This window comes from Microbaculum marinum, from assembly GCF_037855135.1.
Lineage (GTDB): Bacteria > Pseudomonadota > Alphaproteobacteria > Rhizobiales > Tepidamorphaceae > Microbaculum > Microbaculum marinum.
Window position 1 is genome coordinate 55,512 of record NZ_JAZHOF010000014.1, and the last position, 57,148, is coordinate 112,659.

Here is a 57,148-nt window from a genome sequence, read left to right on the forward strand (position 1 = left end):
GCCAGGCGGACCATGTCGTCGGCAGCGATCTGCGCGGCGGTGAGACAGTTGGTGAGTTCTCCGAGCAGGTAGGGGATGGAGGGATCGTCCGGCCGCTTCCTCGCCTGATGGCGGGCGATCGTGGCGGCTGCCTCCGCCGCGCCGGCATAGGCTGACATGATCAGCGGCAGCGCCACGGTCAGGATGACGTTCCATGCGGGGTGATAGGCTCCCCGGGCCCGGCGCAGCGCGACGGCGGCATCCGGCACGAAGACACCCTCGAGCACGATGGTGTGCGAGCCGGTCGCTCTCATGCCGAGGCTGCGCCAGTCGTCGGCGAGCGACACGCCCGGCGCCGACATCGGCACGGCGAAGTGCAGGACCTGCCAGCCCGCGTCGGGATCCTCGTAGGGAGCGGACGTGACCAGCATCTCGCCCACCGGCGATCCGCTTGCGAACGGCTTGCTCGCGCTCACCTTGAAACCGCCCTCCACCCGTTCGACCGTGCCGTTCGATTCGAGCCAGTCGTTGGCGCCGGTGGAAACCAGGACGGCCTCGTTTGCGGCGACCCTGTCGAGCAACTTGCGGCCGGGCCGGCCGTTCGCATCGTTGTAGACCGCGGCGGCGACGAGATGCTGGTGCATCGACACGGCGAGCGCGGTCGAGGGGCAGTAGTGCGCGAGCTGGCGGATGAAGGTGCAGACGGCACTGTAGGAGAGGCCGCCGCCGCCATACTCGACGGGAACGAGCGCGGACAGGACCCTGTGCTCCTTGAGCACGTCGTAGTGAGACGCGACAAACGTATCGGCCGCGTCGCGGTCGTCGGCGCCTTCGGCGAACCGGGGCCCTATGATCTGCACAAGCGCCTGAAGATCGAGATACTCGGTCATGGTCATACCTTTCGTTTCGGGCAGTGGCGCGATCCTCCGCCGGGCGGGGCGATGCCTCAACTTCAACATGTGAAGTTCACGCGCGGACGGGCGATGCTAGGATGCGGGTCATGAGCGAACGAAAGGGCTACGCCCAGTTCTGTCCGGTCGCGCTTGCCACCGAAATCCTGGCGGAGCGATGGACGCCGCTGGTTATTCGGGAACTGCTGTCCGGCAGTGTCCGGTTCAACGATCTTCAGCGCGGCCTGCCGCGCATGTCCTCGGCGCTGCTGGCGCGGCGGCTGAAGGAACTGGAGTTCGCCGGCATCGTCATGCGACGGCCCGGCGCGAGCGGCAGGGGCGAGTACCATCTGACGCCGGCCGGACGGGAGTTGCTTCCGATCGTCGAGAGCATGGGCGCATGGGCGCAGCGCTGGCTTCGCCACAAGATGGTGGAACCGAGAAATCTCGATCCCGATCTGCTGATGTGGGACATCCGCCGGTCCGTCGTGAACGAGCTCAGGCCCGGCGCCCGGCGGTTCGTCGCGGAGTTCCGGCTTTCCGGCGTCCCTGCCAGCCGTCGGCGCTACTGGCTGGTCTTCGAGCCCGACCTCGTCGACCTCTGTTACAAGGATCCGGGTTTCGACCCCGATCTCCTCATCGAGACCAGCCTTGAGGTCCTGACCACGATCTGGCTGGGCCACCTGACGATCGGCACGGCCCTGGACGACGGCCGCCTGGTCATCGAGGGCTCGCGCCGGGACGTGGCAGCGTTCCGGTCCTGGTTCGGGCTCAGCCTCTTTGCGCCGGCGGGACGCCGCCCCGCAGGACAGATCGAGCTGGAGGCGGAGTAGCTGTCCGGCAAGTGCCGGTGCCGGATCGGCCTATTCGGCGGCTTCCGCCTTGCGCCGGGGATCGGCGGCGATCCACAGATCGAGGAAGTTCTCGAGCCAGCGACGGATCTCCGGGTCGTAGACGGAACGCCCCTCGAAATGATCGCGCCGGCCCTGGGCGCCGGGCATAGTCATGCGATGGGCGCCGCGTACGGTCCAGCGGTGCATCATCGCGAGCGTCAGTTCGGCATGGAACTGGATGCCGAAGGCGCACGGGCCGACGGCGAACGCCTGGTTCGGGAACAGGTCCCCGCCGGCAAGCTTGCGGGCACCGTCGGGCAGGTCGAAGCCCTCGCGATGCCACTGGTAGACCATTTCCGGCCAATCCATCAGCGATCGGCCGTCGCTGGTCGGGTGAAGCGGGTAGTAACCCACTTCCGCGTAACCTTCCGGATGGGGCTCGACGCGGCCCCCGAGCGTCTTCACGAGCTGCTGTGCGCCAAGGCACACGCCGAGAAAGGGGGCCCTTTCCTTCAGCGGGACGTTGATCCAGTCGATCTCGCGGCGGATGAAGTCGTCGGGGTCGTTGGCGCTCATGGGACCGCCGAAGATCACGGCGCCGCAATGTGCGTCCATGGTTTCGGGCAGCGGATCCCCGAGAACGGGACGGCGTATGTCGAGATGAAATCCACGACGCTGCAGCGCCTGGCCGATGCGGCCGGGCGTCGAGTTCTCCTGGTGCAGGACGATCAGAATCTGTTCCGGCATGATTTCCGCGCCATCATCACATGGCGCTGAGACCTCCGTCGAGCTTGATTTCGGCCCCGGTCATATACCGGGATTCGTCGGACGCAAGATAGATGGCGGCGAATGCCACGTCTTCAACGGTGCAGAGCCGGCCAAGCGGAATCTGGCGGGTGAGCTTGCCGCGCTGGTCGTCATCGAGCGCCTTCGGCTCGCCGCCGCGGGCGAACATCTCGCGCAGCATGCCGGTCTCGATGAAGGTGGGATGGATCGAATTCGCGCGGATGTCCCAGCCCTTGCGGGCGCAGGACAGGGCGGTCGACTTGGTCAGCATCCAGGCGCCCGCCTTCGAGGTGTTGTAGGCGGCGATGTTGTGGCCGGCGACGAGGCCGGCGACGGAGGACAGGTTGATGATCGAGGCCGGCTGGGCCTCGCGCAGGTAGGGAAGCGCCAGCCGGGTGCCGGTGAAGATCGAATCGAGATTGATGTCGAGGCAGCGCCGCCACTCCCGGTAGTCGGTCTCGTCGATGGATCCGACCGACCACACGCCGGCATTGTTGACCAGCACGCTGATGCCGCCAAACGCCTCGTCGGCTGCCGCCAGTGCTGCGGTCCAGTCCTGCTCGGACGTGACGTCGTGGCTGCAGGCGATGGCGCGCCCGGATTCATCCCCATTCAGGGATTGGGCCAGCGCCGCGGCCGCCGACCCGTCCATGTCGGTGACGGCAACGCGGGCTCCCTCCTCGACGAAGGCGCGCGCGATGGCGCTGCCGATACCGCCAGCGGCGCCTGTGATCAGCGCACTCTTGCCGTTCAGTCGTCCGCGATCGGACATGGGGCCTGCTCCGTCTCGGGATCGCTCGGCGGAGGCGGCGCGTCAGCGTCCGCCTGGGCGATGCATCGGGTATGGAACGTCTCCGGTAGGCGATACGAAGACGCGGCTCGGGCCGGGCGCCGGACGATCGGATACCAGTAGGCGCAAAGGGTCAGCCATCGGACCCGCCGTTGTCCGATCCCCGAGGTGATTCGCGCTCCGCGCGCAGCTTTAGGGCGATGCGCTCGCGCGAGGAGACGCCGAGAAGCTCGGCGACGCGCCAGATGAAATTGTCCTCGAACTCGTGTACCTCGCCATCGGCATAGACGAGTTCCCACAGCATCTCGACGACGCCCTGTCGGCCCTCCTCGTCGAGCGTCCGCTTGATGACGCTGGTGAACGCGTAGAGGTCGATGGCCTCCAGGTCACGGCGGCGCGCCTCGGCGATCAGCTCGGCGGTTTCCTCCTCGTTGAGGTCGAAATGCTCCTGGAGGACGGCGCGAAGCTTGTTCTTTTCCGGCTCTTCGACGATGCCGTCGACGGCGATCGCGTGAACGGCGAGGGCGGCCGTGGCGACCTTCGGGTCGCCAGCGTCATAGACCGGCTCCGACTCCGCCGTGAGATTGCGCAATACTTTCTGGATAGCCCCGAACATCTGGCCCCTGCCCTTGTCCGCAGGTTGCGGACCTCTGGATAACACGATCATTTAGTACAGAAATCGCCGGTGCCACCAACACCCGCGGCACTAGAAATCGCGGGCGTGTCCTGATGGCCACATGGCCACCCGCAAGCCGCCTACATCGTCGCGCCGATCACCCAGGGCGTGAACTCGTTGTCGCCGAATCCGAGTTCCTCGCTCTTCGACTTCCGCCCCGACGCGACGTCGAGCAGCAGATCGAAGATCCGCCGGCCCATTTCGTCGACGCCGACGCCGTGGGTGAGGATCTCGCCGCAATTGACGTCCATGTCGTCCGCCATGCGCTCGTACATCGGCGTGTTGGTGGCGAGCTTTACGCTGGGCGCCGGCTTGAAGCCGAACACCGAGCCGCGGCCGGTGGTGAAGCAGACGATGTTGGCGCCGGAGGCCACCTCGCCGGTGATCGAGGCGGGGTCGTAGCCCGGCGAATCCATGAACACGAAGCCCTTTGCCGTCACCGGCTCGGCATACTTGTAGACGCCGGTCAGGTTGGTGGTACCGCCCTTGGCTGCGGCGCCCAGCGACTTTTCGAGGATGGTCGTGAGGCCGCCCGCCTTGTTTCCCGGCGAGGGGTTGTTGTTCATGTCGCCGCCGTTCCGCGCCGTGTAGTCCTCCCACCACCTGATCCGCTCGATCAGCTTCTCCCCGACCCGCCGGTCGGGGGCGCGGCGGGTGAGCAGGTGCTCCGCGCCATAGATCTCGGGCGTCTCCGCGAGGATCGCGGTGCCGCCGTGGCGTACGAGCAGGTCGGCCGCCGCCCCGAGCGCCGGGTTGGCGGTGATGCCGGAGTAGGCGTCGGAGCCGCCGCACTGCAGCGCCAGCGACAGGTGCTCGGCCGACACCGGCTCGCGCCGCGCCGCGTTGGCCGCCGGCAGCATCGCCTCGACGCGGCGGATGCCTTCCTCCACCGCATTGCGGGTGCCGCCCCAGTCCTGGATGGTCATGTGCTGGAAGCGGCTTTCGTCGTCGAGCTGGTAGGCCTCCATCAGGAAGCGGATCTGGTTGACCTCGCAGCCGAGCCCGACCAGCAGCACGCCGGCGCAGTTCGCGTGGCGGACATAGCCCCACATGGTGCGCTGAAGCGTCTCGAGGCCGTCTCCGGCGTCGGCCATGCCGCAGCCGGTGCCGTGCACGAAGGCGGTGACGCCGTCGACGTTCGGGTAGGCGGCCAGTCGCTCGGGCGTGAAGTGGGCGGCGACCATGCGCGCGACCGTCGCCGAGCAGTTCACCGTCGAGACGATGCCGATGTAGTTGCGGGTTGCGACGCGGCCGTCGTGGCGGACGATGCCCTGGAACGTCGCCCGCTCTGTTTCCGGCACGAACTCGGTCGGTCTGGCTTCGGCGCCGAAGGCATAGTCGCGGGCGAAGTCGCCCATGGCGCAATTGTGGGTATGGACGTGGTCGCCCGCCGCGATCGGCTGCGAAGCAAAGCCGATGATCTGCCCGTACTTGCGGATCTCATCGCCCTGTCCGATCGCCCTGGTCGCGATCTTGTGTCCGGACGGGATCTCGGCAGTGGTGGCGACACCCTCGCCCGGAATCGGCGCGCCGACTGTAATGCGCCCCGTGGCAACGACGACGTTGTCGGACGGATTGAGGCGGACGACCCGCGGTATCTCGTTACGAATGGGGGATTGTTTGTTCACGATCGTTGTCCTGGCCAGATGTAGCGGGCGCGCACCTACGCCCCGGCGAACCGTGCAGTTAATTCATTTCGGATCCGAAACAGGCTCATGCAGAGCTGCTACTTCCACGTTGCTGCCAATGCCGACCATCTCCTCCAGGTCGACCAGCGCCTCGCCGAGCAGATAGGCCATCGCGGACCGGGCGTCATCGGGTCTGCCGTCGTCGATGGCGACATAGACGGCGCGATGCAAGGGGACGGAGGCCTGGCGCCGGGCCGCGTCGACATTGGCGATGGCGAAGCTTTCGGTCAGCGCCGGCTCGAGCAGGTGACCGAGCGAGATCAGCAACTCGTTGCCGGTCGCCGCCAGGATGGCGCGATGGAAGGACAGATCGGGTCCGATCCATTCGTCGCGCGAGCCGGCCGCCGCCATGCCGGCAAGTCCGCGCCGCATCCGGCCGAGATCGGCCTCGCCGCGCCGCTCGGCGGCGAGCGCGGCCGCGGCCGGCTCGATGATGCCGCGGAACTCGAAGAAGGCGCGGGCGTAGTGCCGATCGGGGCCGGCCTCGAAGGCCCAGGTCGTGACGTCGGGATCGAGCATGTGCCACTGCGAGCGCTGTCGCACGCGCGTGCCGGTCTTGGGACGCGATTCGACCAGGCCCTTCCCCGCCAGCATCTTGATGGCTTCGCGGAACGAGGTGCGGCTGACCGCGAGTTTGGCGCTGTAGTCGCCTTCGCTGGGCAGGATCGATCCCGGTTCGAATTCCCCGGTGACGATTTGGCGGCCGAGTTCGTCGACGATCTGGCCGTAGACGCTGCGTCGGGCGGAGGGCGCGGACCTGACCGGCTTCTCCAAGCGCTTTCTCCCGGTTAAGAGTGGGCCCGCTGCCGGATCCTCTATTCATACTACAATAGCACCCATAGCTTTCCAGATCGCAAGGGTTGAGCGCTCAGATGCCGCAGAAGCCGATCGAATTCATCGCCGTCGACTGGGGTACGACGAACGCGCGGGCCTATGCGCTCGACGGCGGCGGAACCGTCCTCGACCGGCGCGAAACCTCCCTCGGCATCCGCAACGTCGCCGACGGGCGGTTTGCCGAGGCGTTCGAAACGCTCGTCGGCTGCTGGCGGACGCCTGGTCCCGTCCCCGTCCTGATGAGCGGCATGATCGGCAGCCGGCAGGGATGGGTCGAGACCGCCTATCTCGACTGTCCCGCCGATCCGGTGGCGGTGGCGCAGGGCCTCGGCGCGGTGCCCGGGCAGCAGAACGTTGCGATCGTTCCCGGCGTCTGTCTGCCGGCGGGTTCGGCGCACCGCGACGTCATGCGCGGCGAAGAGGTGCAGTGCTTCGGCGCGCTGGAGATGTCGGGCGCGGGCGACGCAGTGATCTGCCTGCCCGGAACCCATTCGAAATGGGTCGACATGTCCGGCGGCGCGCTCGTCCGCTTCGCCACCTCGATGACCGGCGAGGCGTTCTCGGCAATGCGGGATCACTCGATCCTGGGGGCGCTGATGCCGGCGACGACGAGCCCCTCCTGGGAGGCGGGCTCCTCCTTCGCAACAGGCGTCGAGCGGTCCGGCGATACCGGCGGGCTCCTGCACCACCTGTTCTCGGTGCGCGCCGACGGCCTGTTTGACGTGGTGCCGGCAGACGGGCTTGCCGACTATCTGTCGGGCATCCTGATCGGCCACGAGGTGCGCGAGATGGCGCGGATGTTCGAACCGGACGGTGCGGTGCTGGTCGTCGGCGGCGGGTCGCTCACCGCGCGCTACGCAAGCGCCTTCGAGATGCTGGGCCTGTCGATGCAGGCGGTCGATGCGGAGCGTGCCACGATCGCCGGACTGACGGCGATACGGCGGCTGGCGGCCGATCCGGCCTGAAACCGTTGAAAGCACTTGGCCCGGCGCCCAGATTCCCGGGTGTACGGATTGATCTTAATCAATGCGGGCAGGGCGGCTTGCGCTGAAATTATTTTAAGCTTAAAGTTATTTTGTCGAACCGGCGAATCGCAACCCTGCGGGGCGCCGGCCGGCCGAACCGGGAGAGACGCGTCATGAAGGTATCGATCGTCGGGGGCGGACCTGCGGGGCTGTATTTCGCAATCCTTCTGAAGAAGGCCCGGCCGGACAGCGTCATCACGGCCTTCGAGCGCAACCGGCCGGACGACACGTTCGGCTTCGGCGTGGTGTTCTCCGACGAGACGCTCGACACCTTCGAGGGCTGGGATCCGGAGAGCTACAAGCGGATCACCGACGAGTTCGCCTACTGGGACGACATCGAGATCCATTTCAAGGACACGGCGCACCGGGTCGGCGGCAACGGCTTCTGCGGCTGCTCGCGCACGACGCTGCTGAGGATCCTGCAGGACCGGGCGATCGAGCTCGGCGTCGAGATTTGCTACCAGACGGAGGTCGATCCGGACACCGACTTCTCCGACTCTGACCTTGTGGTGCTCTCCGACGGCGTCAACAGCCGGTTCCGCGAGCATTTCGCCGAGCACTTCAGGCCGAATGTCGACCTGCGCCCCAACAAGTTCGCCTGGATGGGTTCCACCAAGCCGCTCGACGCCTTCACCTTCTGCTTCGAGGAGACAGAGTGGGGCATCTTCATCGCCCATGCCTACCAGTACGAGGAAGGCCGCTCGACCTGGATCTTCGAGACCGATGACGAGACCTTCGAACGGGCCGGCCTCGGCGCGCTGAACGAGGAGGAATCCGCCGAGTTCTGCCGGAAGATCTTCGGCAAGTATCTCGACGGCCATCCGCTGCTGATCAACCGGTCGATGTGGCGCAACTTCCCGATGATCCGCAACGAGCGCTGGGTGAAGGACAACATGGTCCTGCTCGGCGACGCCAAGGCGACCGCGCACTACTCCATCGGCTCCGGCACCAAGCTGGCCATGGAGGACGCGATCGCGCTGTTCGAGGCGATCGAGGCGAAGCCGGACGTGCCTTCGGCGCTGAAGCTGTTCGAGTCCGGCCGTCGCGAGGGTGTCGAGATCATCCAGCACGCCGCCGACGTGTCGCTGGTCTGGTTCGAGCATCTCGACCGGTTCTGGGACTACGATCCGATCCAGTTCGCCTTCGGCCTGATGACCCGCTCCAAGGCGATCACCTACGACAACCTGCGTCTGAGGGCGCCGGAATTCGTCGACAGGGCCGACCGGATGTTCGCCGAAAAGGTCCGGCTGAAGGGCTTCGACGTCGACGTCGACAACCCGGCGACGCCGGCGTTCCAGCCGTTCAGGCTGCGCGACATGGAGCTGCAGAACCGCATCGTCATGTCGCCGATGTGCATGTACTCCGCGAAGGACGGGGTGCCGGGTGACTTCCACCTGGTCCACTACGGCGCCCGGGCGATGGGCGGCGCCGGCCTGATCTTCACCGAGATGACCTGCGTGGCGCCGGATGCGCGGATCACCCACGGCTGCACCGGCCTGTGGAACGACGAGCAGGAGGCCGCCTGGAAGCGGATCGTCGACTTCGTGCAGGCGAATTCCAACTCCAAGCTGTGCATGCAGCTCGGCCATGCCGGTCGCAAGGGCGCCTCCAAGCTGATGTGGGAGGGCATGGACCGGCCGCTCGACAATGCCGAGGATGGCTGGCCGGTGCTGTCGGCCTCGCCGATCCCGTACTATCCGGAAAGCCAGGTGCCGCGCGAGGTGACCCGCGAGGACATGGACCGCATCGTCGAGGCGTTCGTCGCCGCGGTCGAGCGGACCGAGAGGCTCGGCTTCGACATGCTTGAGCTGCACTGCGCCCACGGCTACCTGCTGGCGAGCTTCCTGTCGCCGCTGACTAACCAGCGCACCGACGAGTACGGCGGCCCGATCGAGAACCGGCTGAAGTTCCCGCTCGAGGTCTTCCGGCGGATGCGCGAGGCCTGGCCGAAGCACAAGCCGATGTCGGTCAGGATCTCCGCCACGGATTGGGCCGAGGGCGGCCTGCCGGGCGAGGACGCGGTGGCCGTTGCGCAGGCCTTCGCCGCCGAGGGCGTCGACCTCGTCGATGTCTCGACCGGCCAGACCGTGAACTGGTCCGCGCCGGTCTACGGGCGCATGTTCCAGACGCCGTTCTCCGACCAGATCCGCAACGAGGCGGACGTCGCCACCATGTGCGTGGGCAACATCACCACCGCCGACCAGGCCAACACCATACTGGTCGCCGGACGCGCGGATCTGGTGGCGATCGGCCGTCCGCATCTCGTCGACCCGTTCTTCACCGCCCGGGCTGCTGCCTGGTACGGCGAGCCCTATCTGACGGTCCAGCCGCAGTACGAGCCGGGCTACGACCAGCTCGCCCGCAACAGCGTTCGCGACCGGCAGAACCTCGAGGAGCTGCGGATCAAGGCGCGTCCCAAGTCGCGGCAATCGTCCCGCGAGGCGCCGCGGCCGAAGACCTCGTTCATCGCGGCGGCGGAGTAGTCGGCAGGTGGCTGCAACCGGCGTATCGGCGATCGAAGGCCGCCACGCGGTGGTGACCGGCGGCGGCCGCGGCATCGGCGCGGCGATTGCCCGCACCCTGACGGCTGCCGGCGCGCTCGTCACGGTGACCGGCCGCGGCGAACAGCCGCTCGCCGAACTGGTCGGGTCCGGCGGCGCGGACGGATACGTGCTGGCCGACGTGACGGACGAAGCGGCGATCCAGGCGGCGATCGAAGCCGCTGCCGCCGACCGCGGACCCGTCGACATCCTCGTCGCCAATGCGGGGGCCGCCGAATCCGCCCCGTTTGCCCGCACCGATGCCGCCCTGTTCCGGCGCATGTTCGACGTCAACCTGATGGGCGTCGTGCATTCCGTCCATGCCGTGCTCGGCCCGATGGTCGAGGCGGGCGGCGGACGGATCGTCGTTATCGCCTCGACCGCGGGCCTCACCGGCTATCGCTACACCTCGGCCTACTGCGCCGCCAAGCATGCCGCGATCGGCCTCGTCCGGTCGCTGGCGCTGGAGACGGCCCGAAAGGGCGTCACCGTGAACGCGGTTTGCCCGGGTTTCACCGACACCGACCTGGTCGCCGATTCGATCGCCCGGATCGTCGAGAAGACCGGCATGACGGCGGCGCAGGCCGAGGCGGAGCTCGTCAAGGACAACCCGCAGGGCCGCCTGGTCGCCCCGGACGAGGTCGCCGACGCAGTGCTGTGGCTGTGCGGTCCCGGCGCGGCTGCCGTCACCGGCCAGGCGATCGCCGTGGCCGGCGGCGAGGTGATGTGATGGGCGTGGCGGGTTCGGGGGCCTCGATGGTTCGAGACGCGGCTGCGGCGCTCCTCACCATGAGGGGAGAGTTTGTTCGCGCAGCTGACTCTCGCCTCGCTACAACCGGTCTCCTCATGGTGAGGAGCGGGCCGTCGGCCCGCGTCTCGAACCACGAGGAGACCGATTTGCACGACGAGCCGGCACCTTGCTCCCACCTCTCCCCGGCGGGGAGAGGTGGCGGCCGGGGTAGCGGATATCCGATGATCCGGTTGGCGCGGATCGCACACGCAAGACACTGCCAGACAATCCAACCCAAGGAGCCTTGCCCGTGACCTGGACGCCCGCTTCCGTCGCCCCGCCGCTGAAGGACTACGAGGCGAAGCACTTCCTGCTCGAGGTCGAGGGCAAGGTCGCGACCGTCACGCTGAACCGGCCCGAACGCAAGAATCCGCTGACCTTCGACTCCTATTCGGAACTCGGCGCGATGTTCCGCGCCGCCGCCAACGACGAGGACATCAAGGCCTTCGTCGTCACCGGCGCCGGCGGCAACTTCTCCTCCGGCGGCGACGTATTCGAGATCATCGGGCCGCTGGTCGAGATGGATACCGCCGGCCTGATGCGCTTCACCAAGCTGACCGGGGAACTGGTGAAGGCGATGCGCGCCTGCCCGCAGCCGATCATCGCGGCGATCGACGGCGTCTGCGCCGGGGCGGGCGCGATCGTCGCGATGGCCTCAGACATCCGCTACGGCACGCCGGACTCGAAGGTGCTGTTCCTGTTCAACAAGGTCGGCCTCGCCGGCTGCGACATGGGGGCCTGCGCGATCCTGCCGCGGATCATCGGCCAGGGCCGCGCTTCCGAACTGCTCTACACGGGCCGCGCGCTGCGCGGCGAGGAGGCCGAGCGCTGGGGCTTCTACAACCGCCTGATATCCGGCGAGGAGGTGCTCGCCGAGGCGCGGTCCTTCGCGAAGGACCTCGCGTCGGGACCGACCTTCGGCAACGCCATGACCAAGCGGATGCTGCAGATGGAGTGGGCGATGTCGGTCGACGAGGCCGTCGAGGCAGAAGCCGTCGCCCAGGCGCTGTGCATGACCACGGAAGACTTCGCCCGCGCCTACCGCGCCTTCGCGGCGAAGAAGACTCCGGTGTTCGAGGGCAACTGATGGCCGACAGAACCTTCCTCGACTGGCCCTTCTTCGAAGACCGGCACCGGGTCTTCGCCGAGAAGATCGCGGCCTGGGCGGATGCGACGCTCGAGCCGCTGGTCGATCACCACGACGTCGACAAGTCGTGCCGGGCTATCGTCACCGCGCTCGGCGAGGGCGGCTTTCTGACGGCCGCGGCGCCGGCGGACGAAGGCCGGCGTCACGACGTGCGGACGCTGTGCATCGCCCGCGAGACGCTCGGCTACCGGACGGGACTTGCCGATTTCGCTTTCGCGATGCAGGGGCTTGGCTCCGGACCGGTCGTGCTCGCCGGAACTGTCGAGCAGAAGGCGAAGTACCTGCCCGGCGTCGCCGCAGGTGCCGCGATCCCGGCCTTCGCGCTGTCGGAGGAGGACGCCGGCTCGGACGTCGCGGCGATGGCGACGACGGCGACGGCCGATGGCAACGACCACGTTCGCCTCGACGGCTCCAAGACCTGGATCTCCAACGGCGGCATTGCCGACTGGTACGTCGTCTTCGCGCGCACCGGCGAGGCGCCGGGCGCACGGGGGCTCTCTGCCTTCATCGTCGAGGCCGGCACGCCGGGCTTCGAGATCGCCGAGCGCATCGACGTGATCGCCCCGCACCCGCTGGCGACGCTGACCTTCGACGGCTGCCGGGTGCCCGTCGCCAACCGCGTCGGCGCCGGTGGCGATGGCTTCAAGGTGGCGATGTCGACGCTCGACATCTTCCGCTCGACGGTGGGGGCCGCCGCGCTCGGCTTCGCCCGCCGGGCGCTCGACGAGGGAGTGGAGCGGGCCCGCACGCGGCAGATGTTTGGCGCGCCCCTGGCCGACCTGCAGCTTACCCAGGCGGGGCTCGCCGACATGGCCACCGGTGTCGATGCCTCCGCCCTGCTGATCTACCGCTCGGCCTGGACCAAGGACATGGGCGCGGCACGGGTCACCCGCGAGGCGTCGATGGCGAAGATGTTCGCCACGGAGACCGCGCAGCAGGTGATCGACCGCGCCGTGCAGATGTTCGGCGGGCTCGGGGTGAAGAGCGGCGTCAAGGTCGAGGAGCTCTACCGCGAGATCAGGGCGCTGAGGATCTACGAGGGAGCGACCGAGGTCCAGAAGGTGGTGATCGCCCGCGAGCTGCTGAAGGCGGCGGACAGCGCAGCGGCGGCGAAGGCATGAGGGGATTGCCGGCGGCGGACGCGCCGCGACGGCACGTGTGGAGGTAAGAGGATGTTTCGAAGCGGACACGTGGACAGCTTTGCGCGGGACAATCTCCCGCCGCAGGCGCAATGGCCGGAGTTCCGGTTCACGCTGCCGGAGCTCAACTATCCGGAACGGCTGAATTGTGCGGTCGAGCTCCTCGACAGGCGGATCGAAGCAGGCGACGGCGACCGGCGCTGCATCATCACGCCCGGCGAGACGCTGACCTACCGCGACCTGCAGGAACGGGTGAACCGGATCGCCAACGTCCTGACCAGGCGCCTTGGCCTGGTGCCGGGAGGTCGCGTCATGCTGCGCTCGGCCAACAACGCGATGATGGTGGCGACCTATTTCGCGGTGCTGAAGGCCGGTGGCGTCGTGGTTGCGACGATGCCGCTGCTGCGCGCCAAGGAACTCGCCTACACGATCCAGAAGGCCGAGATTCCGCTGGCGCTGTGCGACGTGCGCCTCGCCGAGGAGATGGAGAAGGCCAGGACCCAGGCGTCGCGGCTGGAGCGCATCGTCTACTGGGGCGGCGGCCCCGACACGCTCGAGGCGATGATGGCCGAGGAGCCGGCAGAGTTCGAGGCCTGCGACACCGCGAGCGACGACGTCTGCCTGCTGGGCTTCACCTCCGGCACGACCGGCGTTCCCAAGGGGACGATGCATTTCCATCGCGACATGATGGCGATCTGCGACGCCTATTCGACACAGGTGCTGCGGCCGGAGCGCGACGACGTCTTCATCGGCTCGCCGCCGCTCGCCTTCACCTTCGGTCTCGGCGGGCTGGTGCTGTTTCCGATGCGGGTCGGGGCGGCGACGGTGCTGCTCGAGGCCGCGCCGCCGGACAAGCTCCTGGAGGCCATCCGCGAATACAAGGCGACGGTCTCGTTCACCGCGCCGACCGCCTACCGGGCGATGATCGACATGCTGCAGCCCGGCGACCTCGCGTCGCTGCGCAAGTGCGTCTCCGCCGGCGAGACGCTGCCGAAGGCCACCTGGGACGCCTGGTACGAGGCCACCGGGCTGAAGCTGCTCGACGGCATCGGCGCGACCGAGCTGCTGCACATCTTCATCGGCTCGCCGGAGGAGGAGGTGCGGCCCGGCGCGACCGGCCGGCCGGTGCCGGGCTACGAAGCCAGGATCATCGACGAGGAGGGTAACGAGCTGCCTCCGAACACCATCGGTCGGCTGGCGGTGCGCGGCCCGACGGGCTGCCGCTACCTCGCCGACGACCGCCAGGCCGACTATGTTCAGAACGGCTGGAACGTCACCGGCGACACCTACATGATGGATGACGACGGCTACTTCTGGTACCAGGCGCGCTCCGACGACATGATCATCTCCTCGGGCTACAACATCGCCGGCCCGGAAGTCGAAGGGGCGCTGCTGACCCATCCGGCCGTCGCCTTCTGCGGCGTCGTCGGCGCGCCCGACAGGGAGCGCGGCCAGGTTGTGAAGGCCTATGTCCAGCTTCGCGAGGGTCATGCGCCCTCGCCGGACCTCGTCAAGGAACTTCAGGACCACGTGAAAAGCGAGATCGCGCCCTACAAGTATCCGCGCCAGATCGCCTTCGTCGACAGCCTGCCGCGTACCGAGTCGGGCAAGCTGAGGCGGGTGGACCTGCGTGAGATGGCCAGGCAGGAAGCGGCCTGACCGGGCCGGCAAGGGTTTGCGAACGCCGGGCCGTTACCGCCGGGCAACAACCACATTGGAGGATGATCAGGTGTCCCTGACCAGCGTTTCAGTTGACAGTCGCGAAGCCGGTGGTTCGGATGCGCCCGGCAACGGGCCCTCCGTCCTGTTGCCGGAAGGCTGGCAGCGGCCGAAGGGCTACTCGAACGGCATGAAGGCGCGCGGCGAGATCGTCGTTACCGGCGGCGTCGTCGGCTGGGATCAGCAGGAGCGTTTCGCCGACGGCTTCGTCGCGCAGGTCCGTCAGACCCTGACCAACATCCGCGAGATCCTGACCGCCGGCGGCGCGCATCCGCGCCACCTGATCCGGCTGACCTGGTATGTCACCGATCTCGATGCCTATCGCAACAACCTGCGCGATATCGGCCGGGTCTACCGCGATGCCATCGGCCCGTACTACCCGGCGATGGCGGTGGTGCAGGTTGTCGGTCTGGTCGAGCCCAAGGCGATGGTGGAGATCGAGGCGACCGCCGTGGTGCCGACGGCGTGAGCCGGGCGGTCGGCGATGGACCCGCCCCCGTCCGTCTGACGGCGCAGCCGGTCACATTCCGGATGCGGGACGGGACGTCCACGGCCGTCAGCCGGGAAACATCGCCTGTCCCAGCGTCAGGGCGAGAGCGGCGACGGCGATGATTGCGACCACGTCGAGTATCGCACCGGCGCGCAGCATTTGCGGCATTCCCACCGAGCCGCTGCCGAACACGATAGCGTTCGGCGGTGTCGCCACCGGCAGCATGAACCCGAGCGACGCCGCCAGCGCCACCGGCAAGGCGAGCATCAGCGGGCTGTCGCCCATGGCGACGGCGGCGGCGCCTGCGACCGGCAGGAACACCGCCGCCATCGCCGTGTTGCTGGCGAGTTCCCCCAGATAGACGACGATCGCCATCACCAGCAGGATCATCAGCCAGGTCGGCAGGGCCTCGAGGTCGACGACCAGTGCGCCGATCCAGGTCGAGAGCCCGGTGCCGGAGATCGCCGCGGCGAGCGCCAGGCCGCCGCCGAACAGGATCAGCACGTCCCAGCGCAACTCCTTCATGTCCGACCAGTCGAGCAGGAAGCCCGGCCGCGCCAAGCGTACCGGCAGCGCGAACATCAGGATGGCCCCGGCGATCGCGATGCCGGCGTCCGAGACCGGCAGCCCTGGCACCACCGCTTCGATGACCGGCCGCAGCAGCCAGCACGCCGCGACCAGGACCATGATCGCGGCGACCATCCTCTCCTCGCGCGACATCGGGCCCGGCGGATCCGCAGGGCCGGCAAGGCTCTCTTGCGAATGCCCGGCGAGGCGCGGCACCTGGAAGGCGATCCGCGTCAGGATCATCCAGGCCAGCGGCAGCAGGACGGCGACGATCGGGATGCCGATCAGCATCCAGTCGGCAAAGCCGATCTCGATGCCGTAGGACTCGTGGAGGAATCCGGCGAAAAGTGCATTGGGCGGCGTGCCGATCAGCGTCCCCATTCCGCCGATGGTTGCCGCGTAGGCGATCCCGAGCAGCAGCGCGCTCGAGAAGGCGGTGTCCTGCGCGCGCGAAACGTCGGGACGTTCGGCAAACGAGGCCGCGAGCGACTGGCCGATCGGCAGCATGACCATCGCCGTCGCGGTATTGCTGACCCACATGCTGAGGAACGCGGTGACCGCCATGACGCCGGCGACCACGGCAGTCGGCCCGGATCCGCCGACGCGCAGGACTTGCCAGGCGAGCCGGCGATGCAACTGCCAGCGCGCCATCGCCCGGGCGATGATGAAGCCGCCGAGAAACAGGAAGATGAGCGGATTGGCGTAGGATGCCGCAGTCTCCTCGATGCTCGTTACGCCGAGAAGCGGAAAGAGCACGAGCGGCAGAAGTGCGGTGACCGGCAGCGGCACCGCCTCGGTCATCCACCACACCGCCATCAGGATTGCCACCGCCGCGGCATTCCAGGCGGCCGGATCGAGGTCCGGCGGCGACCCCGCCGCACCCATCGCCACGGCAAGTGCCGGCCCGGCCAGGAGGCCGACGCGGCGCGCGGCCTGCGTGGCGGAGGAGCGGCTGTCGGCGTGTGGTTCGTCGGTCAAGGGACCCGGCCTTTCCTGCTCCGAGGCGATTCGTCCTCGTCGGGCAGCATCCCGATTCGAGACAATTCCGCCGGCCCCACTTCGGCGGATCGGCGCCTCGTCCTCACGCCGCAAGGGGGCTTGCGGCCTGCTGCGATCGGACGTATCGCGGTGCGATGCGGTTCTCCATGATGCAGATCACGGTCGAAAAAGCGCGCAAGAATTCGGGATCGCCTGCATGGTGACATTGCCCGACACGATCATGATCGTCGCGGGACTGCTGGTGCTGATCAGCATTCTGCAGCCGATCGCGCGGCGGTTCAGCCTGCCGAACGCGGTGCTTCTCGCCATTGTCGGCGTCATGATCGGACTGGCTGCGACCTACCTCGTCAGGTCCGGCTGGGCCTCCGGCCTCGACGCGATGGCGGAACTGCTGCTCGGGGTGCCGATCACATCCGAAGGGTTCATCTACATCTTCCTTCCGGTGCTGCTGTTTCACTCGGCGCTGGAAATCGACATGCGCCGGATGATCGAGGATGCCGCGCCGATCTTCATCCTGGCGGTCATCGCCGTGGTGGTCTCCACCGGTGTGATCGGCCTCTCCCTGTGGTGGGCCTCGGGGGTGTCGCTGGTCGCCTGCCTTCTCGTCGGTGCGGTGGTGGCGACCACCGATCCGGCCGCGGTTGTGGCGATATTCCGAGACCTCGGCGCGCCGACGCGGCTGACCCGGCTCGTCGAAGGCGAGAGCCTTCTCAACGACGCGACTGCCATCGTGCTGTTCACCGTCCTGCTCGGCATCCTGACGACCGGCATCGAGCCGGGGCTTGTCGATGCCACCGCAACGTTCCTGACCTCGCTTTTCGGCGGGGCGGCGGTCGGCTTCGCCGCTGCGCGCGTCGCCATGTCCGCGCTGCCGCTGATGCGCGGCTCGCAAGCGGCGGAGCTGACCCTGACGATCGCCCTCCCGTATCTGATATTCGTCATCGGCGAGCGGTACCTGGGCGTCTCCGGCGTCGTCGCGGTCGTCGTCGGCGGCATCGTTGTGGGAACCGTCGGCCGCAACCGGTTGTCGCCGAATTCCTGGCATCTCCTGTCGGTGATCTGGGGACAGCTCGCATTCCTTGCCGGGTCGCTGGTCTTCGTGCTGGCGGCGATCGTGGTTCCGCATCTCCTGATCGGCATCACCGGAATGGACGTCCTGCTGATCGCGATCGTCGTCGTTGCGGCGCTGGTGGCGCGGGCGATCGTTCTGTTCGGCCTGATGCCGCTGCTGTCGCCGCTCAATCTCGGAGAGCGGATCAGCGATCCCTACAAGTTCGTCATCCTGTGGGGCGGCCTGCGCGGCGCGATCACGCTCGCCCTCGCCCTTGCGGTGACGGAGAACGGGCTGATCACGCCGGAGATCCAGCGCTTTGTCGCGATTCTCGCGACCGGCTTCGTGCTGTTCAGCCTGCTGGTCGGGGGCACCACGCTGAGGCCGCTGATCCGCCTCATGCAGATCGACCGGCTGTCGCCGCTCGACCAGGCGCTGCGCCGCCAGATCCTGACGCTGTCGCTCGATTCGGTCAGGGAATCGGTCGTGGACACGGCCAAGCGCTACGGCCTCGATCCGGGCATGGTCACAGCCTCGCTGACCGCCTACCGCCGCCATGTCGACGACATGACAGGCGGGGAGGCCGCCGACCAGGCGATCCCCGACAGGACGCGGGTGACGATCGGCCTTCTGGCACTGGTCAATCGCGAGCGGGAGCTGATCGCCGATCATGCCGGCGGCGGTGCGCTCTCCATGCGGCTGACGGAACAGCTCCTCGCCAACACCGAGCAGATGGCCGACGCGACGCGGTCGGAGGGGCGGCCCGGCTACAATCGCATCGCTCAGCGCCGTCTGCACTTCGGTACGCCGTTCCGGATCGGGCACTATCTGCACCGCCGCTTCGGGCTCGACGCGCTGCTGAAGCGGTGCGTCGCCGACCGATTCGAAATGCTCATGGTGGGCCGTATCGTTCTGGAGGAACTTCAGCGCTACAACGCCCGCAAGCTGAAGCATGTGCTCGGCAGCCGGCTTTCGGAGATCCTCAGCGAGATCCTGTCGATCCGCATGGAGGCGACCGTCGCTGCGCTGGACGCGCTGCGGCTGCAGTATCCCGACTATGCGGAGGCCATCGAGCGGCGCTTCCTGGCACAGCTGGCGATCCGGCTGGAATCGGCTGAATACGATGCGCTTCGGGACGAGGAGCTGATCGGCGAGGAACTGCACGGCAACCTGAAACGGGAGCTTCTCGGCGTGAGGGCCGCCATTGCCCATCGGCCGCCGCTGGATCTCGGTCTGAACACCGCCTCGCTGATCGAGAAGTTCCCGATGTTCTCGGCGCTCGACGAAGCCGAGCGCAGGGAGATCCGCACGCTGCTCAGGCCGCGTCTCGCGTTCCCCGGCGAAATCCTCATCCGGAAGGGCGATCGCGGCACGTCCGCCTATTTCATCTCCTCCGGCGCGGTCGAGGTGGCGACGGGCAGGACCAAGGTCCGGCTCGGGCGCGGCGACTTCTTCGGGGAGATGGCGCTGATCACGCACACCCGCCGTCAGGCCGACGTCACGGCGCTTGGCTACTGCCAGCTCCTGGTGCTCGAGGAGGCCGAATTCCGCCGGCTGCTGAAATCCAACCCCTCGATCAGGGAGCGGATCGACCAGGTCGCCCTCGAGCGCCAGCAGATGAATGTCGGGGAACCCGTCTGACGCGCCGCTGCCGATTGCCAACCGCCGGCGCGGCGTCTAGTCGTACCCGCCGATCCGCCGGGCCTGCTCCAGGACAATGAACGCCGACCAACTACGGATAGACGGGCAGGGCTACCGACCCGATATCGACGGATTGCGCGCCGTCGCGGTTCTTGCGGTCGTCTTCTTCCACGTCGGCTTCGCGCCGTTCGGCGGCGGCTATGTGGGCGTCGACGTGTTCTTCGTGATCAGCGGGTTCCTGATCACCCGGCTGATCTGCGGACAGGTCCAAGCCGGGACGTTCAGCTTCGCCCAGTTTTACGCCAGGCGGGCGCGCCGGCTGTTTCCGGCACTGTACTTCACAGTCCTTGTGTCGTTCGGATTTGCGGCCTGGCTGTTCTCGCCGGCCGATCTCGAGCGCTTCGCGCGCTCGGTCGTGTTCACGATCCTGTCGCTGTCGAACGTCCTGTTCTGGCGGGAGAGTGGCTATTTCGACGCCAGCGCCGACGTGAAGCCGCTGCTGCATACCTGGTCGCTGAGCGTCGAGGAGCAGTTCTACCTCGTCTGGCCGGTCACGCTCGTGGTCCTGACATGGGCCGGCCGACGGCTGTCCGCGCGACGGAGCGGGTTCGAGCATGCGTGGATCGTGCCGGCCTTCCTGATCGCTGCCGGCCTCCTGAGCCTCGTCCTGACGGAAATCTGCCTTGAGTACAGCCCGCCGGCCACCTTCTACCTGCCGATGTTCCGGGTCAGCGAGTTCGCCATCGGCGGCCTGATGGTCTGGCTCGTCGCACGGCGGTCGCCGGAACCCGCTCTGCTCGAGCCGCTGGTTCTGGTCGGCCTGGCGCTGATTGCCTGGCCGGTCTTCGCCTACAGCGAGGAGACGGTGTTCCCCGGCCTCGCTGCGCTGCCGCCGTGCATCGGCACCGCGATCCTCATCTATGCCGGCACGGCGCCGCGGCTGGGCCGGCTGCTGAGCAACCGTGTGGCGGTCGGCATCGGGCTGATCTCGTACTCGCTCTATCTCGTGCACTGGCCGATGATCGTCTTCTATACATACTGGATCGTGCGACCGCTGACGGCCGTCGAGCAGTTCGCCATCGTCGGCGCCTCGATCGCCCTGGCGACCGGCATGTACTTCTTCGTGGAGACGCCCTTCCGGCGGGCCGTTGCAAAGTCCGGCGCCTGGTCGCCCGGGCGCTTCGGGCTGGTCTGCGCGTGCCTGGCGGCGTTGCTGATCGTGCCGGCGGCAAGCGCCTGGTCGAGCGCCGGCTGGCCGTCGCGGCTGCCCCGGGAGATCCGCGAGGCGGTCGCCGACCTGGAAGCAAAGCGCGACGCGACCTGGAAGATGGCGCGTCCCCTGAGCCGCAAGAAGCGGTTCGCCAGGGGCAAGACGGCGATCCTGGTGGTCGGCGATTCGCACGGCAAGGACATGACCAATGCGCTCGCCTTCGCCGCGGAGCGGCTCGGCGACACGCTCGACGTGGTCTACCGGCCGATCCAGACCCAGTGCCAGCCCTATATCGGCCCCCGCGCCGTCTCCGCGGTGCTCACGCAGGGCGCCATCGATCGCTGCAACGCCGAAGTGCGCAAGCTGATCGAGAGCCCGCTGGTGAGGAGCGCCGACTACATCGTGTTTTCGGTCCGATGGGACCCGGTCGGGGCCGTGGAGGTGGGCAGGACGATCGACGCGATCCGCAAGCGGTCGGAGGCGAAGATCATCGTCTTCGCCCGCACCGTCGAGTTCGACGACGTCCCCTCGCTGCTGGCGCGGTACCGCGCCTTCGACGGCTTCGACCGCTACATCGCCGCCCACCGCTTCGACGTGTCCGCGCTCAACCGGACGCTCCGGGACGTCGCCGAAGACCGCGATGTGACGTTCGTCGCCAGGGAGCCGCTGATATGTCCGCAAGAGGACGCCTGCTTCGCCTTCGACGAGGCCGGGCGCCTGCTGTTCTACGACTACGGCCACTGGACGCTCGACGGCGCCCGGTTCTTCGGCAACCGGATGGTCGACGAGGGCATCCTGGAGTTCCTGAAGGGCCGCCGCAATCCGCCCTCTTGAAGCCGGACAGGCTGCTTGCGGCGTCCGCCTACTTCAGGAAGTTGTTCTCGGCCAGGGCCCAGACATCGTCGAGCCGGCCGTTGAGCACTGCCTTGACGCCGTACATCGCCGTCGACACCGCCTGGCTGACCTCCACGGTCGGCGGCATCACCAGTTCGAAACGGTTGACCTTGACGTCGAGCAACGCCGGACCGTCATGGGCGAGCCAGTCGCGCATCGCGCCTTCCAGTTCGCCGGCGTCCTCGACACGGGCGCCGTAGAATCCGCAGGACTCCGCTAGCTTCGAGAAATGCGGGTTCTTCAGGTCCGTGTAGGCATCGAGCATGCCCTCGATCTTCATCTCCATTTCGACGAAGCCGAGCGAGCCGTTGTTGAAGACCAGCAGCTTCACCGGCAGGTTCTCCTGGACAAGCGTCAGCAGGTCGCCCATCAGCATGGTCATGCCGCCGTCACCGCACATCGCGACGACCTGGCGGCCGGGATGCGACTTCTGGCAGCCGATCGCCATCGGATAGGAGTTGGCCATCGTGCCGTGCAGCAGGCTGGTGGCGAAGCGGCGCTTCCCGTTGCCGCGGATGTAGCGCAGCATCCAGACGAAGGTCGTTCCGCCTTCCGATGTGAAGATCGCGTCCTCGGCGGCCAGCCTGTTCAGAGTCGCGGCAACGTATTGCGGATGGATGAGGTCCGGCGACGGCTCCTTCGTCTGGTCCTCGAGCGTCTTCATGCTGCGCTCGTGTTCCTTCAGGCTGGCCGACAGGAACGCGTCGTCGGAACGCTCGTGGAGGAGGGGCAGCAAGGCGTCGATCGTGTTGGCGACGTCGCCGACGACGCCGAGCGTCACCGGAGTGCGCTTGCCGATGTTGGTCGGGTCGGTGTCGATCTGAACGATCTTCGCCTTCTTAGGATAGAACTGAGTCCAGGCGAAGTCCGTCCCCAGGCACAGCAAAAGATCGCAGTGCTCGACGGCCTCGAAGCCCGACTTGATGCCGATCAGGCCGGTCATCGAGACGTTGTAGGGATTGTCGTGCTCGAGGAATTCCTTGGCGCGGGACGTGTGGGCGACCGGCGCCTTCAGCCTGGCGGCGAGCGCCATGACTTCATCATGGGCGTGGCGGCAGCCATAGCCGCCATAGATGGCGATCTTGCCGGCGGCGTTGACGAGATCGGCGATCTCGCGAAGTTCCTCGTCGCTGGGTCGGATCACCGGCTTCGGCCGCGACACCTTCCAGTGAATGGCGTCGTCCGTCTTCTCCTTGGTCATGTCGCCGTTGACGATGATGACGGCGACGCCCCGCCTGTTGAGCGCCGCCTGGGCGGCCATGGCGGTGATCCGGCGGGCCTGGTCGGGGTGGGAGATGTACTCGCAGAAGACGGAATACTGCTCGTAGATCTTGCGCTGGTCCACGTCCTGCGGAAAGCCGAGGCCCGACTGGATGCGGTCGATCTGCGTGGCGATCATCACCACCGGCGCGCCGTTGCGGTGGCTCTCGAACAGGCCGTTAACGAAATGCAGGCTGCCGGGGCCTGCCGATCCCGCGCAGCAGACAAGTTCCTCGGTCAGATAGGCGTCGGCGCCGGCGGCGAATCCGCCGACCTCCTCGTGGCGGACGTGGATCCATTCCATGTCGCTGCGGCGGATCGCGTCAGTGACGAAGTTGAGGGTGTCGCCGACGACGCCGTAGCACCGTTTCGCGCCCGCTTCCTGCAATGTCTCGATGATCACGTCGGCTACGAGTTTCGCCATGGCGCCGTCTCCCTGTCGGTTCCCGGATTGTCTGCAGCGGGACTATGGTCAGCTCAAACCGTCGAAACGGTTAACGCTGCGTGATCCCCGTCGGGCGCGGGTCGTCGGTCAGCGCCTGTCGCCGCGACCGTAATAGGCCTCCAGGCGAGCCTGCAGGAGTTCGAAGAAAATCGAAAGGATCCAGTAGATCAGCGAGGCGGTGATCAGCATCTCCAGGTGCTTGAACTCCGAACGGCCCTGGGTGCGCGCCAGAAACGTCAGTTCCCAGACGCCGACCACCGAGACCAGCGAGGAATCCTTCAGCATGGCGATGAACTGGTTTCCGGTCGGCGGCACGATCAGCCGCATCGCCTGCGGCAGCACGATCTTGCGCATGGTCTGCCAGGGTTTCAGGCCGAGCGCGTAGGCCGCCTCCGCCTGGCCTTTCGACACTCCCTGTATGCCGGCCCGGAAGATCTCGGCCATGTAGGCGCCGTAGCACACCGACAGCGCGGTGATGCCGGCGGGCACCGGATCGATGACGAAGCCGAGTGCCGGCAGGCCGATATAGATCAGGTAGATCTGCATCAGCAGCGGCAGGCCGCGAAAGAACGAGATGTAGAAGGTCGATATGCCGTACAGGAACGGATTCTGCGACATCTTCGACAGGGCGGCGACGAGCGCGATGACGCTGGCGATGGCGATCGAGATCAGCGAGATGTAGATCGTCGTCACGGCGCCCTGGGAGATCAGGAAGCCGATCTTCCGGCCGATGAACTCGAACGAGAGATCGAACGAGTAGAAGAAGGCGAGGAACAGCACCAGCAGTTCCAGCCACACGACCAGGACCTGATAGTTGCGCGGCAGCAGCCGGATCGCAATGAAGTTGAGCAGGAGCAGAACGGTTGCGACCAGCGCGCAGGCGAAGCGGCCGTGCAGGCCGCTGTCCGCAGGCTCGCCGATCGCCGGGCGGAGCAGCTCCCCCAGAGCGCTGCCGCGAAGGTCGACGTAGTAGAAGAACGCGATGCTGAGAAGGGCGAGCAGCAGCCACCGGACCGGCCGCTGCTCCCACAATTCGCTGATGGTGACGGTCACCGTTCGGAAGCCGTCCGGCGCCGGGGCGCCGGACTGTCCCGGCTGGTCTCGGCTACGGGCTGGTGTAGTCCGTGCCGTACCATTTCTCGGAAAGGCTCGAGAGCGTGCCGTCGTCCTTCATTTCCTTGATCACCTCGGCGATCTTGGCGCTGAACTCCGGGTCGCCCTTGTCGACGGCGACGGCGAGCGGCTCGTAGAACACCGGCTCGCCGATGATCTTCATGGGATAGCCGTTCTTGATCGCCTCGCGGATGGTCGGTTCGGCGGACAGCACGGCATCGAGACGGGCGCCGTCGCCGAGCTTCAGGTCGTCGAAGACGTTGGTGTCGGTCTCGTAGGAGCGGATGTCGCCGGGCTCGACCTGATATTCGAAGGCGGGCGTGCCTTCCGCGTCAATCACCAGGTTCTTGTTCAGGTAGGCCTCGTAGGTGCAGCCGCCACAGACGCCGATCGTCTTGCCGTTGAGATCCGAGAGGCTGGAGGCGGAGCTGTCGGAGTGCACCGCGAAGGAGGCCGGCGTGTAGTAATAGACCGCCGGGAAGTCGAGCACCTCGGCGCGGGCCTTCGTCGGGGTCATCGACCCGACGGAGAGGTCCCAGCGTCCGTTCCAGTTGCCCGCGGTGATGACTTCCCAGGCCGGCGTGATGATTTCCAGTTCGGCGCCGAGACGCTTGGCGATCTCCCGGCCGACCTCGACGTCGAAGCCGTCCATCTCGTTGCTGTCGTTGAGGAAGGACTGGGGCGGGTAGGCCGCGTCCGAGGACATGACCAGCTTCTTGTTGGACATGACCCGGTCGAGCGTCTCGCCTGCCGTTGCGCCGGTCGTCAGCACCGGGGCCAGGGCCAGAACGCCGGCGAGCGCGGCGGCGAGAAATACTGGTTGCTTGTTCATCTTGTCCCTCTGTTTCTGCCAGTTTCAGGCCGTTCCGGCCTTCTCGTGTAGAGACTTTTGCATGTCCTCCGTGTTGCTGTCATCCCGTCTGTTCGCCTGCCCCTCACTCCTGGGCCAGACTTCACCATCTCAGCGACATGCAGGACAGTCCCGCATCGAGCTTGCCGACTTCCTCCACCGGGACGCCGACGACATCGAAGCCCGCCTCCTCCAGTCGGGAGCGGGTCTGCGCGAAGGCGCTGCCCAGCAGTACGACGTCGTTGACGCGCAACGCATTGGCGGCGGCCTCTTCGCCCTCCGCGACGAGGATCGTCTCCATGTCCTCGAACAGTCCGGCGTCGCGCATCGCCCTGGTGGCGAGCACCGTCTCGCCGTCGAGCAGCGAGCAGGCGGTCTTGAGATGCAGGATCCCCGGCGGCGTCGCGACGATCTTCGCTGCGCGGCCGGTATCGGCCAGGATGGAGGCGAGCGCGCCGGCGCCGGTGCGATCGGTGCGCGCCGACAGGCCGATATAGACGCGGTGCGGAGTGACCAGGATGTCGCCGCCGTCGACGTAGCCGAGGCATGGCAGGGTGTGGAAGGAGGGAAAGCGCGCCTTCAGGACGGGCTCGATCCGGGCGGTCTCGCCGAGCCGCGATGGCGCGCCGGGCCGAAGCGCAATGGCGCAGTCGGGGAAGACGAGCGCCGGATCCTCCACGAACATGGAGTCGGGGAAGTCCTCGAGCGGCGGCAGTATGTCGACCGTGACCCCGGCCGCCGTGAGCGCGTCGACATAGGCGCGATGTTCGGCCCTCAGGGCGTCGATGGATGGGGCGCCGCGGTCGACGGCCCTCAGGCCGTCCACGGCGCTCGCCGAAGGTTCGCGTACGATCGCGTTCTCGAACCGCCACACCGGGCGGTCGGAATATGCCATCAGGCCCCTCCTCTCAGGCTGCGGCTCCCACCGTGCGAAGCCTGCTTTCGTAGTCGGCCCGGTCGTGATAGCAGCCGTAGAACACGCGCTTGCCGACGTAGCCCATGCGTCCGTGCAGGCACCGCCAGTTGTCGAATATCAGCGTCATCCCGGGCCTCAGCGGAATCTTCAGCCAGTTGTCCTGGTCGGAGGCGCGGCGGTGGAACTCGCCGTAGGCTGCATAGAAGGCGGCCATCTCGTCGGCCGGCAGCAGGAACGGTGCCCGGTCGTAGTTGTTGAAGGTGACCTGAACGAGATTGCCCTCCCGGTCGTGCCGGAACGGCGGCCGCTCGGCGCGCAGGTGCACGCCGGGCTCCAGATAGCGGCCCGGCACGACCACGCGCGACAGGGTCTCGTAGTGCTCCGGCGTCTCTTCGTGCATTGCCCGGGCGATCGCGAAGGCGTCGACAAGGACGCTCTCGCCGCCCTTGCCGTCGAACTCGAGGCAGTTGAACATCTGCAGGCCGGGGGCGTCGTGATAGTAGGTCGAGTCGGTGTGCGGATCGAGATACTGCGTCGAATAGGCGGTGTCGCCATGGTCGGCGAGCTCGGCCGACAGGCGCCAGAAATCGCCGAAGATCGTCTGTTTGGCAGGCGCGAGCCGGGTCGCCAGTTCGACGGTTCCCTCGTCGGTCGCCGGAACGCCGGTGACGACGGAGAACCCGTAGACATGAATGTTGCGGAGCCAGGCCCCGAGTCCGCTATCTCCGGACCTGACCGCCTCGAAGGCCACGTTCGGCACCGGGTCGGGCAGCGAACCCGCCGCCCAGTAGAGCCTCGGGTGATCGGGGGACAGCGTGCCCTCTTCGGGAAGGCGGCCCGCACATTCGGCCAGGCGCGCAGCCGACAGCGTCGTCGCCGGACTGTTGTCGGACCAGGCGACCGTCAGCGCCTCGCCGTTGCCGGCAACCTGCACGTCGATGCCGCGGAGTCCCGGGTCGATCGCAAAGGTGTCGACGCGGCGCTGCAGGGTGCCGGGATCGAGGCTCGCCTCGTCTTCGCCATGGTCGCGCAGCCAGGTCCACGGATAGTGGTCGCTGCCGCCGCCTGCCCAGTCGACGGTCAGTAGCTCGGCGCCCGCATCGATCGATTCAATCTTCGCCTGCATGTCTTGTCCTCTGACGCGCTTGCCGGGACGGGATCAATCTGTCCCGGCATTGTACACTTGTACAACAAGCTAGAGACCGCCATGGTAGGACGTCAAGTCCCGATGCAACTTTCGCGAACGAGATCGAGCCCGTGCACACCCCCGGCCCTTCCCTTCCGCCCGAAACGCCTGACAGCGGCGGCGATTCCCGTGACGCGCGGCGCGCCGATTTCGTGGCGGCGACGCTGGCCTGTCTTGCCGAGTACGGCTACCAGGGCACCACGGTCAGGCGGATCGCGGAACGCGCCGGCGTCGCGCCGGGGCTGCTGACGCACTACTTCAGCGGCAAGGACGCTCTGGTTGCCGCCGCCTATCGCACGCTCGGCGGTCGGTTCTCCCGGCATTTCGACGAGCAGATCGCTGCCGCCGGGAAGGACCCGAAGGCGCGCCTTGCCGCCTTCATACGTGCCTCGTTCCGCAGCCCCAATCTCGATCCGGATCTGCTCAAGGTGTGGGTCAACTTCTGGTCGCTGATCGTCAATGACCCCGAGATTCGCCGGATTCACGCGGAAAACTACGCGGACTACCGGACCCGGGTCGCCGGGCTGGTCGAGGCGGTGATGGCGTCAGAGGACCGCCAGGTCGCGCGGAGGGACCTCGAGATGCTCGCGATCGGCATCTCGGCGCTGCTCGACGGCCTCTGGCTCGAGCTCTGCCTCGATCAGTCCGTGTTCGACACTGCCAGCGGCGAGCAGATCGCCCTCGAGATGATCGCGACGCGGATCGGCGTGCCGATACCCTGACTGGAAGTTCCTTTTTCCGCGTCCGCGGTTCGACCAGGTCGGCGGCCGCCTTCCTGTCGAACGCCGCAATTCCCGCCGCCGACGGCAAGCGGCTCGTCGTCCCAGCAGACCTCGGCGCGTTGACATGACGAGTGATTCATGTTTCATTTTACCGCAGTCGAAGCCGTCTGGCGGGCTCGATGCAGCGGCCGCAGAGCCGGAACCGCCGGATGCTCGCTCGCGAGTCATGCATCGTCACGGCAGCCTGGCAGAGGTCCGTGACGTTTCAACAGGGAGGACAGCAATGGGGACTTACCGATCCGCGGTCTCGGCATTGGCGCTTGCCCTTGGCGTTGCTGCCGGGGCCGGAGCCGCACAGGCCGAGGACATCGTCATCGCGCATGTCTATGGCAAGACCGGCGCGCTGGAAGCCTACGCAAAGCAGTCTCACACCGGCCTGATGATGGGTCTGGAATACGCCACCGACGGCACGATGGAGATCGACGGCAACAAGATCGTCGTCATCGAGAAGGATACCCAGCTCAAGCCCGACATCGGCAAGGCGGCGCTTGCCGAGGCCTACGGCGACGACGACGCGGTGCTGGCCGTCGGGCCGGTCTCGTCCGGCGTGGCGCTCGCCATGCTGCCGGTCGCCGAGGAGTACGAGAAGATCCTGCTGGTCGAGCCGGCGGTCGCCGACTCCATCACCGGCGAGAACTGGAACCGTTACGTGTTCCGCACCGGCCGCAACTCCTCCCAGGACGCGATCTCCAACGCCGTCGCGCTCGGCAAGGACGGCGTCAAGATCGCCACCCTCGCCCAGGATTACGCCTTCGGCCGCGACGGCGTTGCCGCCTTCAGGGAAGCGCTGGACGGTACCGGCGCCGAGCTCGTCTTCGAGGAGTACGTGCCGACGGACACGCAGGATTTCACGGCCAGCGCCCAGCGCATCTTCGACGCTCTGAAGGACGAGGAGGGGCGGAAGTTCCTGTTCATCATCTGGGCCGGCGGCAACAATCCGATCGGCAAGATCAACGCCATGGACCCGAGCCGCTTCGGCATCGAGATCGCGACGGGCGGCAACATCCTTGCCGCGATGGCGGCCTACAAGGACCTGCCGGGCATGGAAGGGGCGACGTACTACTACTACGAGATCCCCGAGAACCCGATCAACGACTGGCTCGTCAAGGAGCACCAGGCGCGCTTCAACGAGCCGCCGGACTTCTTCACCGCCGGCGGCATGGCGGCCGGCATTGCCGTCGTCGAGGCCCTCAGGAAGGCCGGCTCGACCGACACCGAGGACCTGATCGCGGCGATGGAAGGCATGGAGTTCGAGACGCCGAAGGGCAAGATGGTGTTCCGCCCCGAGGACCATCAGGCGCTGCAGTCCATGTACCACTTCAAGATCAGGGTCGATCCGGACGTGGCCTGGGGAATCCCGGAGCTCGTCGAGGAACTGAAGATCGAGGACATGGACATCCCGATCCGGAACTGAGGGTGTTCTGATCGAAAGGTGGGGAATTCGACTCTCCGCTCTTGCCGAAGTCACTCCCTCCCCCCTTGTGGGGGAGGGTTGGGGCGGGGGGTCGCACTGCCGACCCTCGACGGGTCGGCTGGGCGTCCAAGGGGTGCTCCGCAAACGGCAATTCCGGCCATCGAGGCCGGTCTCGCCGTTGCCCCCACCCACGACCCCTCCCCACAAGGGGGAGGGGAGGAGCCGTTGGCGCGACCAGGACCGCTGGTCTCTTGCTGTGAACCTGATGCAGGCCTCCGCCATGACCGAACATCCCGTCCTGGAAACGCAAGACCTGACGATCCGCTTCGGCGGTCACGTCGCCGTCGACGCGGTGTCCTGCGCGTTCGACCGGGGAACGCTGACGGCCATCGTCGGGCCCAACGGGGCCGGCAAGACGACCTATTTCAACCTGATCTCCGGCCAGCTCAGGGCGACATCCGGCCGCGTCCGGCTGCACGGCGAGGACATCACCCGCATGCAGGCGCCGGAGCGCACCGACCGCGGCATCGGCCGCGCCTTCCAGCTCACCAATCTCTTTCCCAGCCTCACGGTGCGCGAAAACGTGCGGCTGGTCGTGCAGGCCCGCGCGCGGCGCCGCTACGACCTGTTCTCGCGGGCCGACGCCCATGTCGAGCTGGTCGAGCGGGCCGAGCATGTCCTCTCGGAGGTGGCGCTGCTCGACGAGGCCGGCCGCACGGTCTCCGCTCTGCCGCATGGCGACCAGCGCAAGCTCGAGGTGGCGCTGCTGATCGCGCTGCAGCCGCAGGTGCTGATGTTCGACGAGCCGACCGCAGGCATGAGCGTCGACGAGGTGCCGGTGATCCTCGACCTGATCCGCGGACTGAAGGCCGACCGCGACCGCACGATCCTGCTGGTCGAGCACAAGATGGACGTGATCCGCACGCTGGCCGACCGCATCGTCGTGCTGCACAACGGCGCGCTGGTCGCCGACGGCGAGCCGCGCGAGGTGATCGCGTCAGCCATAGTCCAGGAGGCGTATCTCGGCGTCGAATCGTCCGTGGGAGAGCCCGCCGATGGCTGAGCCGCTCCTCGCCCTCGACGGCGTCCACACGCACATCGCCCAGTACCACATCCTGCAAGGGGTGGACCTCGCGGTGCCGGCCGGCGGCGTCACCGTCATCCTCGGCCGCAACGGGGCGGGCAAGACGACGACGCTCAGGACGATCATGGGCCTGTGGCAGGCCTCGGGCGGGACGATCCGCTTCGACGGCGCCGACATTACCAGCCTCGACACGCCGGCGATCGCGCGCCGCGGCATTGCCTACGTGCCGGAGAACATGGGCATCTTCACCGATCTCACGGTGCGCGAGAACATGGTGCTGGCCGCCGTCGACGGGCCGATGGACTCCGGCCGCCTCGACTGGATCTTCTCGCTGTTTCCGCCGCTCAGGACCTTCTGGGAGATGCCGGCCGGCAACCTGTCGGGAGGCCAGAAGCAGATGCTGTCTGTCGCGCGCGCCGTGATCGAGCCGCGCCGGCTGATCCTGGTCGACGAGCCGACCAAGGGCCTGGCGCCGGCGATCATCAAGGCGATGACGGCGGCGCTCGCCGAACTCGCCAGGACGGATACGACGATCCTGCTGGTCGAACAGAACTTCGCCATGGCGAAGAGCCTCGGGCAGACGGTGTCGGTGATGGACGACGGGCGGATCGTGCATTCCGGCGCAATGGCGGAACTTGCGGGCGATGCCGCCCTGCAGGAGAGACTGATGGGCCTCAGCCTGGAGACGCACCAATGAGCGATCCGCGCGGCGAGACGGCGATCGCTCCGAGGATCGAGCAGGCCGGACTTGGCGAGCGGCTGGGAGCACGGGCGCCGGTGCTGCTGGTGCCCGCGCTCGCCATCGTCGGCTTCGCGGCGATCGGCAGTTCGTCGACCTGGATCACGCTGACCGCGGCAGGCCTGGCGATGGGCATGATGATCTTCCTCATGGCGTCGGGCCTGACGCTGGTGTTCGGTCTGATGGACGTCATCAATTTCGGCCACGGCGCCTTCATCGCGATCGGCGCCTTCGTCGGTTTCACCGTTCTGGGCTGGCTCGCCGGCTGGACCGCGACACCGTCGATCTGGCTGAACCTGGCGGCTCTACTCCCCGCCATCGCGGTCGCGATGCTGGTTGCCGGCGGCGCCGGCTACGTCTTCGAGCGCTTTATCGTCAAGCCGGTCTACGGCCAGCACCTGAAGCAGATCCTGGTGACCATGGGCGGCCTGATCATCGTCCAGCAACTGATCCTGGTGCTGTGGGGACCCGATTCGATCCACCTGTCGCGGCCCGAGACCCTGCGCGGGTCGGTGCTGATCGGCGAGGCGGCCGTCGAGAAGTACCGGCTCGTCGCCGTCGTCATCGGACTGGCGCTGTTCGTCGCCATGCGGCTCGTCCTGAACCGCACCAGGATCGGACTGCTGGTGCGCGCCGGCGTCGAGAACGGCGAGATGGTCGAGGCGCTGGGCTACCGGATCCGGCGGCTGTTCCTGGCCGTCTTCATCGTCGGCTCGGCGCTTGCCGGCCTCGGCGGCGTCATGTGGGGGCTCTACCAGGAGACGATCACCGCCCACATGGGCTCGGAGATCATGGTGCTGATCTTCATCGTCGTGATCATCGGCGGCCTCGGCTCGGTCGAGGGCTGCTTCATCGGCGCGCTGCTGGTCGGGCTGCTGTCGAACTACGTCGCCTTCCTGATGCCGAAGGCGTCGCTGGTCTCGACGATCGCGCTGATGGTGGTCGTGTTGATGTGGCGCCCGCAGGGGCTCTACCCGGTGGTCAAGGCGAAATGAGGGGGCGGGGATGAACGTTGACGCCGTACCCCCTCACCCGGACCTGCGGTCCGACCTCTCCCCATGGGAGAGGTGGGAGTTGGATGCGCCTCCCTGCACTACGTTCTCTCCCCATAAGCGATGCGACCCATCACTCCGGGCCGGTAAGCCGTCGCACTACGCTTGCCGTCACCTCTCCCCGTCGGGGAGAGGTCGGCGCGACGCGCCGGGTGAGGGGGCTCGGACGGCCGCTTCTTCTTCACCGGAGCGGAGTGCGGAGGGGGGAGTCTGGCACATTACTCACTTTCGTCATCCCGGACGGCCGCAAGGCCGATCCGGGATCGGAGAGCCACAGGACGGTCAAGGGCTCTCCGATCCCGGCTCTCCGCTTCGCTTCGGCCGGGATGACGACGAAGAGTTCTCTGTCAACGGGGCAGCTCCATGCTGACGCGCCTCCTCTCCGGCGACACGCCGCGCTCGAAGGTCCTCACCATCGTCCTCCTGGTGATCTTCGTCTCGCTGGCGCTGGCGCCGTTCCTGTTTCCGGGCACGCGGTCGCTGGAGACCGCGGCGCGGATCTGCATCTTCGTGGTGCTGGTGGCAAGCTACGACCTGCTGCTCGGCTACACCGGCATCGTCTCGTTCGCCCACACCATGTTCTTCGGCATCGGCGGATACGGCGCCGCGATCGCGCTCGAGCATCTCGGGCCGAGCTTCCTGTCGATCCTCGTCGGTGCCGTGGCCGGCGTGGCGGTCGCCGCGCTGCTGGCGCTGCTGATCGGGCTGTTTTCGCTCAGGGTGAAGGCGATCTTCTTCGCCATGGTGACGCTGGCGGTGGCCAGCGCCTTCGCCGTGCTGGTCTCGCAGCTTTCGGCCGTCACCGGCGGCGAGGACGGGCTCAACTACAGGATCCCGCGCGCCCTGACGCCGGCCTTCAGGCTGATGGACGAGCGGCTGTTCGGCGTCCGCCTCGACGGCAAGCTCTTGTCCTACTACTTCGTCTTCTTCATCTCGCTCGGCCTGTTCCTGCTCATGCTGCGCTTCGTCAATTCGCCGTTCGGCCGCGTCCTCCAGGCCGTCCGCGAGAACGCGTTCCGCGCCGAGGCCGTCGGCTACCGGGTGGTGAACTATCGCACGCTCGCCACCATCCTGTCGGCAACGGTCGCGGCGCTGGCCGGGGTGCTGCTGGCGGTCTGGCTGCGCTATACCGGGCCGGCGACCACGCTGTCGCTGGAGATCATGGTGGATATCCTGCTGATGGTGGTGATCGGCGGCATGGGGACGATGTACGGCGCCGTCATCGGCGCGACGATCTTCGTCCTCGCCCAGACCTATCTGCAGGAACTGATGGCGATCGCCGCCGATGCGACGGCGCCGGTCCCGCTGCTCTCCGACCTGCTGTCGCCCGATCGCTGGCTGCTCTGGCTCGGGCTATTGTTCGTGCTCAGCGTCTACTTCTTCCCGACCGGGATCGTCGGCCGGCTGCGCGGGGTCTCGAAGTGACCGGAATGCATGTCGTCGAGACCGGCGCCGAGATCGAGGACGCCAGGCCGCTGCTGCTGCTGCACGGCTGGTCCTGCCACGGCGGGTTCTTTGCGCCGCAGCTCGAGGCCTTCGGCCACAGGGCGCGGCTGATCGTTCCCGACCTTCCCGGCCATGGCCGCACCGGCGCGACGGGCCCCGCGCTCACCATCGAGGCGGCGGCGGACGCCGTCGCCGCGCTGCTGGCCGGGCGCAGCCTCGACGGCGTGACGGTGGTCGGCTGGTCGATGGGCGCCCACGTCGCCTATTCGATGATCGAGCGGCACGGCACCGCGCGGCTGTCGGGCCTCGTCGTCATCGACATGACGCCCAGGGTGCTGAACGACCGGCAGTGGCAACTCGGCCTGAGCGACGGCCTCGACGCCCTCCGCAACCGCGGCGTCCTGAAGTCGATCGAGGGCCACTGGCCGGAGATCGCGCCGCGAATCGCCCGGCGCATCTTCGCCGGCGACCTGCCGGTGGATCCGGCGCTGGCCGGCTATACCGAACGCGAGATCGCCGCCGCCGATCCCGCCCTGCTGGCGCCGATGTGGGCTTCGCTCACGCGCCAGGACTTCCGGGGCCTGCTGCCGAGGATCGATCTGCCGGTGATCATCGCGCATGGCAGCCGGAGCATGCTCTACGGCGCCGACGTGGCGCGCTGGCAGGTCGAACAGTTGCCGGACGGGCAGATCTTCGAGTTCGTCCGATCCGGCCACGCGCCGCATCTCGAGGAGCCCGATTCCTTCAACGAGATGCTGGGCGAGATCCTGGCTTAGACGCCGCGCCCGGGGCGAAACGGCCGGCGGCGAGCTTCAGCCCGTCAGAAGCGCACCGGAACCACGAAACCGGTGAGCCAGACGGCGACCAGCAGGACCGCGAAGGTTGCCGCGATCCAGCCGACCGCCTGCCCCGTCGGCAGCTCCCGCATCGACATGGCGTGGCCGCCGGAACCGCCCGAGCCATGGTCCATGCCTCCATGCTGCATGTGCCCTCTCTCCATCAACATCGACGGCTCGCTCGAGCGCAGGCCCAGCGCCGGCGTGTCGGCGCCCGGCAGCGTCATGCAGCCATGCTTCAGGTGACCCGCCACCAGCCAGTAGTTGATCGGATAGGCGATGATGCCGCCGACGATGGTGGCGATGCTCATGCGGAACCAGAAGGCCGGCTCCGTCGGGCTTTCCGACCCGGCCCAGAGGGCGCCGAGGACCAGCATGACCGGGATCATGCCGGTCATCACCATGTTCATCGACACCGTCTCGGCGAAGAAGGTCTTGCGCACGGCCTTCCAGTAGTCGCCGTCATACATGCCGATCATCATCAGCGCCTGGAAGATGAACAGCCCCGAGACGAAGCCGGCGAGGTACTCGATGGTCGCGTCCCAGCCGTTTGCCAGCCCGAACACGGGCACGATCGACGCGGCGACCATGATCCCGGTGGCATCGCCGGCCAGGCAGTGCATCTCGCTGTTCAGCGCCTGCTTCCAGGTCGCCGCGGTGAAAGCATCGTGCGTGCCCGGCAGCGGCCGCCGGCAGGCAACGAGGTAGAAGAAGGCGCCGACCGGCCCCGTGTAGACCGTCACCAGGATCCAGGCGACGCGCTGGACCCAGCTCGTCACGCCGTTGAACAGCGAGTCCCATACGACGAAGACGACGCTGAACGCGGTCAGCGTGAACCAGACGATCATCGCGCCATCGAGCATCGGTCCCCCCGGGCGAACACCCTTTCCCCCTGGGCAAGTCTAGAGGCGAGGGCGGCGAAGTTCCATCCCGCGGCAGCGACCGGCGCGGTCAGGCGCCGACGTCCTCGACGTAGACGAGGGCGCGGCCTTCGCAGATGCGTGAGCCGTCGGCGCCCACGCAGACCGTCTCCAGGTCGACCAGGTGCTTCTCTGGCCTCAGCCGCGTGACGGTGACGCTGGCCGTCAGCGGCGTGTCGTAGGGCGCTGGCATCAGGAACCGCATCTCCTGCTTCAGGTAGTTGGTGCCGAAGCCCGGCAGCTCCACGCCGAGCAGGTAGGAGAACAGCGCGCCGACCAGCGGTTCGGGCACGCTGTCCAGCCAGGCTTCGCCGAGCCCGGCCAGATCGGCGAACAGCGCCTTGTCGGCAAATGAGTAGGTGCGGGTGATCTCCGCGCGCCGGCCGAGTTTGATCGTCATCGCCCGCTTCCCTCAAGCACGCGATCCTCCAGCACGCATTCGCCCTGCAGCGTCACCCCGCCGTCGGACTGGCGCGTCACGGTCATCGACAGCCGGCCGGGATCGCCGTCGACCGGCGCGACGCGGAAGACCAGCGGCTCGCCGGCGTAGGAGGGCGCTGGAAACATCAGCGCCTGCCCGGCGTGGGCCGCGTCCGGCCAATGGCGTTTCGCCAGCGCCCAGAGCCGCGAGTAGAGCAGCATGCCGTGCGCGACGGTGCGGCCGAAACGGGTGCGCGCCGAGAACTCCGGGTCGACATGGATCGGATTGTCGTCGCCGGAGAGTTCGGCGAATCGGTCGAAGTCGCTCTGGCGCGGCGTCCAGACCTCCGTGACGGCGTTGTCTTCCGCGCTCACGGCCGCATCTCCTTCAGCAGGTGTTTCCGGACCTTCCCGGCGGCGGTGCGCGGCATGTCGGAAACGACGTGGAAGGCCTTCGGGATCTTGTAGGCGGCGAGCCGTTCGCGGCACCAGCGCGGCAGCGCCCCGGTGTCGATCGCCTCGCCCGGTCTTGCGATCAGGAACGCCTCGCCGACCTCGCCCCAGCGGTCGTCGGCAACGCCGATCACCGCGACCTCGAGCACGCCGGGATAGCCGACCAAAACCCGCTCGACTTCGGCCGGATAGACGTTCTCGCCGCCGGATATGTACATGTCCTTGATGCGGTCGACGATGTAGTAGTAGCCGTCGGCGTCGCGCCGGGCGACGTCGCCGGTCTTCAGCCAGCCGTCGGTGAAGGCCGCCTCGGTCGCCTCCGGATTGCCGAGATAGCCGGGCGTGACGCCCGGCCCTCTGATCTGCAGCTCGCCTTCGCCCTCGCCGTCGACCACCGTGCCGCCTGCGTCGACGATCCGCGTCTCGGCGAGCATCTGCGGCTTGCCGACCGAGCCGATCTTGCTCCGGGCATGGGCCGGGTCGTTGAGGAACACGGTCGGCCCGGTCTCGGTCATGCCCATGCCGTTGCAGACGCCGATGCCGCGGTCGGCGAAGGTGCGGATCAGCGGCTCGGGCAGCGGCGCGCCGCCGCAGGCGAACGCGCGGACCCGCGAGAAGTCGGTGTCGGCGAACCGCTCGTGTAGCGCCATCGCCTGGTAGATCGCAGGCACGCCGAAGAAGCTCGTCACCTCGCCGCGGTGGACGAGATCGAGCACCGCCCCGGCATCGAACCGGCGCAGGATCCGGCTGGTGCCGCCGAGCAGGAACAGCGGCAGCGTCGGCAGGTTGATGCCGCCGGTGTGGAACAGCGGCAGGAAATTGATCGACCTGTCCGAGGAGATCAGGTCGACGGCCTGGGCATAGTTGACGGCGTTCGCCCAGCACATGCCCGGAGTCTGGATAACCGCCTTGGGCAGGCCTGTCGTGCCGGAGGTGTAGAGCAGGTACCAGATTTCGTCCGTGCCGACAGGGCGCGGGTCGTCCCGCATCTCCGGCGCCTGCGCGAGCAGCGTCTCCAGGTCGATCTCCGCCCCGGTTTCCGGTTCCATGCCGATGCGCCCGAGGCCGTGCTGTCCTGCGAGCTCGGCGGCGACGCCTGCGAAGGCCGCGTCCGTCGCCAGCAGCTTCACGCCGGCCTGTTCGACCAGCGGCGACAGCTCCGCCGGCGGCTGCCGCCAGTTCAGCGGCACCAGGATCAGCCGCGCCTTCTGGCACGCGAACAGGAAGGTGAAGAAGTCGGGCCGATTGTGGCAGAGGATGCCGATCCGGTCGCCTGCTCCCGCGCCGAGACCGGCCAGGCCGGCCGCAAGCCGGTTCGACCGGTCGTTCACCTGGGCGAAGCTCAGCGCGGCGCCGGTCTCCTCGTCGACGAAGGCGATCCGGTCCGGCGTCAGTTCGGCGCGCTTGCCCGCCATGTCGGTCACGTGCTGCATGGTTCCTCCCGGACTGCTCCGGTTATCGTTGCGTGACGAAAGCCTGCATTCGGGTTTCCACCTCCCTGCGCGCGACCAGGTCGACGAACGCGCGGCGCTCGGCGTCCAGGCGGGCCGCGATGGCTGCTCTGCGCGCTTCGTCCCAGACCAGCCGCCGGGTCGCCGACAGGCTCGCCCGGTCCTTGCCGCGCAGCGACGCGGTGACCGCCTCGGTTGCCGCGTCCAGGCCATCCGGGTCGACGACGCGGTGGGCCAGGCCCAGTTCGAGCGCGCGCGTCGCGCCGATGCGCTCGTTCGTCGCCTGGATCGCAATCGCCCGCGCCGGGCCGATCCGGTCCGGCAGCATGGCCGTCCAGCCGCCGTCGGGCGCAAAGCCGACCTCGACGTAGTAGGATTGCAGGAAGGCCTCGGAACTCATCACGACGATGTCGCCGGCCAGCACCAGCCCGACCGACCCGCCGGTCGCCGGGCCGTTGACGCGGGCGATCACCGGGACGGGAAAGGCGAGGAGGTCGAGGATCGCCCCGTTCAGCAGGCCGACGATCCCATCGGCATAGTCCGCGATGCCCCGGGAGGTGGCCGATGCCTCGCGAAAGGCGGTGATGTCGCCGCCGGTCGAGAAGCTGCGGCCGCGCCCGGTCAGCACCAGGCAGGACACGTCCTCCCTGCCTGCTCCCGCTATCGCCGCGCGCAGGTCCTCCAGCAGTTCGGGAACCAGTGCGTTGTGCCGTTCCGGCCGGTCGAGCGTGACGGTCGCGACACCGCCGGCGACATCCAGCGTGACGAGCGGCGCGCCCATCGGCTCAGCGCCGCAGCCCGTTCACGATCATGTCGTGGGCGGCCTCGACGACCGCGTCGATCGGCGTCTCGTCGCCCCACACCACGGCGCGTTCGCCGAGCGTCTTGGCGATGCCCATCAGCGCCCAGGCCCGCACGTCGGGATCGCCGGGCCGGATCTCGCCGGCGTCCTGCGCCTCGGCCAGCGCCTGCCGGTAGCCGTCGGCGAAGGTCTGGAAATAGGCGCGGTAGGCGCCGGGATCGACGAACAGGGCCTCCTGGATGATCCGGTAGAGGTTCGGATGCGCCGAGACGAAGCTGAGGAAGCCGCGCAGGCCTTCCTTCTCCGCGGTCAGCCGGTCGCGGGCGCCCGCCGTCGCCGCGTTCAGCGCCTGCCGGAGCAGGCGTCCCATCTCCCGGACAAGCTCGGAGAATACCTCGTCCTTGCTCTTGAAGTAGATGTAGAAGGTGCCCTGGGCGACGCCGGCCTCGCGGGTGATGTCGATGATCGAGGCATCGTTGAAGCCCTGCGTGCCGATCACCGTTTCGGCAGCCTTCAGGATGGCGCGCCGGGTCGCCTCGCCCCGAGGAGTCTTGGGGTTGGCGGTCTTCGGGCTGGCGGTGGCTTCCATGAACGCCTCGGATCATTAATATGAATAGTGGTTCATGTTTCATGTTGCATGCCTGCCGCAGCGCCGTCAAGGGAGCTCGGAGGCGTGCTGGAGGCAGCGCCGCGCCGGGGCGGATGGTCTTCAGGCGCGCCGTGCGGTCTCGCGAGGCAGCTCCCCGAAGCGCTCCCTGTAGTACTGCGAGAACCGGCCGAGATGGGCGAATCCCCACGCCGACGCCGTCTCGGCCACCGACCGGCCGGTATCGCCGTGCAGCAGATCGAGCCGGCAGCGCCTCAGCCGCTCGTCCCGCAGCGCCTGCATCGGGGTCGTGCCGAGGTGGTGCTGGAAGCCGTGCTGCAGCGTCCTGCCGGCGACCTCGCATGCCGCTGCGATGTCGTTGCAGGTCAGCGGCCTGTCGGCATGCGCCCTTATGAAGTCGAGTGCCAGCTTGATGTACCGCGGCACGGGTCCGCCCCGGTGCGATCCGGCGAAATGGGAATGCGTGTTCGGCTGTGCCTCGAACAGCTCCCGGAGCAGCTCGGCTGCGTAGAAGCCGCGGCGCTCGCCGGTGGTGGCGCCGACCCCGGCGTGCTCGAGGTGCCGGGCGAACGCCACGACGTGGCGCAACCAGGCGGCGCAGTTCGGGCTGGTCAGGTCCATGGCCGGCTCGAAGGAGACGGACTGCTCGAACTCCCGGCCGAGATAGTCGCGCGCGAACCTGTCCAGGACCGCCCGCGGCACCTGTACCTGCAGCTTGCGGCAGCCCGCATGCCAGGTCATGGCCGTGTAGTGGGTCGGATTGAGGATCGAGGCACGCGCCTTGTGGGCCGCCACCATGCGCCCGCCGGTCCGGATCGTCGCGCCTCCTTCGAGCGGTATCTGGATCAGGTAGAACGAGCCGAGCTCGCCTGGCTCGATCTCCACCTCGGCGCCGTAGTCGATGTAGCTCAGCGACAGGAGGCCGGCGTCGACGTGGTTCTGGACCGTGTGGAACCGCCGCCCTTCGCCGGCGATCGCAAGCCGGTGCGGACAGAAGACGCGGCCGACCGTCTCGCGCGCCTCGTCGAGGTCGCGGGTGCGGAACAGGTTGTAGCGTGCCAGCGGCACGGACGCCTGGTGTGCGCGCATTGCACCCTCTCCAAGGTGCGCAGTCCAGTCGGATCGGCCGACGTTACCCCGCTGGCGGGGAGTCATCACCGGAAAACCGCGGGCCTCGGTCCGATTCTTGCGGATTCCGGATAGTCGGCGTCCGCGCCGGATTTACAGCCCCGTCCCGCCGGTGATTGCGTTGTTTCAAGCATAAACTGACGGAGGGGAAAACACATGCCCGACTTTTCCGGCAAGGTGGCGATCGTCACCGGCGGGGCGACTCTGATCGGCGAGGCGGTGGTCAGGGCCTTTGCCGACGCCGGCGCCCGGGTCGTCATCGCCGACATCGACGAGGACGGCGGCAGCGCGGTCGCCGGCCGTCTGGGCGAGGCCGTCGGCTTCCACAGGACCGACCTCCGCCAAGACGCCGACATCAAGGACCTCGTCGAGGCGACCGCCAAGTCCCACGGCCGCATCGACTACCTCGTCAACGTCGCCTGCACCTATCTCGACAACGGCGCCGCTTCGACCCGCGCCGAATGGCTGGAAGCCTTCGACACCAACGTGGTCGGCTCGGTGATGCTGATGCAGGCCGCCCGGCCGCATCTGGCCGAGGCGAAGGGAGCGATCGTCAACTTCGGGTCGATCTCCTCGCGTGTCGCCCAGACCGGGCGCTGGCTCTATCCGGTGTCGAAGGCGGCGATCCTGCAGCTCACCCGCAACCAGGCGATGGACCTCGCGCCCGACGGTATCCGGGTCAACGCCGTGTCGCCGGGCTGGACGTGGAGCGCGATCATGGTGGAGCTGACGAAGAACAACCGGGCGAAGACGGATGCCGTCGCAGCGCCTTTCCATCTGGCGAAGCGGGTCGGCGACCCGGAGGAGGTCGCAAACGCGGTCCTCTTCCTGTGCTCGGACGAGGCGTCCTTCATCAACGGCACCGACATCCGCGTCGACGGCGGCTACACGGCGATGGGCCCGGAGCGCGCCGACGCGGCGATCCCGCTGCTGATGGAAGACTGACAGGAGGGCAATGCAATGACCAGGCGCAGTGTGACCATCGTCGGCGGCGGCCAGTCCGGCCTGCAGCTGGCGCTCGGGCTTCTGAAGGACGGCGGCTACGACGTCCGCGTCGTGCAGAACCGCACCGGCGAGGAGATCGCCGCGGGCAGGGTGACGTCGAGCCAGTGCATGTTCGACGAGGCGCTGCAGAACGAGCGCGACATCGGCGCGAACTTCTGGGAAGCCGACTGCCCGACCGTCGATTCGATCAACTTCGCCGTTCCGGCGCCGGACGGTTCCGGAGCAAAGGCGATCGACTGGAACGGCAAGCTCGACCGCTACGCCCAGAGCGTCGACCAGCGCGTCAAGTTTCCCGTCTGGATGAAGGAGGTGGAAAAGCGCGGCGGCACCATGGAGATTCACGACGCCTCGGTCGACGACCTGGAGACCTATGCGAAGGAGAGCGACCTCGTCGTGGTCGCCGCCGGCAAGGGCGAGATCGCCGGCATGTTCGCGCGCGACGACGAGAAATCGGTCTTCGACAAGCCGCAGCGGGCGCTGGCGCTGACCTACGTCACCGGCATGACGCCGCGGCCGGAGCACTCGGCGGTGTGCTTCAACCTGATCCCGACGGTCGGCGAGTATTTCGTGTTCCCCGCGCTGACCACCACGGGGCCCTGCGAGATCATGGTCTTCGAAGGCATTCCCGGCGGCCCGATGGACTGCTGGGGCGAGGTGAAGACGCCGGAGGCGCATCTGGAGACGTCGAAGTGGATCCTCGACACGTTCCTGCCCTGGGAGGCGGACCGCTGCCGCGACATCGAGCTCACCGACGACAACGGCGTGCTGGCGGGGCGCTTTCCCCCGACCGTCCGCCACCCCGTCGGCCGCCTGCCCTCCGGGCGCGCGGTTATGGGGATGGGCGACGTGGTGGTGCTCAACGACCCGATCACCGGGCAGGGCTCCAACAACGCCTCGAAATGCGCCCGCGTCTACATGGACGCGATCCTGGCAAACGGCGACCGGCCGTTCGACGAAGCGTGGATGCAGGCGACCTTCGACAGCTACTGGAGCTACGCGCAATACGTCTCGGGCTGGACCAACGCGCTGCTGCAACCGCCGCCGCCGCACGTGCTCGACATCATGGGTGCCGCGCAGCAGTTCCCGGCGCTGGCGAAGCGGATCGCCAACGGCTTCAACGACCCGACCGACTTCTTCCCGTGGTTCGCGGTGCCGGAGGAGGCCGACGCCTACCTGAAGTCGCTGGCCGCCTGAGGAGGGCCGGACGATGCCCGACGACGGCGGCATCGAGACCCGCTTCAGGCAGGGCATGCGCCGCCTCGCCTCCGGCGTCTCGGTGGTGGCGGCGCGGACGCCCGACGGCAAGCGCTGCGGCATCACCGCCACGGCCGTGTCGTCGCTGACCGTGGCGCCGCCGACCCTGCTCGTCTGCATCAACAAGGCGACCTGGCTCGGCGCCGAGATCGCACGGTCCGGCGCCTTTAGCGTCAACCTTCTCGGCCGCGGGCAGAAGCCGGTCGGCCTCGCCTTCGCGGGGATCGGCGGCCACTCCGGCGAGGACCGCTTCGCAGTCGGTCGCTGGCAGGACGGGGCCACCGGCGCCCCGCTCCTCGGCGGCGCGGTGGCCAGCTTCGAGTGCCTCGTCGATCAGGTGATCGACAGGTCGACGCACCTCATCGTCATCGGCCTCGTCCGGGAAGTGCACGGCGCAACCGAGGCCGGTCGCGGCCTGATCTACGCCGACGGCAACTTCGGCGTCTGCCTGCCCGTCTAAGGGCAGGGACCGCACCTGCCGTCCGACGCGCGCGGCGGACGCCTCTTCAGGCGGTGGACTTCTCAACGGACGCGACGGGAAAGTGAAATGGTGCCGCCAGGGTGACTCGAACACCCGACCTACGCATTACGAATGCGCCGCTCTACCAACTGAGCTATGGCGGCAACCTGAGCGCATCAATAGTGATGCGGGCGATGCTTTTCAAGCGCTAACGAAGTCCGGATGCACGGGCTCCCGGCGGCCGGCGGCGGCGGCTAGAAAAGCCCGAAGCGCCGCTTCGGCTTGTCGGTGTCCTCGTCGTCCGGGACCGGGCCGGGATCGTCCGGAGGGCGGTCGAACGCCATCGGCACAGCATCGCGATGCTCCTCGGCGGACCGGTCGCCGCCCGGCTCCGGCGTGGCATCGGCGCCCACCGGGACGGGCGCCTCAGGCTTTCCGGACCTGTCCGGCCGCGTCGCCCCGGTCTCGCTCTTCTCGGTACCGGTCCGCTGAGGGCCCGTCTTCTCAGGCCCCGTCTTCTCAGGCCCCGTCTTCTCAGGTCCCGTTTGCTCCGGTGACGCCTTCTGCGGTGGTGTCTTCTCCGGTACGGGCGCGGATCTGGCCTCGGTCTCCGGCGTCTTCCGGGGCGCATCCGAGGCGGAGCCGGGAGCGGCGGCCGCGCCCGGCGTGCCGGTATCCGATGCCTTCTCCGCGGAGGACCTGGCCGGGCTTGCCGGCGCGACGGGCGGCGCGGGACCCGTGGCCGCAGCCGCCGCGGCGCCGGCCGCCGGCGCGGAACCGGTCTTCGCCGTTTCAGTCTTCTCGATCTTGGGCGTCTTGGCGTCGGGTTCCGGGGCTACCGTCTTCGGTGTTTCCGCTGGCGCCGGCGCCGGTTTGTTAGCCTCCGGTCCGGCCGGCGCGGTCGTCGCGGCCGCCGGTCCGGCAGGGGCCGGGCTACCGGTCGGCGCGCTACCAGGGGACATGCTGCCAGTGGCCGCGCTTGCAGGTGCCGGGCTCGCGGGTGCCGGGGTTGCAGGGGCGGGACTTGCCTGGGGAGCCGCGGCCCCCGTCGGCGCCCGTGTCGCCGGCTGCGGCGTCACTTCGATCATCGCCCGCGGCGCGTCGATGGCCTCGGCCGGCGTGTCCGGTTCGTCCTGCCCGGGCGCTGTCAGCGCCTCGACCGGCACCTTCCATTCGAAGGCATCCAGTTGGCCGGTGATCGGCGACACCGGCGCCCACTCGGCGGCGATGTAGCCGTCGGCGGTCCAGGCGGGATCGCGCGGCGCGCGCACGGCGCGGGCGAGCCATTCGCGGACCTTGCCGGCGTCGCCGGTCTCGCCCTCCTCGATGTCGGCCATCAGCATGCAGATGCGCTGGCTCGGCGCCGAACGGGTCAGCGGCTCGACGGCCTTGCGCGCTTCCTTCCAGTCGCGCGCCTCGATCGCGGCGACGGCCACCGCGATGCGGCCCTCCTCGTTGTTGGGCATCTTCTGCAGGAGCGTCTGCGCGCGCTTCAGGCGGTCGCGGGCGGAGTCGCCGGGCCGCGCATGCGCGTAGACCTCGGCGAGATCGGGATGCGGCGACTGCCGCCATGTCTTCTCGATAATCCGGGTGACCTGCCGGGTGTTGCCGGCGGCGGCCGACAGCCGCCCGGCGACGACGGCAGCCGGCACCAGTTCCGGCGCCAGCTTGTGGGCTTCCAGCGCCAGAGCCAGCGCGCGCTCGGGTTCGGCCTCCTCGACCTCTATCGCCTGCGCCGTCATCAGCACGGCGCGGGAGCGCTTCGCCGCCTTCTTGTCGATCAGCCTGTGCTCTGCATTGCGTTCCACCGTCGCCAGCGCCGCCTGCCAGTCGCCCTCGCGGGTCTGCTGCTCGAGCAGCGCGTTCGCCGCCCAGCCGAGGCCCGGCGCCCGCTCGGCGGCGCGCGCGACGCACAGTCTGGCGGTTTCCTCGTCGCCCGCCCGCTGCGCCTCGATGAGCAGTCCGCGCAGCCCGAGCAGTTCGGTGTCGGGCCGCTCGGCCATCGTCTCGAACGCCTTCCGCGCTGCCTTGCGGTCGCCCGACAGCTGCGCTGCCTGGGCGTCGAGCAGGAGCGCCAGCGGCTCGTCGCGCAGCAGCTTGTCGGCCTCCTTGGCGGAATGGCGGGCCAGCCGGGCGTCGCCGGCGGCGGCCGCGATCATGCCGCGCGACAGGGCGCGGTAGCCCTTGGTCTGGCGCCGCTCCCGGAAGAAGCCCGACATCGCCGCGGGGCCGTGCAGGATCCAGCGGATCAGCGTCCACACGATCATCAGCGCGACGAATATGACGAGCACGGCGACCGCGGCGACCATCAGGCTCGTCTCGACGTGCCAGCCCTGCCAGTCGAGCACGATGTCGCCCGGCCGGTCGGCGAGCCACGCCGCGCCGAAGGCGACGACGCCGACGAGGAGAATGTAAAGTGCTACCCGGATCATGCTCCTGCCTCTGGCTCGATGATCAGTTCGTCGCCGGTTCCGGTGCGGCCGACGAGGTCGCGTTCGCCTTGCCGTTGCCGGGCTTCGCGTTCGCCTTGCCGGGCGCCGGCTTGCCGGACTGGGCCGGAGGCGTCGACGCGGGTTCCGACAGGGAGGCGGTCAGCGACGACGATATCTTCTCCAGCGCTCCCTCGACGGCGATACGCGCCTTCAGGTCGTCCGCCCAGGATTGTGATGCCTGCAGCGCGGGCGCGTCGAGCGACGCCCATTCGCTCTCCGCCGCCGACAGCTCGCCGGCCTGAAGGGCGGCCTCGATGCGGGCGACGGTCGCGCCGCGCCCCTCGCCTTCGGCCTCGCCGGTCGGCCGGACCCGGACCAGCGACCTGGCGCTCGTCATCAGCGAGCCGACCAGTCCCGTCTGAGAGTCCGCTCCCGCCGACAGGATCTCGTCCGACACGGCGTCGAACCGGGTCGCGAGCGTCTGCGCATCAGGCACGCCCGCGGCGGCGTGGTCCGCCAGGACGGCCAGGTCGGCGCTGTCGCCGACCAGCGGACGCAGCACGTCCAGTTCCGCCGTATAGGGAGCGCCGCTGTCGACCGCCTTTGCCAGCCCCGTCAGCGCAAGCGCGCCGGCAGCCGTGCGGGCGGCCTCCTGCGCGGCATTTGCGTCGCGTTCCTCGATCGATGTGCGGAACGCTGCAAGCTTGTCGTCGACGGTCGTGGCGGACTGGCTGACGGTGCCGCTCAGCTTGTCCAGTTCGTCGCGCATCGCCGTCAGTTCGGACTCGAGCCGCGCAAGCGTCTCGTCGGTCGCAGCGGACCCCGACTTCGCCAGCGCAGCCACCTGGTCCGCCGTCTGCTGCAACTGCTTGTCCAGTGCCGCCATGCGGTCCGACAGCGCGGCGATCGGTGCGGGCGTGTCCGGCGGCGTCCCGTCAGCGCCTGTCGCGGCCGGGCGCGTTTCCAGCGCTTCGACGCGCCGGGCAAGGTCGGACAGCAGCGTCTCGGCGTCGCCGGAAGCCGCTCCTCCTGCGCCTTCCAGCTTCTCCTCGAGAGCCGCCACCCGGGAATCGAGGGAAGGCCCGGCTGCGTCGTCGCCGGTGCCCGTCAGCGTGCCGAGCGAGGCCTCGAGGTCGCGGACGCGCCGGACCAGCGCATTCTTCGGGTCTGAGCCGAGCTCCTTGAGCGCCGACTGGATGTCGTTCACTTCCTTGCCGAGATCGCGCTTGGCGTCGCGCGCGGCGCTCGATTCCAGCGTCGCGATGCGCCGTCCGAGTTCCTGCGACTGGACCACGACGGCGTCCATCACCGTGCTCTGGTCGCGCGGCAGGATGCCGCCGTAATAGAGACCCAGATAGATGCCGAGCGCGATCAGCGCCCCGACCAGGCCGGCGCCGATCAGGCTTGCCCGCCGGGCGGTCGGGATCGGCGTCTCGCCGGAGCCGTTGCCGTTGTCCGATCCTCCCCCCTGACCGGACGGGCCGTTTCCGCCGGGGCCCGGCGGCCGCTTGCCGGCGCCGCCGGTCCCGCCAGTCCCCGCTTCGCCCGTCCCCGCGGAGCCCGGCTTTGCGCCCGCTGTCGATGCCGAGGGCTTGGTACCGGCGGCGGAAGGTACCGCGGATGCGGGCTTCGACGTGGCCGATGCTCTGGCAGGCGTTTCCTTCGCGGCGCGATCGGTCGGCTTCTCCTCCTTGAGGGGTGCCTTCGATGGGGCCTCCTTGGCCGCGCCGGACCCGGATGCTGCTTGCGAGGTGGTGCCCGTCGCCGACGATGCGGTCTTGGGCGAGCCGGCGCCGGACGAAGCGGCTGCCGGGGCGGCTGGCCCCGGGGATGATGCCGTCGCGCCGGCAACGGACGGCGAGGGGGACGACGAAGACGCCGCGGAGGCGCCCGCAGCCGCCGCGCCGGAAGCCGGCACGCTTGCGGCCGCCGGCGCGGCGGTCTCCTTCGAACCGGCCACCGGATCGGCCGTCTTGCCGGCGGTGTCTTCGGGGGATGCGGCGCCGGTCGGAGAAGCGGACGCGCCGGTGCCGGCCTTCGATCCCGACCGGGAGAGTTCCGTCGCCGTTCCCGCTATTGTGGGAGGTCGGACGGCGCGGCGCTTGCGACTGCCGGACTTGGGCACGCTTTTCCCGCTATCCGTGTTCCTGTCGGATCCCGCCCCTGCGGCTTTCGGATCGTCGTCGCCATTGCTCATGATCTAGCCACTGCCATTCCTGCCAACCGGCGCTGGAGGCTCCCCGTCAATCCCGAGGTCACGTCCTAGGGTTATACACGTTTTCGTTTTGCTGTTGCGAGACGAAGCGTCTCACTGTTGCCGACGAGCCTTAACCAAACCCTCAAGGGCCGCCAGCAGAGCCCGCTCGTTCGGTGCCTCGGCCACCGCGACTACCATGAAACCGCAGGAGGCGGCCGCCGTGCGGACTCCCTCCGACAGCACCACGGCGGGAACCCGAGCAAGCCGTGCCGACAGGCCGGTCCGCTCCGTGATGGCTCCGAACGCCAGCGCGCTGCGGGCGGAATGGAAAAGGATGGCGCTGACCATGCCCTGGGAGATCGCTGCTTTCACCGCATCGGGAAGGTCGGCGGCGGGCCGCGCCTCGTATACCACCACGCGCTCGCACCGATACCCCGCCCTCCTCAGGTCTTCGTCCAGATCCGCGCTGACATCGCGGCCGCTCAGGTAAACGACCGGCCCGCGCCCCGGTTCCCGCCCCCCCGCTTCCAGTGTCAGGCGCACCAGCGCTGCGAGATCGCCAGCGTCGCCCCCGGCCGACCGCACGTCCCTGAAACCGGCCTGACGGGCGGCGTCCGCCGTGCGGTCGCCGACGGCGAATGTCGGTACCTGCCTGAGTCGGTCCAGGTCCGGCCTGGCGGCGATTGCGGCGACGGCGTTGGCGCTGGTCAGCAGCAGCGCCGCGGGACGTTCCGCAACCTCGAAGCGGTCGACCGGCACGATGTCGAGGGCCGGCGCGGCGATGGCATCGATGCCCATCCGGGCGAGTTTTCCGATCGTGCGCCGCGCGTCTGCGGCCGGGCGCGTGACGAGGACCGTCAATGGCCGTCCCTGAGGGTGGCGAGGAACGCTTCGCCGGCGCTGTCGATGATCTCCCGGGCGGCGGAGCGGCCGAGCGCCTCGGCCTCCGCCGCGCTGCCGCTGCGCTCGGCGGCGAACGACGTCTGTCCGTCGTGGCTAATGACCAGACCGCCGAATCGCAATCTGCCGTCATGGACCGCGGCGTGGCCGGCGATCGGCGTCCGGCAGGAGCCGTCGAGGACGTCGAGGAACGACCGTTCACACGTCAGCGCCGCGGCGGTGTCGGCGTGGTTGATGGCGGCGACCAGGTCGTTGACCCGGCTGTCGTCCGCACGCGTCTCGACGGCGATGGCGCCTTGGCCGAGCGCCGGCGGGAACGTCTGGGGGTCGAACAGCGCGGCTGCCTCCGCCTCCGCGTGAAGCCGCTTCAGGCCGGCCAACGCCAGCAGCGTCGCGTGCACGGTGCCCGCCTCGAGCTTGCGCAGCCGGGTCTGCACGTTGCCCCGCAGCGTCACGACCTCGAGGTCCGGCCGGGCGCGCAGCACCAGCGCCTGGCGGCGAAGCGATGCAGTGCCGACGATGGCGCCGGCCGGCAGTTCGGCGAGCGATCCGGCGATGCGGCAGATGAAGGCGTCGCGGACGTCCTCGCGCGGCAGGAAGGCCGACAGCACCAGCCCGTCCGGAAGCCAGGTCGGCACGTCCTTGGCGGAATGGACTGCGAGATCCGCGCGGCCGTCGATCAGCGCCTCCTCGATCTCCTTGGTGAACAGTCCCTTGCCGCCGGCCTCGGCGAGCGTGCGGTCCTGGATCCGGTCGCCGGTCGTCTTCATCGCCACGACCGCGATGTCGCTCTCCGCGAGGCCGTGCGCGGCGCGCAGCCGGGCGGCGACCTCCTCGGCCTGGGCGAGCGCGAGCGGGCTTCCGCGGGTGGCGATGCGAATCGGCATGTCGGACAAGACGGATCCTTCTGGATGACGGCTGTGGATGACAGGTGCGGCCGGGGGCGACTATAGAGATGGGCACATGCGATTGAAAACGGCCTGAGGGTCGAAACGGGACCGGAACACGACGTGCGGGTACTTGGTATCGAGACGAGTTGCGACGAGACCGCGGCCGCGGTGGTGGAGCGCCGCGCCGACGGCTCGGGCGTCATCCTCTCCAACGTCGTCCTCAGCCAGCTTGCCGAGCACGCCCCGTTCGGCGGCGTCGTCCCCGAGATCGCCGCGCGTGCCCACGTCGAGGCGCTCGACTCCCTGATCGCCCGGGCGCTGCGGGAGCCCGGCATCGCGGCAGCCGATCTCGACGGCATCGCCGCGACCGCCGGCCCGGGGCTGATCGGCGGGCTGCTCGTCGGACTGATGACCGGCAAGGCGATCGCGGCGGCGGCCGGCAAGCCGTTCGTGGCGGTGAACCATCTGGAGGCGCACGCGCTGACCGCGCGGCTGAGCGACGGAATCGGTTTCCCCTACCTGCTGCTCCTCGTCACCGGCGGCCACACCCAGATCGTTGCGGTGCGCGGCGTGGGCACCTACGAGCGCTGGGGAACGACCGTCGACGATGCGGTCGGCGAGGCGTTCGACAAGGTCGCCAAGATGCTCGGTCTCGGCTGGCCGGGCGGCCCGGAGGTGGAGCGCATCGCTGCCGGCGGCGATCCGCAACGCTTCGCGTTTCCCCGGCCGATGGCCGGGCGGCCGGGCTGCGACTTCTCCTTTTCCGGATTGAAGACGGCGGTGCGGCTGGAGGCGCAGAAGCTGGCGCCGCTGAGCGACGGCGACGTCGCCGACCTGTGCGCCTCGTTCCAGGCCGCCGTCACCGATTCGCTGGCGGACCGGACGCGTTCGGCCCTGGAGCGGTTCGTCGCCGGCTCGGGCGACGCGCCGACCCTGGTCGTCGCCGGCGGCGTTGCCGCCAACGCCGCGGTGCGCGGGCGCCTCGAAGGACTCGCCGGGCACTACGGCGCAACGCTGGTGGCGCCGCCCCTCCGGCTGTGCGGCGACAACGCGGCGATGGTCGCCTGGGCGGGCTGCGAACGGCTGGCGCTCGGCAGATCCGACACGCTCGACGCCCCGGCGCGGGCGCGCTGGCCGCTCGACGAGATGGACGCGGCGTGATGGCCGTGCTCCGGACCGTATCCACCGTCGGCGTCGTCGGCGCCGGCGCCTGGGGAACGGCGCTCGCCGCCGCCGCGGCGCGGGCCGGCCGCGAGGTCCTGATCTGGGGCCGCGACGCCAGGACCGTCGACGACATCAACCGTCATCACGAGAACCGCCTCAGGCTTCCCGGCATCGCACTCGACGACGCCATCGCCGCCACCCGCTCGCTCGACCGGGTCTGCGCGATGGACGCGATCATCCTGGCCGTGCCGGCGCAGTCGGTGCGCGGCACGGCGGCGGACATGGCTGAGGCGTTGCCCGAGGGCCGTCCGGTCGTGGTTGCCGCCAAGGGATTCGAGCGCGGCAGCGGCGCCTTCATGTCCGACGTCGTCGCCGAGGTGCTGCCGCAGGCGGTCGTCGGCATCCTGTCGGGGCCGAGCTTCGCCGAGGACGTCGCCCACGGCCTGCCGACCGCCGTGACGCTGGCCTGCGCCGACGACGATCTCTGTTCGGCCCTCGTCGAGGCGATCGGGCACAACACCTTCCGGCCCTACCGCTCCGGCGACCTGATCGGCGTGCAGGTTGGCGGCGCGGTCAAGAACGTCCTGGCGATCGCCTGCGGCGTCGTCGTCGGCAAGGCGCTGGGCGCGAGCGCCCAGGCGGCGCTGGTGGCGCGGTCCTTCGCCGAACTGACCCGGCTCGGCCGGGCGCTCGGCGCCAGGCCCGAAACGCTGGCAGGCCTGTCCGGCCTCGGCGACCTCGTGCTGACGGCGACCAGCGCGCAGTCGCGCAACTATTCGTTCGGAGTGGCGCTCGGCCGCGGCGAGTCCGTCGACGAGCTGCTGGGGCCGCGCCGGCCAGTGACCGAGGGCGTCTGGACCGCTGCCGCCGTCGTCGGCCGGGCACGCGCGCTCGGCATCGAGATGCCGATCTGCGAGGCCGTCGCCGCGGTGGTCGCCGGCAGGCTGCCGGTAGATGCGGCGATCGAGGGCCTGCTGTCGCGGCCGTTCAGGTCCGAGGAATAGCCGATCGGCGCAGCCATGAGCGGATTCGATACCTATTATGATAGCAAATAGGCTGGACCGGGAGAATTAGCGGGTCTAATAGTGATCCGCCATGATCAGGAATCTCGACACCGCGCTGGTGCGCACCTTCGTGACGGTTGCCGGCTGCCGCAACATGACGGTAGCCGCCGACCGGCTGGCGCTGACCCAGGGCGCGGTCAGCCAGCAGATCCGGCGGCTTGAGGACGTGCTTCAGGTCGCCCTGTTCGACCGCGACCGACGTGGCCTGAAGCTGACGCCGCAGGGCGAGCGGCTGCTGGGTCTGTCGAAGCGGTTCCTGGAGATCAACGACGAGATCCTCTCCGAGATGAACGGCGCCGCCGTGCGCGGCAAGGTGCGGTTCGGGATTCCGCACGACCTGGTGACGAGCTGCCTGCCGCGCGTCCTGCCGGCCTTCGCCGATGCAAATCCCAATGTCGATGTCGAACTCGTCTGCGGCTCGTCCCCCGACCTGAGTGCCGCCATCGATCGCGGCGACGTCGACGTCGCCCTCGTCGAGGAGCGCGCCGACAGCGCGCGCGGCGAATGCCTCGGCGTCGAGCGCCTGCTCTGGATCGGTGCCCGCAACGGCACCGCGCATCGCAAGCGGCCGCTGCCCCTGTCGATCGTCAGCGAGACCTGCGTGTTCCGGCAGACCGTGCACGAGGCGCTGCGGGACGAGGGCGTCGACTGGCGCATGGTCTTCGAGAACGGCAATATCGACGCGACCATGACGACGGTGCGCACCGACATGGCGGTGACGCCCTCGCTTGCCTCCTTCGTGCCGCCCGACCTGCGCGTGCTGCCGCCCGACGCCGGCCTGCCCCAGCTGCCGAACTTCTCGATCGGCCTGTTCGTGCGGTCCGGCGACACCGACCGTGCCGTTGACGAGCTTGCCGCCCATATCCGGCGCGCCTTCGTCGGCGAGAAGCGGGACGCCGCCTGACCTGCGGCGATTGAAGAGCGGAGCGAATCGGCACTATCGTGCGCCCCTCAAACGCGGGCGACAGGGGCTTGAGGGAAGCATGGCGTACTGGCTGTTCAAATCGGAGCCCAATACCTGGTCGTGGGACGATCAGGTGAAGAAGGGCAGGACGGGCGAGGAGTGGGACGGGGTACGCAACTATCAGGCCCGCAACTTCATGCGCGAGATGAAGAAGGGCGACCTCGGCTTCTTCTATCACTCGGTCAACGAGAAGCGCATCGTCGGCATCGTCGAGGTGGTGGCGGAGGCGCATCCCGACTCCAGGGACGGGTCCGGCACCTGGGAATGCGTCGATATTGCCGCCGTCGAGCCGGTCCCAAACCCGGTCTCGCTGGACGACATCAAGGCGGAGCCGAAGCTCGCCGACATGGTGCTCGTCAACAATTCGCGCCTGTCCGTGCAGCCGGTGACGGCGGCCGAATGGAAGCAGATCCGCAAGATGGGCGGTCTCTAGGGCCGCGGCCCGGCCGGCGGCCGGCGGCCCTCTGGCCGCGACAGCCTGAGACCGACCACCGCGCCGATGACGGCGCCGCCGAACAGGCCGGCGATGATCATGATCGATCCGAAGAATCCGCATGCCGTCCCCGAGCACGCCTCCGTCGGGTCGCCGATCAGTGCCCCCGCGACGTAGCCCGCGGGAACCCCGAGGACGGCTCCGATGAGCGCGCCGATGGATGCTATGAGGACCGGGCGCATGCAGCCTTGCCTTGCTTCGATCTGGGAGCCGGCTTGAAGGCGCGGCGGGCGTGGCGACCGTGACCCAGCCCGAAACTCCGAATGCCGCCTTCGTCGAGGACAATACCACGCCGCGGCCGGTTCCGCTGTGTCCCGAGATCACCTTGCGGCTGGCCGACGAGGCGCTGCCGCTGTGGACGCGGACGGAGGAGGCGCTCGGCCGGATGGGGCTGCCGCCGCCGTTCTGGGCGTTCGCCTGGGCGGGCGGCCAGGCGCTGGCGCGATACGTTCTCGACAATCCTCCGGTTGTCCGCGGCCGCGCCGTGCTCGACCTCGGCGCCGGTTCCGGGCTGGTGGCGATCGCGGCGATGGCCGCCGGGGCGCAACGGGTGCTGGCCGCCGATCCGGATCGCTGGGCGATCGCGGCAATCGGCCTCAATGCCCGCCTCAACGGCGTCGAGGTCTCGGTCACCTGCGAGGACGTGCTCGAGGGCTCGGACCGGATCGCCGCCCGGTTCGGGACGATCCTCGTCGGCGACCTGTTCTACGAGCGCGAGGTCGCCGACAGGCTGTTTCCCCGCCTCGCCGCCTGGCGGGCGGCCGGCGCGACGGTGCTGATCGGCGATCCCGGCCGCAGCTATCTGCCGAAGGACCGGCTCGTCCGGATCGCCGAATACGGGGTGCCGCAGAGCCGCGAACTCGAGGACATGGAGATCAAGCGCACCGCCGTCTGGCGCCTCGCCTGACGTCCGGCGCCGGATTGTGCCGCCCGGCGCTTCCGCTACTGTCCTTCTGGCTCTAAACATCGTTCACGAAACGCCAATCCGGAGTTGCTCGACATGGTCTTCGCAGGAATCAACTATCTCGCCGTCGTCATCGCCGCAGTGGTCGGCTTGGCGGCGGGTGCCATCTGGTACCGGGCGTTCGGGACGGTTTGGATGGCCGCGCTCGGCCGCACCCGGGCCGACGTCACGCCGAAGCCCGGCCCGTACGTGGTTGCGGGAATCGCACAGCTGCTGATGGCCTACATGCTGGCCGGTGTGCTCGGACACCTCGGCGAGGTCAACGTGCAGAACGGCATCGTCGGCGCGGCCTTCATCTGGCTCGGCTTCGTTGCAACCTCGATCGCCGTCAACGATTCCTTCCAGGGCGCGCGGGTGACGCTGACCCTGATTGACGCGGGCCACTGGCTGGTCGTGCTGACCCTGATGGGCGCCGTCCTCGGCGCGTTCGGCGCATAGCAGGCGCCGGCGGATCGACGCTGTCGACGAAAGTTCCATGGCCCGGCCGTTGCCGGGCCGGGACGCCACCAGCATAATGCCGGCGAAAACGGGCGGGTGCCTGCCAGGGCGCACCGTCGAACCGATATTCCCGGGAGTAGAGGGAGGGATTAGATGCAGGACACGGTGATTCCGGTGCCCGAGGACTGGGCCAGGCGCGCCTATGTCGACGATGCGGCATACCAGCAGATGTACAGGCGGTCGGTGGACGACCCCGAGGGCTTCTGGGCCGAGCACGGCAAACGCATCGACTGGATCAGGCCCTATTCCCGGGTCAAGAACACCTCCTACGATCCGCACGACGTCTCGATCAAGTGGTTCGAGGACGGCACCCTGAACGTCGCGGCGAACTGCATCGACCGGCACCTCGAGGAGCGGGGCGATCAGGTCGCGATCATCTGGGAGGGCGACGACCCGGCCGACGACGCGAAGATCACCTACCGCGAGCTGCACGAGAAGGTCTGCCGCTTCGCCAACGTCCTGAAGAAGCTGGGCGCGAAGAAGGGCGACCGCATCACCATCTACATGCCGATGATCCCGGAGGCCGCCTACGCGATGCTCGCCTGCGCGCGCATCGGGGCGATCCATTCGGTGGTGTTCGGCGGCTTTTCCCCGGATTCGCTGGCCGGCCGCATCCAGGGGTGCGATTCCAACATCGTGATCACCGCCGACGAGGGCCTGCGCGGCGGCCGCAAGGTGCCGCTGAAGGCGAACACCGACGAGGCGCTGAAGAAGTGCCCGACGGTGAAGAACGTCGTGGTGGTCAGGCGCACCGGCGGCGACATTGGATGGGAAGAAGGCCGCGACGTCTGGCTGCACGACGAGATGCAGGCGGTTTCGGCCGACTGCCCGCCCGAGGAGATGAACGCCGAGGATCCGCTGTTCATCCTCTACACCTCCGGCTCGACCGGCCAGCCGAAGGGCGTCCTGCACACCTCCGGCGGCTATCTGGTCTACGCCTCGATGACCCATCACTACGTCTTCGACTACCACGACGGCGACGTCTACTGGTGCACCGCCGATGTCGGCTGGGTCACCGGCCACAGCTACATCGTCTACGGCCCGCTCGCCAACGGCGCCACGACGCTGATGTTCGAGGGCGTGCCGAACTATCCGACCGCGGCGCGGTTCTGGGAGGTCTGCGACAAGCACAAGGTCAACATCTTCTACACCGCCCCCACGGCGATCCGGGCTCTGATGGGGGCCGGCGACGACCTGGTGAAGAAGACCGACCGCTCCTCGCTGCGGCTGCTCGGCTCGGTCGGCGAGCCGATCAATCCCGAAGCCTGGATGTGGTACTACAACGTCGTCGGCGACGGGCGCTGCCCGATCGTCGACACATGGTGGCAGACGGAGACCGGCGGCATCCTGATCACGCCGCTGCCCGGCGCGACCGGACTGAAGCCCGGCTCGGCGACGCGGCCGTTCTTTGGCATCCAGCCGGCGCTGATGGACGGCGAAGGCAACGAGCTGACCGGGGCCGCCTCCGGCAACCTGGTCATCACGGACTCCTGGCCCGGCCAGATGCGCACCGTCTACGGCGACCACGAGCGCTTCGTGCAGACCTACTTCTCGACCTACAAGGGCATGTACTTCACCGGCGACGGCTGCCGCCGCGACGAGGACGGCTACTACTGGATCACCGGCCGCGTCGACGACGTCATCAACGTCTCCGGCCACCGCATGGGCACGGCGGAAGTCGAATCCTCGCTGGTCGCCCATCCGAAGGTGTCGGAGGCCGCCGTGGTCGGCTATCCGCACGACATCAAGGGCCAGGGCATCTATGCCTACGTCACGCTGATGTCGGGCGAGACGCCGAGCGAGGACCTGCGCAAGGAACTCGTCGCCTGGGTCCGAAAGGATATCGGCCCGATCGCCTCGCCGGACCTGATCCAGTGGGCGCCGGGCCTGCCCAAGACGCGCTCCGGCAAGATCATGCGCCGAATCCTGCGCAAGATTGCCGAGGACGAGTTCTCCAATCTCGGCGACACCTCGACGCTCGCCGACCCGGCTGTCGTCGACGACCTGATCGACAATCGTCAGAACCGGGCGAAGTCGTCGGCCTGAGGGCGGTGCCCCGTTGCTGGCGCGCGCGGCTCCTCACTGCCGGAACCAGCAGCCGCGCTGCGGCGTTCTTCTGAAAACCAACCGGCGTCCGGACCGAGAGGTTCGGGCGCCGCGGCATTCAGGAGATCCGTCATGAAAGGCATTCTGCTCTGGGCCATCGGCGTCCCGATTCCCATCATCATTCTGATCTATCTGCTGTTCTGAGGAACTTTTGCAAACGGCCCG

General features: G+C 68.5%; 51 protein-coding genes and 1 tRNA gene (1 of these 52 running past the window's edge). 27 read left to right on the forward strand and 25 right to left on the reverse strand.

Going from position 1 to position 57,148, the window contains the following annotated elements; translation table 11 throughout:
• Positions 1–875 carry the 5' portion of an acyl-CoA dehydrogenase family protein gene (locus V3328_RS25300; protein WP_340332513.1) on the reverse strand. The gene continues 262 nt to the left of window position 1, outside the view, so the window shows 875 of its 1,137 coding nt (coding positions 1–875); it begins with the start codon at positions 873–875; its stop codon lies off the left edge, out of view.
• A 104-nt stretch (positions 876–979) separates the two neighbouring features.
• Here V3328_RS25300 and V3328_RS25305 point away from each other — a divergent pair, with 104 nt between their 5' ends.
• Positions 980–1,702, forward strand: coding sequence for a winged helix-turn-helix transcriptional regulator (locus V3328_RS25305; RefSeq protein WP_340332514.1), 723 nt, complete (start codon positions 980–982; stop codon positions 1,700–1,702).
• 30 nt (positions 1,703–1,732) lie between these two features.
• On the opposite strand, the gene V3328_RS25310 is transcribed toward V3328_RS25305, so the two are convergent.
• From V3328_RS25310 to V3328_RS25330, 5 genes are all read right to left on the reverse strand, one after another.
• Positions 1,733–2,449 (reverse strand): glutamine amidotransferase, encoded by a 717-nt coding sequence (locus tag V3328_RS25310; protein WP_340332515.1) that lies wholly within the window; start codon positions 2,447–2,449, stop codon positions 1,733–1,735.
• 16 nt (positions 2,450–2,465) lie between these two features.
• The gene (locus V3328_RS25315; protein ID WP_340332516.1) at positions 2,466–3,260 is read right to left on the reverse strand and encodes an SDR family oxidoreductase; all 795 of its coding nucleotides are present in this window, start codon (positions 3,258–3,260) and stop codon (positions 2,466–2,468) included.
• Positions 3,261–3,411: 151 nt separating this feature from the next.
• Positions 3,412–3,894: a tellurite resistance TerB family protein gene (locus V3328_RS25320; protein WP_340332517.1), complete on the reverse strand. Its 483-nt coding sequence runs from the start codon at positions 3,892–3,894 to the stop codon at positions 3,412–3,414.
• Positions 3,895–4,034: 140 nt separating this feature from the next.
• A complete protein-coding gene (locus tag V3328_RS25325; RefSeq protein ID WP_340332518.1) occupies positions 4,035–5,582 on the reverse strand; it encodes a UxaA family hydrolase in 1,548 nt (515 codons plus the stop codon).
• A gap of 63 nt (positions 5,583–5,645) precedes the next feature.
• The gene (locus tag V3328_RS25330) at positions 5,646–6,416 is read right to left on the reverse strand and encodes a FadR/GntR family transcriptional regulator (protein ID WP_340332519.1); all 771 of its coding nucleotides are present in this window, start codon (positions 6,414–6,416) and stop codon (positions 5,646–5,648) included.
• Between the two features lie 98 nt (positions 6,417–6,514).
• Between V3328_RS25330 and V3328_RS25335 the strand changes: the two genes are divergently transcribed.
• From V3328_RS25335 to V3328_RS25365, 7 genes are all read left to right on the forward strand, one after another.
• Positions 6,515–7,441, forward strand: a complete 927-nt coding sequence (locus tag V3328_RS25335) for a 2-dehydro-3-deoxygalactonokinase (protein ID WP_340332520.1) — start codon at positions 6,515–6,517, stop codon at positions 7,439–7,441.
• Positions 7,442–7,614: 173 nt separating this feature from the next.
• Positions 7,615–9,984 (forward strand): bifunctional salicylyl-CoA 5-hydroxylase/oxidoreductase, encoded by a 2,370-nt coding sequence (locus V3328_RS25340; protein ID WP_340332521.1) that lies wholly within the window; start codon positions 7,615–7,617, stop codon positions 9,982–9,984.
• A 7-nt stretch (positions 9,985–9,991) separates the two neighbouring features.
• Entirely contained in the window at positions 9,992–10,771 is a 780-nt protein-coding gene (locus tag V3328_RS25345; protein ID WP_340332522.1) for an SDR family NAD(P)-dependent oxidoreductase, read from the forward strand.
• Positions 10,772–11,081: 310 nt separating this feature from the next.
• Positions 11,082–11,918, forward strand: a complete 837-nt coding sequence (locus V3328_RS25350; RefSeq protein ID WP_340332523.1) for an enoyl-CoA hydratase family protein — start codon at positions 11,082–11,084, stop codon at positions 11,916–11,918.
• Positions 11,918–13,099, forward strand: a complete 1,182-nt coding sequence (locus V3328_RS25355; protein ID WP_340332524.1) for an acyl-CoA dehydrogenase family protein — start codon at positions 11,918–11,920, stop codon at positions 13,097–13,099. The genes V3328_RS25350 and V3328_RS25355 overlap by 1 nt, the downstream gene beginning before the upstream one ends.
• A 51-nt stretch (positions 13,100–13,150) precedes the next feature.
• Positions 13,151–14,776 (forward strand): AMP-binding protein, encoded by a 1,626-nt coding sequence (locus V3328_RS25360; RefSeq protein WP_340332525.1) that lies wholly within the window; start codon positions 13,151–13,153, stop codon positions 14,774–14,776.
• 145 nt (positions 14,777–14,921) lie between these two features.
• Positions 14,922–15,305 (forward strand): RidA family protein, encoded by a 384-nt coding sequence (locus V3328_RS25365; RefSeq protein WP_340332588.1) that lies wholly within the window; start codon positions 14,922–14,924, stop codon positions 15,303–15,305.
• An 87-nt stretch (positions 15,306–15,392) separates the two neighbouring features.
• On the opposite strand, the gene V3328_RS25370 is transcribed toward V3328_RS25365, so the two are convergent.
• Complete coding sequence (locus V3328_RS25370; RefSeq protein WP_340332526.1) at positions 15,393–16,871, reverse strand: SLC13 family permease; 1,479 nt, start codon at positions 16,869–16,871, stop codon at positions 15,393–15,395.
• A 217-nt stretch (positions 16,872–17,088) separates the two neighbouring features.
• Here V3328_RS25370 and V3328_RS25375 point away from each other — a divergent pair, with 217 nt between their 5' ends.
• Both V3328_RS25375 and V3328_RS25380 read left to right on the forward strand, forming a co-directional pair.
• Positions 17,089–19,584, forward strand: a complete 2,496-nt coding sequence (locus tag V3328_RS25375) for a cation:proton antiporter (protein ID WP_340332527.1) — start codon at positions 17,089–17,091, stop codon at positions 19,582–19,584.
• A 76-nt stretch (positions 19,585–19,660) separates the two neighbouring features.
• Positions 19,661–21,628, forward strand: a complete 1,968-nt coding sequence (locus V3328_RS25380; protein ID WP_340332528.1) for an acyltransferase family protein — start codon at positions 19,661–19,663, stop codon at positions 21,626–21,628.
• A gap of 28 nt (positions 21,629–21,656) precedes the next feature.
• Here V3328_RS25380 and V3328_RS25385 read toward each other — a convergent pair whose 3' ends face one another.
• The 5 genes from V3328_RS25385 to V3328_RS25405 all read right to left on the reverse strand — a co-directional run bounded on the left by V3328_RS25385 (position 21,657) and on the right by V3328_RS25405 (position 27,398).
• A complete protein-coding gene (locus V3328_RS25385; RefSeq protein WP_340332529.1) occupies positions 21,657–23,372 on the reverse strand; it encodes a thiamine pyrophosphate-dependent enzyme in 1,716 nt (571 codons plus the stop codon).
• 108 nt (positions 23,373–23,480) lie between these two features.
• Complete coding sequence (locus tag V3328_RS25390; RefSeq protein ID WP_340332530.1) at positions 23,481–24,446, reverse strand: amino acid ABC transporter permease; 966 nt, start codon at positions 24,444–24,446, stop codon at positions 23,481–23,483.
• 52 nt (positions 24,447–24,498) lie between these two features.
• A complete protein-coding gene (locus V3328_RS25395; RefSeq protein WP_340332531.1) occupies positions 24,499–25,338 on the reverse strand; it encodes a transporter substrate-binding domain-containing protein in 840 nt (279 codons plus the stop codon).
• A 121-nt stretch (positions 25,339–25,459) separates the two neighbouring features.
• Entirely contained in the window at positions 25,460–26,251 is a 792-nt protein-coding gene (locus tag V3328_RS25400) for an arginine deiminase family protein (RefSeq protein ID WP_340332532.1), read from the reverse strand.
• A gap of 13 nt (positions 26,252–26,264) precedes the next feature.
• Positions 26,265–27,398, reverse strand: a complete 1,134-nt coding sequence (locus tag V3328_RS25405; protein ID WP_340332533.1) for a TauD/TfdA family dioxygenase — start codon at positions 27,396–27,398, stop codon at positions 26,265–26,267.
• 131 nt (positions 27,399–27,529) lie between these two features.
• On the opposite strand from V3328_RS25405, the gene betI reads away from it, so the two are divergent.
• From betI to V3328_RS25440, 7 genes are all read left to right on the forward strand, one after another.
• Positions 27,530–28,180: a transcriptional regulator BetI gene (gene betI, locus V3328_RS25410; protein WP_340332534.1), complete on the forward strand. Its 651-nt coding sequence runs from the start codon at positions 27,530–27,532 to the stop codon at positions 28,178–28,180.
• Positions 28,181–28,463: 283 nt separating this feature from the next.
• A complete protein-coding gene (locus V3328_RS25415) occupies positions 28,464–29,654 on the forward strand; it encodes a substrate-binding domain-containing protein (RefSeq protein ID WP_340332535.1) in 1,191 nt (396 codons plus the stop codon).
• Between the two features lie 280 nt (positions 29,655–29,934).
• On the forward strand, positions 29,935–30,717 hold the full coding sequence (locus V3328_RS25420) for an ABC transporter ATP-binding protein (RefSeq protein ID WP_340332536.1): 783 nt from the start codon (positions 29,935–29,937) through the stop codon (positions 30,715–30,717).
• On the forward strand, positions 30,710–31,435 hold the full coding sequence (locus V3328_RS25425) for an ABC transporter ATP-binding protein (protein ID WP_340332537.1): 726 nt from the start codon (positions 30,710–30,712) through the stop codon (positions 31,433–31,435). The genes V3328_RS25420 and V3328_RS25425 overlap by 8 nt, the downstream gene beginning before the upstream one ends.
• Positions 31,432–32,472: a branched-chain amino acid ABC transporter permease gene (locus V3328_RS25430; protein ID WP_340332538.1), complete on the forward strand. Its 1,041-nt coding sequence runs from the start codon at positions 31,432–31,434 to the stop codon at positions 32,470–32,472. Before V3328_RS25425 ends, V3328_RS25430 begins: the two co-directional genes overlap by 4 nt.
• A gap of 420 nt (positions 32,473–32,892) precedes the next feature.
• Complete coding sequence (locus tag V3328_RS25435) at positions 32,893–33,954, forward strand: branched-chain amino acid ABC transporter permease (RefSeq protein ID WP_340332539.1); 1,062 nt, start codon at positions 32,893–32,895, stop codon at positions 33,952–33,954.
• 5 nt (positions 33,955–33,959) lie between these two features.
• Positions 33,960–34,751: an alpha/beta fold hydrolase gene (locus V3328_RS25440; RefSeq protein WP_340332540.1), complete on the forward strand. Its 792-nt coding sequence runs from the start codon at positions 33,960–33,962 to the stop codon at positions 34,749–34,751.
• A gap of 44 nt (positions 34,752–34,795) precedes the next feature.
• On the opposite strand, the gene V3328_RS25445 is transcribed toward V3328_RS25440, so the two are convergent.
• The 7 genes from V3328_RS25445 to V3328_RS25475 all read right to left on the reverse strand — a co-directional run bounded on the left by V3328_RS25445 (position 34,796) and on the right by V3328_RS25475 (position 40,553).
• Positions 34,796–35,674: a DUF4396 domain-containing protein gene (locus tag V3328_RS25445; RefSeq protein WP_340332541.1), complete on the reverse strand. Its 879-nt coding sequence runs from the start codon at positions 35,672–35,674 to the stop codon at positions 34,796–34,798.
• Between the two features lie 88 nt (positions 35,675–35,762).
• Complete coding sequence (locus tag V3328_RS25450; RefSeq protein ID WP_340332542.1) at positions 35,763–36,131, reverse strand: hotdog family protein; 369 nt, start codon at positions 36,129–36,131, stop codon at positions 35,763–35,765.
• Positions 36,128–36,526, reverse strand: a complete 399-nt coding sequence (locus tag V3328_RS25455; RefSeq protein WP_340332543.1) for a MaoC family dehydratase — start codon at positions 36,524–36,526, stop codon at positions 36,128–36,130. Before V3328_RS25455 ends, V3328_RS25450 begins: the two co-directional genes overlap by 4 nt.
• Positions 36,523–38,037 carry an AMP-binding protein gene (locus V3328_RS25460; RefSeq protein ID WP_340332544.1) on the reverse strand — a complete coding sequence of 505 codons (1,515 nt, stop codon included), beginning with the start codon at positions 38,035–38,037 and terminating at the stop codon, positions 36,523–36,525. The genes V3328_RS25455 and V3328_RS25460 overlap by 4 nt, the downstream gene beginning before the upstream one ends.
• A gap of 22 nt (positions 38,038–38,059) precedes the next feature.
• Positions 38,060–38,836: an enoyl-CoA hydratase/isomerase family protein gene (locus tag V3328_RS25465; protein ID WP_340332545.1), complete on the reverse strand. Its 777-nt coding sequence runs from the start codon at positions 38,834–38,836 to the stop codon at positions 38,060–38,062.
• 4 nt (positions 38,837–38,840) lie between these two features.
• Positions 38,841–39,446, reverse strand: a complete 606-nt coding sequence (locus tag V3328_RS25470) for a TetR/AcrR family transcriptional regulator (RefSeq protein ID WP_340332546.1) — start codon at positions 39,444–39,446, stop codon at positions 38,841–38,843.
• 120 nt (positions 39,447–39,566) lie between these two features.
• Positions 39,567–40,553 (reverse strand): AraC family transcriptional regulator, encoded by a 987-nt coding sequence (locus V3328_RS25475; protein ID WP_340332547.1) that lies wholly within the window; start codon positions 40,551–40,553, stop codon positions 39,567–39,569.
• Positions 40,554–40,748: 195 nt separating this feature from the next.
• On the opposite strand from V3328_RS25475, the gene V3328_RS25480 reads away from it, so the two are divergent.
• The 3 genes from V3328_RS25480 to V3328_RS25490 are packed head-to-tail and all read left to right on the forward strand — an operon-like array spanning position 40,749 to position 43,311.
• Entirely contained in the window at positions 40,749–41,537 is a 789-nt protein-coding gene (locus V3328_RS25480; protein WP_340332548.1) for an SDR family oxidoreductase, read from the forward strand.
• Between the two features lie 15 nt (positions 41,538–41,552).
• Positions 41,553–42,791, forward strand: coding sequence for a styrene monooxygenase/indole monooxygenase family protein (locus V3328_RS25485; RefSeq protein WP_340332549.1), 1,239 nt, complete (start codon positions 41,553–41,555; stop codon positions 42,789–42,791).
• 13 nt (positions 42,792–42,804) lie between these two features.
• A complete protein-coding gene (locus V3328_RS25490) occupies positions 42,805–43,311 on the forward strand; it encodes a flavin reductase family protein (protein WP_340332550.1) in 507 nt (168 codons plus the stop codon).
• 88 nt (positions 43,312–43,399) lie between these two features.
• On the opposite strand, the gene V3328_RS25495 is transcribed toward V3328_RS25490, so the two are convergent.
• From V3328_RS25495 to hemC, 5 genes are all read right to left on the reverse strand, one after another.
• Positions 43,400–43,475: transfer RNA gene (locus tag V3328_RS25495), tRNA-Thr, on the reverse strand.
• Between the two features lie 90 nt (positions 43,476–43,565).
• Positions 43,566–45,743, reverse strand: coding sequence for a heme biosynthesis protein HemY (locus V3328_RS25500; protein ID WP_340332551.1), 2,178 nt, complete (start codon positions 45,741–45,743; stop codon positions 43,566–43,568).
• A 22-nt stretch (positions 45,744–45,765) separates the two neighbouring features.
• Entirely contained in the window at positions 45,766–47,703 is a 1,938-nt protein-coding gene (locus V3328_RS25505) for a COG4223 family protein (RefSeq protein ID WP_340332552.1), read from the reverse strand.
• 348 nt (positions 47,704–48,051) lie between these two features.
• The gene (locus V3328_RS25510; protein WP_340332553.1) at positions 48,052–48,801 is read right to left on the reverse strand and encodes a uroporphyrinogen-III synthase; all 750 of its coding nucleotides are present in this window, start codon (positions 48,799–48,801) and stop codon (positions 48,052–48,054) included.
• Positions 48,798–49,727 (reverse strand): hydroxymethylbilane synthase, encoded by a 930-nt coding sequence (hemC, locus tag V3328_RS25515; protein ID WP_340332554.1) that lies wholly within the window; start codon positions 49,725–49,727, stop codon positions 48,798–48,800. The genes V3328_RS25510 and hemC overlap by 4 nt, the downstream gene beginning before the upstream one ends.
• Before the next feature lie 123 nt (positions 49,728–49,850).
• Here hemC and tsaD point away from each other — a divergent pair, with 123 nt between their 5' ends.
• The 4 genes from tsaD to V3328_RS25535 all read left to right on the forward strand — a co-directional run bounded on the left by tsaD (position 49,851) and on the right by V3328_RS25535 (position 53,355).
• Positions 49,851–50,891, forward strand: a complete 1,041-nt coding sequence (gene tsaD / locus V3328_RS25520; protein ID WP_340332555.1) for a tRNA (adenosine(37)-N6)-threonylcarbamoyltransferase complex transferase subunit TsaD — start codon at positions 49,851–49,853, stop codon at positions 50,889–50,891.
• Positions 50,891–51,898, forward strand: a complete 1,008-nt coding sequence (locus V3328_RS25525) for an NAD(P)H-dependent glycerol-3-phosphate dehydrogenase (RefSeq protein ID WP_340332556.1) — start codon at positions 50,891–50,893, stop codon at positions 51,896–51,898. The genes tsaD and V3328_RS25525 overlap by 1 nt, the downstream gene beginning before the upstream one ends.
• A gap of 91 nt (positions 51,899–51,989) precedes the next feature.
• Entirely contained in the window at positions 51,990–52,862 is an 873-nt protein-coding gene (locus V3328_RS25530) for a LysR family transcriptional regulator (protein WP_340332557.1), read from the forward strand.
• Between the two features lie 79 nt (positions 52,863–52,941).
• On the forward strand, positions 52,942–53,355 hold the full coding sequence (locus V3328_RS25535) for an EVE domain-containing protein (RefSeq protein WP_340332558.1): 414 nt from the start codon (positions 52,942–52,944) through the stop codon (positions 53,353–53,355).
• Here V3328_RS25535 and V3328_RS25540 read toward each other — a convergent pair.
• Positions 53,352–53,597: a hypothetical protein gene (locus V3328_RS25540; protein WP_340332559.1), complete on the reverse strand. Its 246-nt coding sequence runs from the start codon at positions 53,595–53,597 to the stop codon at positions 53,352–53,354. The two genes, V3328_RS25535 and V3328_RS25540, sit on opposite strands and share 4 nt — an antisense overlap.
• A 50-nt stretch (positions 53,598–53,647) precedes the next feature.
• Between V3328_RS25540 and V3328_RS25545 the strand changes: the two genes are divergently transcribed.
• From V3328_RS25545 to acs, 3 genes are all read left to right on the forward strand, one after another.
• Positions 53,648–54,322, forward strand: coding sequence for a class I SAM-dependent methyltransferase (locus tag V3328_RS25545; RefSeq protein WP_378758836.1), 675 nt, complete (start codon positions 53,648–53,650; stop codon positions 54,320–54,322).
• A 93-nt stretch (positions 54,323–54,415) separates the two neighbouring features.
• Positions 54,416–54,817, forward strand: coding sequence for a DUF1761 domain-containing protein (locus V3328_RS25550; protein WP_340332560.1), 402 nt, complete (start codon positions 54,416–54,418; stop codon positions 54,815–54,817).
• A gap of 153 nt (positions 54,818–54,970) precedes the next feature.
• On the forward strand, positions 54,971–56,923 hold the full coding sequence (gene acs / locus V3328_RS25555) for an acetate--CoA ligase (RefSeq protein ID WP_340332561.1): 1,953 nt from the start codon (positions 54,971–54,973) through the stop codon (positions 56,921–56,923).
• The last annotated feature ends 225 nt before the right edge of the window (positions 56,924–57,148 follow it).

Bases quoted from the DNA above. Each gene is read 5' to 3' on its own strand.
- V3328_RS25305 (WP_340332514.1), top strand. From the start codon at position 980: ATGAGCGAACGAAAGGGCTACGCCCAGTTCTGTCCGGTCGCGCTTGCC.
- V3328_RS25310 (WP_340332515.1), bottom strand. From the start codon at position 2,449: ATGCCGGAACAGATTCTGATCGTCCTGCACCAGGAGAACTCGACGCCC.
- V3328_RS25315 (WP_340332516.1), bottom strand. From the start codon at position 3,260: ATGTCCGATCGCGGACGACTGAACGGCAAGAGTGCGCTGATCACAGGC.
- V3328_RS25320 (WP_340332517.1), bottom strand. From the start codon at position 3,894: ATGTTCGGGGCTATCCAGAAAGTATTGCGCAATCTCACGGCGGAGTCG.
- V3328_RS25335 (WP_340332520.1), top strand. From the start codon at position 6,515: ATGCCGCAGAAGCCGATCGAATTCATCGCCGTCGACTGGGGTACGACG.
- V3328_RS25340 (WP_340332521.1), top strand. From the start codon at position 7,615: ATGAAGGTATCGATCGTCGGGGGCGGACCTGCGGGGCTGTATTTCGCA.
- V3328_RS25355 (WP_340332524.1), top strand. From the start codon at position 11,918: ATGGCCGACAGAACCTTCCTCGACTGGCCCTTCTTCGAAGACCGGCAC.
- V3328_RS25360 (WP_340332525.1), top strand. From the start codon at position 13,151: ATGTTTCGAAGCGGACACGTGGACAGCTTTGCGCGGGACAATCTCCCG.
- V3328_RS25375 (WP_340332527.1), top strand. From the start codon at position 17,089: ATGGTGACATTGCCCGACACGATCATGATCGTCGCGGGACTGCTGGTG.
- V3328_RS25380 (WP_340332528.1), top strand. From the start codon at position 19,661: ATGAACGCCGACCAACTACGGATAGACGGGCAGGGCTACCGACCCGAT.
- V3328_RS25385 (WP_340332529.1), bottom strand. From the start codon at position 23,372: ATGGCGAAACTCGTAGCCGACGTGATCATCGAGACATTGCAGGAAGCG.
- V3328_RS25395 (WP_340332531.1), bottom strand. From the start codon at position 25,338: ATGAACAAGCAACCAGTATTTCTCGCCGCCGCGCTCGCCGGCGTTCTG.
- V3328_RS25400 (WP_340332532.1), bottom strand. From the start codon at position 26,251: ATGGCATATTCCGACCGCCCGGTGTGGCGGTTCGAGAACGCGATCGTA.
- V3328_RS25405 (WP_340332533.1), bottom strand. From the start codon at position 27,398: ATGCAGGCGAAGATTGAATCGATCGATGCGGGCGCCGAGCTACTGACC.
- V3328_RS25415 (WP_340332535.1), top strand. From the start codon at position 28,464: ATGGGGACTTACCGATCCGCGGTCTCGGCATTGGCGCTTGCCCTTGGC.
- V3328_RS25420 (WP_340332536.1), top strand. From the start codon at position 29,935: ATGACCGAACATCCCGTCCTGGAAACGCAAGACCTGACGATCCGCTTC.
- V3328_RS25425 (WP_340332537.1), top strand. From the start codon at position 30,710: ATGGCTGAGCCGCTCCTCGCCCTCGACGGCGTCCACACGCACATCGCC.
- V3328_RS25430 (WP_340332538.1), top strand. From the start codon at position 31,432: ATGAGCGATCCGCGCGGCGAGACGGCGATCGCTCCGAGGATCGAGCAG.
- V3328_RS25435 (WP_340332539.1), top strand. From the start codon at position 32,893: ATGCTGACGCGCCTCCTCTCCGGCGACACGCCGCGCTCGAAGGTCCTC.
- V3328_RS25440 (WP_340332540.1), top strand. From the start codon at position 33,960: ATGCATGTCGTCGAGACCGGCGCCGAGATCGAGGACGCCAGGCCGCTG.
- V3328_RS25445 (WP_340332541.1), bottom strand. From the start codon at position 35,674: ATGCTCGATGGCGCGATGATCGTCTGGTTCACGCTGACCGCGTTCAGC.
- V3328_RS25450 (WP_340332542.1), bottom strand. From the start codon at position 36,131: ATGACGATCAAACTCGGCCGGCGCGCGGAGATCACCCGCACCTACTCA.
- V3328_RS25460 (WP_340332544.1), bottom strand. From the start codon at position 38,037: ATGCAGCACGTGACCGACATGGCGGGCAAGCGCGCCGAACTGACGCCG.
- V3328_RS25465 (WP_340332545.1), bottom strand. From the start codon at position 38,836: ATGGGCGCGCCGCTCGTCACGCTGGATGTCGCCGGCGGTGTCGCGACC.
- V3328_RS25470 (WP_340332546.1), bottom strand. From the start codon at position 39,446: ATGGAAGCCACCGCCAGCCCGAAGACCGCCAACCCCAAGACTCCTCGG.
- V3328_RS25475 (WP_340332547.1), bottom strand. From the start codon at position 40,553: ATGCGCGCACACCAGGCGTCCGTGCCGCTGGCACGCTACAACCTGTTC.
- V3328_RS25480 (WP_340332548.1), top strand. From the start codon at position 40,749: ATGCCCGACTTTTCCGGCAAGGTGGCGATCGTCACCGGCGGGGCGACT.
- V3328_RS25485 (WP_340332549.1), top strand. From the start codon at position 41,553: ATGACCAGGCGCAGTGTGACCATCGTCGGCGGCGGCCAGTCCGGCCTG.
- V3328_RS25490 (WP_340332550.1), top strand. From the start codon at position 42,805: ATGCCCGACGACGGCGGCATCGAGACCCGCTTCAGGCAGGGCATGCGC.
- V3328_RS25500 (WP_340332551.1), bottom strand. From the start codon at position 45,743: ATGATCCGGGTAGCACTTTACATTCTCCTCGTCGGCGTCGTCGCCTTC.
- hemC (WP_340332554.1), bottom strand. From the start codon at position 49,727: ATGCCGATTCGCATCGCCACCCGCGGAAGCCCGCTCGCGCTCGCCCAG.
- V3328_RS25525 (WP_340332556.1), top strand. From the start codon at position 50,891: ATGGCCGTGCTCCGGACCGTATCCACCGTCGGCGTCGTCGGCGCCGGC.
- V3328_RS25530 (WP_340332557.1), top strand. From the start codon at position 51,990: ATGATCAGGAATCTCGACACCGCGCTGGTGCGCACCTTCGTGACGGTT.
- V3328_RS25535 (WP_340332558.1), top strand. From the start codon at position 52,942: ATGGCGTACTGGCTGTTCAAATCGGAGCCCAATACCTGGTCGTGGGAC.
- V3328_RS25540 (WP_340332559.1), bottom strand. From the start codon at position 53,597: ATGCGCCCGGTCCTCATAGCATCCATCGGCGCGCTCATCGGAGCCGTC.
- V3328_RS25550 (WP_340332560.1), top strand. From the start codon at position 54,416: ATGGTCTTCGCAGGAATCAACTATCTCGCCGTCGTCATCGCCGCAGTG.
- acs (WP_340332561.1), top strand. From the start codon at position 54,971: ATGCAGGACACGGTGATTCCGGTGCCCGAGGACTGGGCCAGGCGCGCC.